The organism is Diaphorobacter sp. JS3051 (assembly GCF_015832135.1).
Taxonomy (GTDB): domain Bacteria; phylum Pseudomonadota; class Gammaproteobacteria; order Burkholderiales; family Burkholderiaceae_C; genus Diaphorobacter; species Diaphorobacter nitroreducens.
The window spans coordinates 2,862,452-2,918,328 of the sequence record NZ_CP065406.1; the positions used below are offsets into that span (position 1 = coordinate 2,862,452).

A 55,877-nucleotide genomic window follows, 5' to 3' on the forward strand; every position below is an offset into this window, starting at 1 on the left:
TCTCGGCCATCGATGAGTACATCGCGCATCACAACACCAACCCCAAGCCGTTCATCTGGACCAAGAACGCTCGCGACATCCTGCAAAAGGTCATCCGCGCCAATAGCCGATTAAGTTCCAAACAGAATGCAACACTACACTAGCCAAGGCCCCGGCCTTGGCGTCGTCACGCGCCTAGATGGGCGCCGTTTCCATGGTCTTCGCACTGGCAAAAATAGTGTGAACAGGCCCTACTGGCCATGCCAATGAAATCCGGCGCAATGCCCTGCTATAACTCCCCCCTTATCGAGCACAGAGGGGACGGAGCAAATGACCAACGAACAACAACAGCTTCAAACGCTGCTGCTCAACCTGCTGCCAGCAGACCACACCACCGTGGGCAATATCACGCTGCTGGAGCAGTTTCTGGCCGCCGCCCAGGCCGCCGGGCACCAGCCCCTCCCCACGGAAGCAGACTTCAAAACCGCACGCGAAGCGCTGGTGGCTGCCGGCCTGGCCGTCAAAGGCAAAGGGCGCGGCGGCGCCACCGCCCGGGCCACCGGCGCGCAACGGCCAGACTTTGCGCTCGATGCCCCTACCGCACCCGCCCCTGCAGCCGCCGACAAGCAGCCCAAAGCACCCAAAGCCAAACCCAGCCTCAAGCAGCCTGACAACGGCGACACCCAGGTGCTGGCCTACCGCCACCCCGACCGGCGCAAGAACAACCCCGAAGTGGGCCTGGTGAACGCCGAAAGCGACCCCGAGCAACCCAAAACCCGCTGGGCCTACGACCCGCACCTAGACCCTGCGCTGCAATTTGACAGCGCCCGCGCCCAGGCCGACGCGCTGATTGCCGATGCCTTGGCCGGTAACGACCCCGCTGCCATGCGCCATGCGTTGCAAACCTTGCGGCGCATGGGTGCGCCCTACCTGCAATGGACAGGCAAAGCGGAGCGCACCAGCTTTGAAGTGGACACCGTGAGCCTGCACGTACACGAGCGCATCGACGCCATGAGCATTCTGAGCAGCGTCGGTAAGCGCCAAAACGCTAGCAATTCAGTAGCTGCTAGCGCAGGGGGGACGGGCGCTAGAGGCCAAAAACACCCAAACTTTTTTCAGCCAGGGCTGTTTGAAGCGCCGTTTGAAAGCGTGCCCCTGCGCGCGGCGCTGGATTTCTACAAGCATGACCGGGGCTGGGCCAACCGGCTGGTGGCGGGCGACAGCCTGCTGGTGATGAACAGCCTGCTGCACAAGGAAGGCATGGCCGGGCAGGTGCAGATGATTTACATCGACCCGCCTTATGGGATTAAGTACGGCAGCAACTTCCAGCCCTTTGTGGGCAAGCGCGACGTGAAAGACCGGGCCGATGCGGATTTAACGCAAGAGCCCGAAATGATCAAAGCCTTCCGCGACACCTGGGAGCTGGGCATTCACTCGTATTTGACGTATTTGCGCGACCGGCTGTTATTGGCGCGCGAGTTATTGAGTGATTCGGGTAGCGTTTTTGTGCAGATTTCGGATGAAAACTTGCATCATGTGCGGGAATTGATGGATGAGGTTTTTGGTTCGGACAACTTCCTTGGCCTCATCGCATACAAGAAAACTACCAGCGCTGCAACTCTCGGTCTTGCCAGTGTTTATGACATGCTGGTTTGGTACGCAAGGAATAAAACCCAGACGAAATATCGTCAGCTCTATTTAGAGAAGATAGCCGGTGAAGATGGTGGAACCCAATATACGTGGGCTCAACTGCCTGATGGCAGCCGAAAAAACTATGGAGTCAAGGGAGTTCCTGCGGGCATGGAATGTCGAGTTTTTCGACAGGACAACACGGCCAGCCAACGACCAGCACAAGGCGACGACGTAACTGAATTTTCATTCCGAGGCGGAACATTTTCACCAGGTAAAGGAACATTCAAAACGGATAGCGGGGGCCTAACAAGACTCTCTGCCTCTGGGCGACTTATCGCGCTTGGCAATACGCTTAGTTATGTTCGCTTTATTGATGACTTCCCTGTTTTTCCAGTCAATAACCTCTGGGATGACACGGTTACGTCTGGTTTTTCCGATAAGAAAGCGTACGTCGTACAAACGCATCCATTAGCGGTGGAACGCTGCATGCTCATGACCACCGACCCCGGCGATCTGGTTCTGGACCCCACCTGCGGTTCCGGCACCACCGCCTATGTCGCAGAAAAATGGGGCCGCCGCTGGATTACCTGCGACACCTCGCGTGTGGCCATCACGCTGGCCAAGCAGCGGCTGATGACGGCCAGCTTTGACTACTTTGCGCTGCGCTACCCGCATGAGGGGCTGCGCGGCGGCTTCATCTACAAGACGGTGCCGCACGTCACGCTCAAAAGCATTGCCAACAATGCCGAGATCGACGCGATTTATGAGCGCATGCACCCGGCCATCGCATCGGCGCTGGCGGCGCTGAATGCGGCGCTCAAGACGCATGCACCGGCCACGCCTTACCCGGTGACCGAGGGCGCACGCAAAGGCCAGAAGCTGGTGCTGGGCCTGCAGGGGCAGGATTTGCAGGAATGGGAGGTGCCGTTCGACCTGCCCGCCGACTGGGCAGCAGAACTGCAAGCGCCGCTGACCGCTTTCCATACCGCCCGGCAAAAAATGCAGGCCGAGATGGACCGCAGCATTGCCGCCAACGCTGAAAGCGAAACCCTGTACGACCAACCCGAGCGTGACAAGACCAAGCTGCGCGTGTGCGGCCCGTTCACGGTAGAGGCCGTGCCCTTCCCTACCGTGCTATCACTAGAGGAGCTGCCCGCGCTTGCTGGGCAAGGGCTAGAGGCCGATTTTGCTGATAACAGCCTGGCGCGCAGCGGCCACACCAGCCGCCAGCACACCTGGCGCGATGAGCTGCTGAAAACCGGCATCCGCGGCAAGGGTGGGCAGATGCTGCGCTTTGCCGAACTGGAGGTGTTGCCCGGCACCACCAGCGTGCACGCCAGCGGCAGCCTGGACACCGGCGAGCGCGTGGTAGTGAGCTTTGGCCCCGAGCACGGCGCGCTGGAGCAGCGCCAGGTGGAGCGCGCGTTGAACGAGGCGGGCGAACTGTTCCCCCGCCCCAAGATGATCGTGTTCTGCGCCTTCGCCTTCGACCCCGAGGCGGCCAAGGACATCGACGCGCTCAAAGGCATCACCGCACTGAAGGCGCAGATGAACACCGACCTGCTGACCGAAGACCTGAAAAAAGCCCGCAGCAGCAACCAGAGCTTCTGGCTCATGGGCCAGCCCGATGTGCTGCTGACGCAACTGCCCGATGGCCTGTGGCAGGTGGAGGTGAACGGCTTTGACTATTTCGACACGGCCAAGGGCGAACTGGTGTCGGGCGGCAAGGGCAAGATTGCCGCGTGGCAGCTCGATACCGACTACGACGGGCGCAGCCTGTTCCCGCACCAGGTGTTCTTCCCGATGGCGGGCAAGGACGAGGGCTGGATGAAGCTGAAAAAGGACATCCGCGCCGAGCTGGATACAGAGTTGCTGCAAGCCTTCACCGGCACCGTGTCGCTGCCGTTTGCTGCCGGTGACAACCGCACGGTGGCCGTGAAAATTGTGGACGACCGGGGCATTGAGTCGCTGAAGGTGATGCGGCTGGATGCTTCGGCAACCCAGGCATAAGGAGAGCGCAGTGCTGATTTCAAGACTCCAACTGCAAAACTGGCGCAACTTCAAAAAAATCGAGGTGGATTTGCGCGACCGGGTGTTCGTGATTGGGCCGAACGCCTCGGGCAAGTCCAACCTGCTGGATGTGTTCCGGTTTTTGCGCGATGTGGCCAAACCCAAGGGTGGGGGGCTGCAGCGCGCCGTGGAAATGCGCGGCGGCATGACCAAGGTGCGCTGCCTGCTGGCGCGCAGCAACCCGGAGGTGCTGATCGAGGTCGATCTGGCAGAAAAAATAGATACCCCGGCCATCTGGCGCTACTGCCTGGCCTTTCGCAGCGAGGGCAAAGGCAAGCAGCGGGTGGTGGTAAGCAAGGAGCGGGTGGAAGACTTGCGCACGGGCGCCGTGCTGCTCGACCGGCCCCACAACCCGGAAGACCAGGCAGACCGTGAGCGTTTGACGGAAACCAGCCTGGAGCAGGTCAACGCGAACAAGGATTTTCGGGACATTGCGCAGTTTTTTGGCGCACTGACTTATCTGCATCTGGTGCCGCAATTGCTCAAACATGCGGAGCTGGGCGCCAGCGTCTTGCTGGAAGGTGACCCTTTTGGCCAGTCGTTTCTGGAGCGCATTGCCAAAACCCCGGACCGCACCCGCGATGCACGTCTGAAAAAAATCGAATCGGCCCTGCGGGCCTGTGTGCCCAATATGCGCGACCTGAAATTCAGCCGCGACAACGCCACGGGCACGCCCCACCTGGAAGCGCTCTACGAGCATTGGCGGCCCGATGCGGGCTGGCAGCGTGAAGACCAGTTCTCTGATGGCACGCTGCGCCTGCTGGGCATCATGTGGAGCCTGCTCGATGGCGACTCTTTGCTGCTGCTGGAGGAGCCGGAGTTGTCGCTGAACGAGTCGATTGTTCGGCAGATTCCGCCCTTGCTGTGGCAGATGCAGCGCCGGGCAAAGCACCGCCGCCAGGTGTTTGTGACCACCCACAGCGAGGCCCTGCTGGAGCACAGCAGCGTGGACCCGCGCGATGTGCTGCGGCTGGAGCCTTCGGCCGAAGGCACACGCGTTGTGCCTGCCACAGCCCAGGAGCTGGAGTTGGTTGCGGCGGGCTACAACGTGGCCGAGGCCATGGTTCGCAAGGCCCCGCCAAGCCAGATTGAACAGCTTTCCATTTTTTAGCCATGGCCCAACCGCTGGACATCGCCCTGGTGGTGGAAGACGTTTTGAGCCTGGTCCTGATGGAGAAGGTGCTTGCGCATACCGGGCGCGGCTATACGGTGCTGCGGCCTCTGGTGGCGCGCGGGGTGGGCAATATGCGCAAATCGGTGTCCAAGTACCTGAACGCCAGCCGCGCTTTGCCCCACGTCGTCCTGGTGGATCTGGATCAGACGCCGTGCGCCCCGCAGTTGCGCGAACAGTGGGGGGTTGCCACTTTGCCTCGGTCCATGCTGTTTCGGGTGGCAGTGCGTGAGGCAGAGGCTTGGGTGCTGGCCGATCAGGAGGGGTTTGCAAGCTTTGCGGGCATACCGGTCAACAAAATTTCTCCTGCGCCCGAGTCCTTGGCCGACCCCAAGCAAGAACTGATCAATCTGGTACGGCGCAGCCGCAACAAACGGCTGGTAGCAGAACTGGTGCCAGCGCAAGGCAGTGCGGTTTCGATTGGGCCGCTGTACAACGAGCGCATGCGCCAATTTGTCCATGAGCGCTGGAATGTGGACGCCGCCATGGCGCACGCCCCCAGCCTGGCGCGCACTTTTGATCGCCTGCAAACCTTTTTGAAGTGAAGCGCCTTGACCTCACCCACCTCCCTCATCATCAACTCAGCCTTCACCGAGCCGCAGCAGCACTGGGCCGAGAACCCCGACCGCACACTGAGGCGCGAGCCAGTGCGCCGCCCGGCGGGCTACGAGATCATCGACACGCGCGAGAACACGCGGCGGCAGGTGGCCATCCCGCTGGTGGACACCATCCGCGACCGGGTGCGCCAGTGGCGCGCCGATGGCTGGCCGGGCACCACGGCGGTGACGCTGGCGCTGCTGCAGCACTGGTGGGATGCAGACAAGGTGTCGCGTCGCCAGTACCCGTTCTACTTTTGCCAGCTCGAAGCCATAGAAACGCTGATCTGGCACCTGGAGGCGCTGCCTGAATATCGGCAGGGCATCTTCATCGAGGGCGACGGCGGCGCGTTTGAACGGTTGTGCAACAAGATGGCCACGGGCAGCGGCAAGACTACGGTGATGGCTATGGTCATCACCTGGCAGGTGCTGAACGCGTTGACCTACCCCAAGTCGCCGCGCAAGTATTCCAGCGCCATTTTTCTGGTGGCGCCGGGCCTGACGGTGAAGTCGCGCCTACAGGTGTTGATGCCGGGGCACGAGCAGAACTACTACGACCAGTTTGAGCTGTGCCCTTCCGAGGCGCTGCGGCAAAAGCTCAACCGGGCCAGCATCCTGATCGAAAACTGGCACACCCTGATGCCACTGAAAGAGCAAGAGCGCTCGGTGGTGAAAAAGGGCAAAGAGAGCGACGAGGCTTACACCCGCCGCGTGCTGGGCCCGCTGGCCAACGCCAAGAACCTGGTGGTCATCAACGACGAGGCGCACCATGCCTACCGCAAGCCCGCCGACATCAAGGTGAGCAAGGCCGAGGCCGAGGCGCTGGGCATTGACCTGGACGAGGCCACCCGCTGGGTGGAGGGGCTGGACCGCATCCACAAAACCCGGCGCATTGCGCGCTGCTACGACCTGTCGGCCACGCCCTTTGCGCCCACGGGGCGCAGCAACACCGAGGCGGGCCTGTTCAGCTGGGTGGTGTCGGACTTTGGCCTGAACGATGCCATCGAGGCCGGGCTGGTGAAAACGCCGCGCGTGGTGGTGCGTGACGATGCTCTGCCCAATGCGCAAACGCTGCGCCCCAAGCTCTACCACCTGTACCGCGAGCCCGATGTGGCCGAAGACCTGAACCGCAAGGCCGAAGCCCACGAACCCCTGCCCGCGCTGGTGCAGCAGGCCTACACGCTGCTGGGGGCCGACTGGCGTGCCACGGCGGCCGACTGGGCGGCGCAGGGGCACCTCTCGCCCCCAGTGATGCTGACGGTATGCAACCGCACCGAAACCGCAGCACGGGTGGAGCACTATTTCACCAAGGGCCATGCGCAGTGGGCCGAGCTGCACGATGCCCAGCGCACGCTGCGGGTGGATTCCAAAGTGCTGGAAAAAGCCGAAGTGGGCGAAGCGGCCAGCGCCGACAAAGACTATGACGCGCGCCTGCGCAGCATCGTGCAGGCCGCGCGGATTGAGCCGCAGAGCAAAGAGCGTTGGCTGGCCAGCAGCACCAAAAAAGAAGAAGTGCTGCGCGAGCTGGTGGACACGGTGGGCAAACCTGGCCAGCTGGGGCAAGACCTGCAGAACGTGGTGTCGGTGGCCATGCTGTCGGAGGGCTGGGACGCCAAGACGGTGACGCACATCATGGGGCTACGCGCCTTCACCAGTCAGCTGCTGTGTGAGCAGGTGATTGGCCGGGGCCTGCGCCGCGTGGCCTACGACATCGACCCCACCACGGGCCTGTATGCGCCGGAATTTGTGAACGTGTTTGGCGTGCCGCTGTCGGTGGCTATGCCACCCGGTGGTGATGGGCCCCCGCCGCCACCGCCCAAGCCCAGCGTGCAAATCAAGGCCCTGCCCGAGCGGCAAGTGCATGAGATCAAATGGCCCAACATCCTGCGGGTGGACCAGGTGGTGCGTCCACAGCTGGTCGTGGAGTGGAGCAAGGTGCCGACGCTGACGATTGACCCGGCCAAAGTGGCACTGCACGCGGACATTGCCCCCGCGCTGGGCGGCGCAGCCGACTGGAGCCAGATCACCACCATCGACCTGGAGAAACTGCCCGAGGAGTTTCGGCTACAGCGACTGGTGTTCAAGGCGGCGCAGAAGGCATTTGAGCAGTTGCAAGACCAGTTCAAAGGGCAACGGGAATACTTGCTGTTTCAGTTGGTGCGGCTGGTGGAGACGTTTCTGGCGTCGGGCAAGATCGACATTCCGTCGCTGTTTCATCAAGACCCGCTGCGCCAGCGGATTTTGTTCTCCATGCACATGGATGCCATCGTGCAGCATCTGATGGCCTATGTGATCGAGCAAAACACCTTGCGGCTGGAGGCAGTGTTTGATGGCGAGCGTCCGGTGGGCAGCACGCGCGACATGCGCACCTGGTACACCACGCGCGTAGCCGAGCCCACGCAGCGCAGCCAGATCAGTCACATCGTGGTGGACAGTGGCTGGGAAAAATACGCTGCCAATGTGGCCGAAACGCACCCGGATGTGGCCGCCTGGGTAAAGAACGACCACCTGGGTTTTCACATCCTGTATTTGTGGAACGGCACCAAGCGCAAGTACATCCCTGACTTCTTGGTGCGATTCACATCAGGCAAGACCCTGGTGCTGGAGATCAAGGGCGAAGACTCACCCCAAGACCAAGCTAAACGACAGGCACTGGATCAATGGGTGCAGGCAGTGAATGCGCAAGGCGGCCTGGGCAGTTGGGCGTGGGATGTGGTGGCAGGTAGCGCAGCAGGGTTGCAAGATGTCCTTGCGAAGCACGCTGCGAAGTGATGAATTCGCATCTTCCCCCTGACCGAGCTTTACGCGTCAAAGGGGCCATGCGCAGGCCAGTAGCGGCTGGCAGAATCCCGTCTCTTTCTCCTCGCGGGGCAGGTTGCACTGCCCAAGGAAATCCACGTTTATGTTCACAGGCATCGTCCAAGCCACGGCCACCATCGCCGCCATCGACGACCGCGCCGGCCTGCGCACCTTCACCCTCGAATTCCCCGCTGGCTTCTGCCAGGACCTCGCCATCGGCGCCAGCGTGGCGACGGACGGCGTGTGCCTCACGGTGACCGAGATGCTCTCGCCCACGCGCGCCACGTTCGACGTGATGCTGCAAAGCCTGAACATCACCACGCTGGGCAGCTACGCCGTGGGCGACCGCGTGAACGTGGAGCGTGCCGCCAAGGAGGGCGCCGAGATCGGCGGCCACCCCCTGTCGGGCCACATCGACTTCACCGGGCAACTGGTGCAGCGGCGCGAACTGGACAACAACCTGGTGTGGCGCGTGGCTGTGCCCGAGGCGTTTCGGCGCTACGTGTTCGCCAAGGGCTACATCGCCCTCCACGGCGCCAGCCTCACCGTGGCCGAGGTGGACCGCGCCGAGGGCTGGTTCGAGGTCTGGCTGATCCCCGAGACGCGCCGCGCCACCGTGTTCGAGGACGTGCAGGTGGGTGACCGCCTGAACATCGAGATCGAGCGCAGCACCCAGGTGGTGGTGGACACCGTGCGCGAGGCCGTGCAGGAAAGCCTGGGCCGCCTGGCGCCGGTGCTGGAGGGGCTGCTGAAAGAGAAGGGCCTGTCGCTGGACGACTACCTTCCGCACCCGTCCAGGGCCCTGCCGCCGCAGCGATGACCGGCGCGCCGCGCGCCCTCACGCCGGCTGACCTGCCCGCGTTGCTGGCGGTGCAGCGCGCCTGCTACGGCGACGCCTACGTCGAAAGCGCCGAGGTGTTTGCCCGCCGCCTGGCCAGCCCCGTGAACTGCTCGCTGGTGCTGGAGCATGAGGGGCGCGTGGCCGCCTACCTGGCGGCCTACCACTCGCTGCTGGGCAAGGTCACGCCGCTGCACGGCGACTTCGATGCCGTGCCGGCGCCCGATACCCTGTACCTGCACGACATGGCGGTGCTGCCCGCCTGCGCTGGCCGCGGCCTGGCGCGTGCGTTGCTTACGCGGCTGCTGCCGCGGGCCCGCGCGGCAGGGCTGCGCCACACGGCGCTGGTGTCGGTGCAGGGCTCGCAAGCCTACTGGGCGCGCCAGGGCTATGCCGCGCACCTGGTGCAGGACGCCGCGCAGCAGCGCCACCTGGACAGCTACGGCGCTGGCGCGGTGTACATGGCGCAGGCACTGTAAAAACGATAGCTGTTAGCGCTTGCCATCAAAGGGTTTCAGCATGTTTTGTGCCTGAAAGCCCCATGCGGCAAGCGCGACCAGCTATCTTTTCAATTGCCTCCGAAGCCTAGAACTGCAGGTCCGCGCGCAGCCATAGCGTGCGGCCGGGTTCGTTGATGCGCACGCCGCCCGGGTAGCCGAAGCCGGCGTTGCCCGCCAGGTTCAGGTGCTCGGCGTAGTTCTTGTCCAGCAGGTTGTCCACCCCGGCGGCAAGCTTCAGCTGCGCGTTGATGCGGTAGCCCGCGTGCAGCGACAGCACGCCGAAGCCGGCGCTCGCGCCCAGGTCGCGGCCCACCACGTTGCCCTGGCCGTTGGCATGGCGGTGCTGCGCGGCCACCAGGCGCCACAAGCCGCCGGCGCTCCACGGGCCCTGGGCGTATTCCAGGCCCAGGCGCGCCTCCAGCGGAGGCATCTGCGGCAGCGGGCGGCCTTCACTGGTGTTGCGGCCCCAGCTGTAGGCCAGCGTGCCCTGCGCCGTCCACGCCGTGCCCAGGCGCTGGCTGGCGCCCAGCTCCAGCCCGGCGGTGCGGGCGTCGACGTTGCGCACGGCCGATTTCATGCCGGTGTAGTCGAACAGGATGTAGTCGCGCACCACGCCCACATAGGCCGAGGTCCACAGCTGCCAGTCCGCGCCCTTCCACTGCGCGCCCATGTCCAGCTGCGTGGTCTTCTCGGGGCGCAGCGTGGCGAAGGCGTTGCCGGCGCTGGCCGCGCTGTTGCCGGGGGAGATCAGCTCCCAGTAGTCCGGAAAGCGCTGCACGTGCCCCAGGCCCGCGTAGACCAACGCGCCCTGCGGCGCCAGCGTGCGTTCCCAGCGCACGAAGCCGCTGGGCATGGCCGAGCGCGTGCGGTGGTCCGCGCCGGCCGCCGGGGCCATGCCACCCATGCCGCTCGGGGCAGGGTAGCGCCAGGCTTCGGCGCGGTCCAGGCGCAGGCCGCCCACCCAGCGCGTGTCGGCCTGGGCCTGCCACGACAGTTCGGCAAATGCGCCCAGGTTCTCGAACTTGGCGTCGCGCATCCAGGGCTTGCTGTCGTAGGGCACGCTGGGCGTGCCGCTGCGCTTGTCGTGCGGGCTGCGCTGTGCGTCCAGGCCCGTCTCCAGCTGCCAGTCGGGCTGCCACTGCAGCGTGGCGGCCACGCGCGCGCCCTCAGTGGTGCGCCGCACGTTGCTGGCCATGGGCATGGACATGCTGCCGCCAGGCTGGAAGGTGCGCAGCGTGAAGTTGTCCATCACGTGGTCGGCGCGGTTGCCGTAGACCTGTGCCTGCAGCTTGGCCAGCCAGGGTGTGAGGTGGCGTTTCTCAAAGCGCAGGCCCCAGCTCTCGCGCTTGAACTGTGTGCCGTCCATGCCGCGCCCGCCGTAGCGCGCCTCGCCGTCGCCCGTGCCGGCGCTCAGCTCCAGCAGCGTGTCGGCGTCGGGCGTGAAGCCCAGCGCCACGTCGGTGTTCCATTTGTCCCAGGCCGAGGGCACGCGCCGTCCGTCGCCGTCCTTGTAGTCCTGGCCGTGGGAATGGTTGGCGGTCACGCGCACGTACACCTGCGCGTTGCCGGCCTGAAAGTCCACGTTCTGGTCGTTGCGCCCGGCGCTGGCGCCCAGCAGGCTGGCGCTGAGGCGCACGCCGGGTTCGGTGAAGTCAGGGCGCTCGCGGTCAAAGCGCACCACGCCGGCCGAGGTGCCCGGCCCCCAGACGACGGTCTGCGGCCCCTTGACGACGGTGAGCGTGTCGTAGGTCTCGGGCGAGATGTAGGAGCTGGGCGCGTCCATGCGCCCCGGGCAGGCGCCCAGCAGCTGCGTGCCGTTGGTCAGCAGCGGCAGGCGCGAGCCGAACTGGCCGCGGAACACCGGGTCGCCGTTGGAGCCACCGCTGCGGATGGCCGAGAAGCCCGGGATGGTCTTGAGGTAGTCGGCCGCGTCGCTGGCCGGCACGGGCTGGCGCGGCTGCTTGGGGTCGGCCACCACCTGCACGGGCGAGTGGTCGTGCACGGCCGTGACGACCACGTCGCGCAGCGTGTGCTCGGGGGCCGCGGCCGCGTTGTTCACGGCGTCGTTCGCGGCCAGGGCCGGGCCTGCCAGCAGCAGCGCGCAGGCCAGCGCGCAGGGGGTGAGGTGCGAGGACAAGGGTGCGCACCGCAAGGCAGGCGCGCGGAAGGAATATGCAGTCATGAGAAATCCACGCCCGGCGCTGCTCGGCCGCGGGGGCGGCAGATCAGCGCGCAGGCAAACAACGGAAGGCGCCAGCCCCATGGGCCGGCGGGTGGTTGCAGTCAGGCGTGGGTGGAAGGCGGGCCGCGCGGGGGCAGCGGCGCCTGGGCGCGCCAGGCCGCCACGGCCGGCGCGCGGCTGCGCTGTGCGGGGTGCACGTGCGGGGCGGGCGGGCGCAGGGCGGCCAGCGTCAGCGCCGGCGGTGTGGCCAGGGCAATGCACAGCAGGCAGCCGGGGTCGGCATGGTGGCTGTCGTGCGCAGCCGGGTCGGCGTGCGGCGCGGGGTCACCCGCGGGTGCGGCGAAGCAGACGTCCAGGTGCGCCAGGTCGACTGCCGGCAGCGCCTGGCGCACCTGCACGTTGGCCCACAGCGCCACCAGCCACGCACACACGAACACCGCGAGGACCGCGGAGCCCAGGCGTCGGTGGTGGCGAATGCGCTGCAGCATGGGGTGGGGATTATCCCGAGCGCTGCGCGTTCGGGGCGCGCCGGAACTTGACCCAGCGCAAGCCGTCAGAAAGTGTCCACATGCGCTGGTGATAATCGCGGCCATGCCAAACCGCTGGAAACCCAACGTCACCGTGGCCGCCATCGTCGAGCGCGAGGGCCGCTTTCTGTTCGTCGAGGAAGACACGGCCGACGGGCTGCGGCTGAACAACCCCGCGGGCCACCTGGACCCGGGAGAGTCGCCCATCCAGGCCTGCGTGCGCGAGGTGCTGGAGGAGACGGCCTACGACTTCGAGCCCACGGCGCTGGTGGGCGTGTACCTGAACCGCTTCACGCGCACGCGCACGGGGGATGACATCACCTACCTGCGCTTTGCGTTTGCGGGCAATGTGGGCGCGCACCACGCCTGGCGGTCGCTGGACGACGGCATCCTGCGCGCCGTGTGGCTCACCCCCGAGGAGCTGCGCAGCTGCAGCGCGCGCCACCGCAGCCCGCTGGTGCTGCAGTGCGTCGAGGATTACCTGGCCGGCCGGCGCGCGCCGCTGGACTTGATCCACACCGACGCCAGCGTGCTGCGGACGCCGGGCTGAGGATCAGGGCGCTGGGCTTGGCTCGCAGCGCCAGCCAAGCCAGCAGACGCCGTGGCGCGGGCTTGGCACGGTCACTGGCCGTCGCCCCTCCTTTTCGCAAAGCGAGAGCAGGGGGATGCGGCGCAGCTGCTCATGGGGAGTTCACTGCGCGGTGATCTTGCGCTCGCGCACGATGGCGCCCCACTGGTCGTATTCCTTCTTCATGAAGCTGGCGAGCTCGGCGCGCGTGGTGGGGTGGGGCGACAGGCCGTGCTTGTTCAGGGCCTCCTTCACGCCGGCGTCGTTGAGCGCCTTCACGATCTCCTTGTTCCAGCGCTCCAGCAGCGGCGCGGGCGTCTTGCCCGAGGCCACGAAGGCGTACCAGTTCAGCGCCTGAAAGCCCGGGAAGCCCGATTCCGCCACCGTGGGGATGTTCGGCAGGTAGGCCGGGCGCGTCAGGCCCGTGGTGGCCAGCGGAATCAGCTTGCCCGCCTCCACGTGCGGCATGGCGGTGGGCGGCGCGGCGAAGTAGCTGGTCACGCGCTCGCCCAGCAGGTCCTGCAGCGCGGGGGCGCCGCCCTTGTAGGGCACGTGGACCATGTCGATGCCGGCGCGCTGGTTGAACAGCTCGCCCGCCAGGTGCGAGGCCGAGCCCGCGCCGGTGGAGGCATAGTCCACGCTGCCGGGCTTGGCCTTGGACAGCTGCACGAACTCGGCCAGGGTCTTCACGCCCGCGCCCTTGTGCACCACCAGCACGTTGGGGAAGTACACCCCGCCCGAGATCGGCGCCAGGTCCTTGAACGGGTCGTAGGGCAGCTTCATGAGGTGCGGCGCGATGGTCAGCGGACCCACCGAGCCGAACAGCAGCACCGTGCCATCCGAAACGCCCGCGGCCACCTGCTGGTGGGCGATGTTGCCGCCCGCGCCGCCCTTGTTCTCCACCACCACGGACTGGCCGATGTTCTCGGCCAGCTTCTTGGCGATCAGGCGGGCCGCCGCGTCGGCTGCGCCCCCGGGCGCAAAGCCCACGACCAGCGTGACCGGCTTGGCCGGCGGAAAGTCCTGCGCCAGTGCCGGGCCGGCCCAGGCGATGGAGGTGAGGGCCACGGCGGCGGCCTGGATCAGGGTGCGTTTTTTCATGGCGAGGCTCCTTTAGTCGTTGTAAGTCAAATGGTGCTCTAGCGCTTATCCATCAAGCGCTAACAGCTATGGTTTTAGAAGCAATCAATCGCTGCCCAGCCCGATAGGGTTGGGCTGGCGCTTTTCGGTGGTGTGGCGCAGCAGCGCGGCGGTGCGGAACACGCCGTGGGCGAACTTGCCGTAGGGCAGCGTGGCAAAGAGGGCCATCACCGCGCCCAGGTGCAGGCACAGCACCAGGGCCAGCGCGGGCGCGGCCGACGGGGTGATGCGCACCAGCCACAGCGCCAGGCCGCTGGCGGCCACCAGGAACAGCAGGGCGATGAAGCCCAGGTCCATGGGCTTTTGCGCGGCGTCGCCGTGTGCGGGGTGGCGCGTGCGGTTCAGGTACCACAGGCCGATCGTGCCCAGCACCAGCATCACGCCGCCCGCCACGCCCAGCAGTTTGGGAATGCTGGGTGCCTCGTAGGGCGCCGGCCAGCCGAAAACGTAGTGGTACACCGTGGCCAGCGAGGTCGCGGCAAAGCACAGCAGGAAGCCGTAGAACGTGAGGTGGTGCGCGCGGCGGCGCTTGAGGGTGTAGGCGTCGTCCTCGTTGTGGCAGCCGTCGCCATGGCCGCCGTCCAGGTACTTCAGGCGCAGCACGTCGTGCGCGGCCTCGGTGGCGGCGGGGGCGCTCACGTCGGCGCCGCTGGTGGCGGGCTTCACGTCCTTCCAGAAGCGGCGCACGCCCATGGACAAGGCCAACACCACGAACAGGAACACCGGCGCGAACAGGCCCACCAGCAGGTTGTGCGGGAACAGGCGGTAGAAGTTGCCGCCCAGGTCCGCGCCCCACAGCGCGCCGAGCCCGCCGCCCTGCAGCGCGGCGCCCAGCACCAGGAACAGCGTGAGCGCGGCCACGAGGGCCAGCGACAGCGTGAGGCCGTTGCGGCGGTACAGCCGGCCCAGCGCGGGCGGCCAGGCGTAGTCGGCGTAGGTCTGGCCGCGCACCTGGGCCATGGCCTGCGGGATGTTCACGGCGAATTCGTGCGGCGGCGCGTACTGGCAGGCGTGCAGGCAGGCGCCGCAGTTGTGGCACAGGTTGGCCAGGTAGTGCACGTCGGCCTGGGTGAAGTCCAGGCGGCGCGTCATGGCCGGGAACACGGCGCAAAAGCCCTCGCAGTAGCGGCAGGCGTTGCAGATCTGCATCTGCCGCGCCACCTCGGTCTCGGCGGCGCTCTGCGCCGGCGCGGGCACGATGGGAATCACGCGGGCGGGCCCGCCCTGGGCCAGGCCTATCGCTTCGTCGGTCAGGGATTTCAGGGTTTGCATGGTGTTCAGCCCTCGTCGTTCACCGCGCCGTGCGCGGCAGCCTGGCCCGCGGCGGCCAGCGCGGCGTTGCGCCCGGCGATGCGGCCGAAGGCCGTGCCGATCGACATGCCCACGCCCGCGGTGTAGCCCTTGCCCAGCACGTTGCCGGCCATCATTTCGCCCGCCACGAACAGGTTGCGGCTGGGTTGGTCGGCGAAGCGCACGGCGGCGGTGTCGTCGGTGTGCAGGCCCAGGTAGGTGAAGGTGACGCCGGGCTTGAGCGCGTAGCCGTAGAACGGCGCGGTGTCGATGGGCCGCGCCCAGTGGGTCTTGGCGGGCGTCAGGCCCTCGGTGTGGCAGTCGTCCAGCGTGGTGTGGTCGAACTGGCCCACGCGGCAGGCGGCGTTGTAGGCGTTCAGCGTCTGCATGAAGGTCTCTGCGGGCAGGCCGAGCTTTTCGGCCAGCGCGGGCAGGCTGTCGGCCTTCACCCCGGGGAATACCGGCGGCATGAAGCGGCCGATGGCCTTGCTGTCGATGATGGAGTAGCCGATCTGCCCCGGCTGCTGCGCCACCAGGCGACCCCAGATGGCATAGCGCTTGGGCCAGAAGTCCTCGCCCTCGTCGTAGAAGCGCTCGCCCTCGCGGTTGACCACCACGCCCAGCGAAACGCAGTCGATGCGCGTGCAGATGCCGCCGTCGTACAGCGGCGCGCGCGCGTCGATGGCCACCATGTGCGCCTGCGTGGGGTCGCCGATGCGGTCGGCGCCGTGGTCGTCGAGCAGGTGCTTCAGCAGCACGCCGCGGTTGTAGGCCGTGCCACGGATCAGGAAGTTGTCCGCCGGCCACTCGCCGCGCGCGTTCTGGCCCCAGGCCTCGCGCAGCCATTCGCGGTTGGACTCGAAGCCGCCGGCGGCCAGCACGCAGCTCCTGGCGGTGATGCGCTGGCCCTTCACCCAAGCGGCCTGGAAGGTGCCGTTCTCGATCTCGATGCGCTCCACGGGCGATTCGTAGCGCACCTGCACGCCCAGCGCCTCGGCGCTGCGGTAGTAGGCATTCACCAGCGCCTTGCCGCCGCCCATGAAGAAGGCATTGGTGCGCGCCACGTGCAGCGTGCCGGCCAGCGCGGGCTGGAAGTGCACCCCGTGGCGGCGCATCCAGGGGCGGCAGGTGCTGGACGCGCGGATCACCAGGCGCGCCAGGTGCTCGTTGGTCTGGCCGCCGGTCACCTTCAGCAGGTCCTGCCAGTACTCTTCTTCAGGGTAGGCATCGACCAGCACGTCCTGCGGCGCGTCGTGCATGCAGCGCAGGTTGCGGGTGTGGGCGGAGTTGCCGCCGCGCCAGGCGCGCGGGGCCGATTCCAGCAGCAGCACGCGGCTGCCGGCCTCGCGGGCCATCAGCGCGGCGCACAGGGCGGCGTTGCCGCCGCCGATGACCAGGACATCGGTGTCCATCGGGGGAGATTGCATAGGTTTCGCTCGTGGGGGCGCGCCAGGCAGGGGCGAGGGGCGCAGCAGTCGAGCGTGGACTGTAGGCAGCGGCCCGCCAGCCGTGCAGCCGCGGGCGGGTATGGGGGTATCACGAACGGTGATGGCTGCGCGCCCGGGCGCGACGCCCGAAAGCAGCCGCTACGGGGCGGGAACCCCTGCCGGTGCCTGCGCCAGCAGTGAGGTGCCGATCCAGCGGCCCTCGGTGACCAGACCGCGGGCACAGTCCAGCAGCACCACGCGCGCGGCCAGTGCGGCGGGGGACAGCTCTTCGTCCGGCAGGCTGCACAGCAGGTTCACGCGCCGCGCCGGCGCGCCCGTGAGGCGCGCGCACTGAAAGCGCGTGGCCGCGTCCGGGTAGCGGCCCAGTGCCGCCCAGGGCTGCAGCGTGGAGCCCAGACCGGCGTCCACCGCGGCCATCACCATGGCCAGCGAGTCCACTTCCAGCACCACATGCGGGGCGATGCCCGCGCTGGCAAAGGCCGTGTCCAGCGTGCTGCGCAGGCCGTGCGGGCCGGTGGGCAGGATGAGCGGCTCCTCGCGCAGCTCGGTGATCGCCACCTCGGCGGCCAGGCGCGGGGCGGCGGCGCCGCGCATCAGGAACAGGTCTTCTTCCAGCAGCGGCTGGATTTGCCAGCGCTGGGTGCGTCCGGCCAGTTGCGCCTGGTGCAGGCGCGAGTCGAACAGCACGGCCAGGTCCAGCTCGCGCGCATGCAGCATGGCCGAGAGGTGGCCCGACATGCCCTCCACCATGTGCAGCCGCACGTCGGGGTAGCGCGCGCGCATGGCCTGCATCAGCGGCAGCCCCAGCAGCGCCGAGGTGGTGGGCGCCAGGCCCACGGTGACGGTGCCCGACAGCCGCGCCTGCTGGGCGGCGCGCACCGCCTGCTCGGCATGGCGCAGCGTGAGCTGCGCCTCGCGGAAGAACGCAGCGCCGGCCTCGGTGGGGGCCACGCCGCGCGGCGTGCGGTGCAGCAGGCGCGTGGCCAGCTCGCCCTCCAGCCGCGTGATCTGCTGGCTCAGCGCGGACTGCACCAGGTTCAGGTCGAGCGCGGCGCGGCTCATGGAGCCCAGCTCCACCACCCGCACGAAATATCGCAATTGCCGCAGTTCCATCGTCTCCAACACCCGGTTGACCCCAGGCGCCGCCCGGCCGGGGTGGGCTGGGATAATCGCACACCTATGAAACATCCCCCCCACGCTCCCCACTTCGTGTGGTCGCTGCCCCCCAAGGGGGCCGCTTTTCATCCTGGGGCGGCCCGGCGATGAAAAAACACCGGGTCGTGGTGGGCCTGTCGGGGGGCGTGGACTCCGCCGTCACGGCGCACCTTCTCAAGCAGCAGGGCCACGAGGTGGTCGGCATCTTCATGAAGAACTGGGAAGATGACGACGACAGCGAGTTCTGCTCCAGCCGCCAGGACTTCCTGGACGCGGCCAGCGTGGCCGACGTGATCGGCATCGAGATCGAGCACGTCAACTTTGCCGCCGAGTACAAGGACCGGGTGTTCGCCGAGTTCCTGCGCGAATACCAGGCCGGCCGCACGCCCAACCCGGACGTGCTGTGCAACGCCGAGATCAAGTTCAAGGCCTTCCTGGACCACGCCATGCGCCTGGGCGCCGAGAAGATCGCCACCGGCCACTACGCGCGCGTGCGCCAGAACCCGGCCACGGGCCTGTTCGAGCTGCTCAAGGGGTTGGACCCGTCCAAGGACCAGAGCTACTTTCTGCACCGCCTGAACCAGGCGCAGCTGTCCAAGACGCTGTTCCCCGTGGGTGAGCTGCACAAGACCGAGGTGCGCCGCATCGCTGCCGACATCGGCCTGCCCAACGCCAAGAAGAAGGACTCCACCGGCATCTGCTTCATCGGCGAGCGACCGTTCCGCGAGTTCCTCAACCGCTACATCCAGCATGCACCCGGCCCCATCCTGGACGACCGCGGGCGCAAGCTGGGCCGCCACGTAGGCCTGTCGTTCTACACGCTGGGCCAGCGGCAGGGCTTGGGGATCGGCGGTGTCAAGGAAAAAGGCGCCGGGGCGAAAGCACCGTCTGGCCAGCCGGTGCGCGGCGCGGGCGACCATGCGCCCTGGTTCGTGGCCCGCAAGGAGCTGGAGACGAACACCCTGCGCGTGGTGCAGGGCCACGACCACCCGTGGCTGCTGTCGCACCGCCTGGATGCGCAGGACGCGAGCTGGATTGCCGGCCATCCGCCCGCAGCAGGCGCCTGCGCCGCCAAGACGCGCTACCGCCAGCAGGACGCCGCCTGCACGGTGCTGGCCGCACAGGGCGACGCCTTCAGCCTGCAGTTCCCCGAGGCGCAGTGGGCCGTGACGCCGGGCCAGTCGGCCGTGCTGTACGACGGTGAGGTGTGCCTGGGCGGTGGGGTGATTGCGGCCGTGAACGGCTGAAAGCCCGCCCCGGGGGGCGTAGGCGACATCAGGGGATACCCGAATAGCCGGGATGCCGGACCTGAGTCCCTGCTATGGTGTGAAATTGCTTCAGCACCGGTCTCCGGTTTTTTCACGCTGCGGCGCGGGCGGGCTTTCTACAGTCTCGTCCGCGCCGCTCCAGCCGGTTGACCTCCGGTACTGGGCGTGCGAGGCATTTCTCCTTCCAAAACCGGGACAACAACAGGGGGCACAGGCTATGGTCTGGCAACAAATCTACGACCCACTGGGCAATATGGTCATCTCCACCGCACTGGCCGCGCTGCCGGTGGTGGTCATGCTCGCGGCCTTGGGCTTTTTCCACATCAAGGCGCATATCGCGGCAGGCATGGGCCTGATCACGGCGCTGCTCGTGGCGGTCTTCGTCTACGGCATGCCGGGCGACATGGCCGGCCGTGCGGCGCTGTTCGGTGGTTTCACCGGCCTGCTGCCTATCGGCTGGATCGTGCTGAACATCATCTTCCTGCACCAGCTCACCGAGCAGAACGGCAGCTTCGCCGTGCTGCAGGACTCGCTGTCGGGCATCACGGAAGACCGCCGCATCCAGCTCTTGCTGATTGCCTTTTGCTTCGGCGCGTTCTTTGAAGGCGCGGCCGGCTTCGGCACCCCCGTGGCGGTGACGGCCGCCATCCTGATCGGCCTGGGCTTCTCGCCGCTGGCGGCCTCGGGCCTGTCGCTGATCGCCAATACGGCGCCGGTGGCCTTTGGCGCCCTGGGCACGCCGGTGATCACGCTGGCCAAGGTGCACGGCTACGACCTGATGGAGGTGACGGCCATGATCGGCCGCCAGCTGCCCTTCTTCTCGCTGCTGGTGCCGTTCTGGCTGATCTGGGCCTTCGCCGGCCGCAAGGGCATGATGGAAATCTGGCCGGCCATCCTGGTGACGGGCGTGTCCTTCGCCATTCCGCAGTTCCTGGTGTCCAACTTCATCGGGCCGGAACTGGTGGACATCATCGCCGCCATCGTCTCCATGGTCTGCCTGGTGGCCTTCCTGCGCGTGTGGAAGCCCAAGACGGTGTGGACGTCGCCCTCGCTGCGCGGGCATGACCCCAGCGCCGCAGAGGCCAAGCCGCCGCAGCCGGTCAAGCGCCACAGCACCCAGGCGCTGGTGGCCGCCTGGACCCCCTGGGTCATCCTGTCGGTGTTCGTGTTCATCTGGGGCCTGCCCTCGGTCAAGGCCTGGCTCAATGGCATCTTCGCGCCGGCCTTCCCCATGGCCGGGCTGCACAACCTGATCGAGAAGGTGCCGCCCGTGGTGCCCGCGCCGCACAAGGAGGCCGCCGTCTACACGCTGAACCTGCTGTCGGCCACCGGCACGGGCATCCTGCTGTCGGCCGTGGTGAGCGCGCTGGTCATGAAGTACAACCCGGTGGCCATCGTCACCACGTTCTTCCGCACCTTCTGGCTGGTGCGCTACTCGCTGCTCACCATCGTGCTGATGCTGGCGCTGGGTACGCTCACGCGCTATTCGGGCACCGACACCACGCTGGGCCTGGCTTTTGCCAATACCGGCGTGCTGTACCCGTTCTTCGGCACGCTCATGGGCTGGATCGGCGTGGCGCTCACGGGATCGGACACGGCCTCCAACGTGCTCTTCGGCGGCATGCAGAAGGTGGCAGCCGAGCAGCTGGGCCTGTCGCCCAACCTGATGGGCGCAGCCAACAGCTCGGGCGGCGTGATGGGCAAGATGATCGACGCGCAGTCCATCGTCGTGGCCTCCACCGCCACCCGCTGGTTCGACCACGAGGGCGACATCCTGCGCTACGTGTTCTTCCACTCCATCGCGCTGGCCTGCCTGGTGGGCCTGTACGTGACGATGCAGGCCTATGTCTGGCCGTTCTCCCTCATGGTGGTGCACTGATTTGAGTGTTTTTGGGCTGCAGCGCTTGTCCATCCAGCGCGAGCAGCTATCACTGCAATAGCAAACGGGCGCCCTGGGGCGCCCGTTGTGCTTGGTGCGAGGCCGAATCAGAACGGAATGTCGTCGTCCATGTCGTCAAAGCCCGATGCGGCGCGCGGCGGCTGTGCCACGGGCGCGGGGGCGGGGCGGGCCGCGGGGGGGGCGGGGCGCGGCGCGGGTGCGGCGCGGCGCGGGGCCTCGTAGCCGCCACCACCACCGCCCCCGTTGTCGCCGTAGCCGCTGTCGTCATAGCCGCCGCCCTGGCCGCCGCCCATGCCCTGGCGGCTGCCCAGCATCTGCATGGTGTCGGCGCGGATTTCGGTGGTGTAGCGCTCCTGGCCGCTCTGGTCGGTCCATTTGCGCGTGCGCAGGCTGCCTTCCACGTAGATCTGGGAGCCCTTGCGCAGGTACTGGCCCACGATCTCGGCCAGGCGGCCGTTGAAGACCACGCTGTGCCATTCGGTGGCTTCCTTGTTCTCGCCGGTGTTCTTGTCGCGCCAGCGGTCCGTCGTGGCGATGCGCACGTTGGCGACCTGGTCGCCGCTGGGGAAGGTGCGCATCTCGGGGTCGCGCCCCAGGTTGCCGACGATGATGACTTTGTTCACGGATGCCATGAAAAATCCTTGTGCTTAGCCCGGACGGCAGGGAAGGGTTCCGGGCCAGATGAGTCCAACAGGCGACCCCTGCGAGGCCGCAGGTGCGCAGCATAGCGGCTTGCACGCCGCCGGTGCGCCGGAGGGTGAAAAAATCAGTGGCCGCCGCCGCGTCCCACCGGTCGCAGTGGCCAGGTGATGAGCAACCACAGGGCCGTGAGCACGGCGGTGGCGGTGAACAACCCCGGCGCGCCCGCCCACTTCGCCAGCGCGCCGCCCAGCGCACCGCCCGCGAACAGGCCCAGCGACTGCAGCGTGTTGTAGGCGCCCAGCGCCGCGCCGCGCAGGTTGGCCGGCGCCATGCGCGACACCAGACTGGGCTGCGTGGCCTCCAGCGCGTTGAAGCCGCAGAAGAAGATGAACAGCAGCGCCGCCACCGGCATCAGCGATGGCGCAGCGCCTCCGGCCGCCAGCAGGCCAAAGCCCATCTGCACCACCAGCACCAGCCCAATGGCGACCAGCAGCGCAGCGCGCAGCCGCCCGCGCCGCTCCATGGCAAACAGCCCGCCCATGGCGACGAAGGACAGCACCACGGCCGGCAGGTACACCTGCCAGTGCGCGTCCTTGGGCAAGCCGGCCTGCACCAGCAGGGCCGGCACGGCCACCCACATGGCCATCTGCACCGTGTGCAGCACGAACACGCCCAGGTTCAGGCGCAGCAGGTCGGCATGGCGCCACACGTCGGCCAGGCGCCCGCGCGGCGCGTCGGCATGCTGCACCGGCTCGGGCGGCACCATCCACAGCACCACGGCCACGCCGCCCAGCGCCAGCGCGCAGGTCAGGCCGAAGAGGCCGGCCAGGCCGATGTGCGCGGCCAGCAGCGGCGCCGCCACCAGGGCGATGGCGAACATCAGCCCGATGCTGGCGCCCACCAGTGCCATGGCCTTGGTGCGCACCGCGTCGCGTGTCTGGTCGGCCAGCAGCGCCGTGACGGCGGCGGACACCGCGCCCGCACCTTGCAGCGCGCGCCCCACCAGCAGCCCCATCACCGAGTCGGCCAGCGCGGCGAGCAGGCTGCCCGCGGCGAAGACCAGCAGCCCCAGGACGATGACACGCTTGCGCCCGAAGCGGTCCGACGCCATGCCCAGCGGCAGCTGCAGCACCGCCTGCGTGAGCCCGTAGATCCCCATGGCCAGCCCCACCAGGGCGGGGTCGTCGCCGCCCGGGTACTTGCGGGCTTCGAGGGCAAAGACCGGCAGCACCAGGAACAGGCCCAGCATGCGCAGCGCGAAGATCAGCGCCAGGCTGACGCTGGCGCGGCGCTCCATCGGGGTCATGGCGGTGGAGGGCGGAGTGGGTGTGGTGGTGTCCGGCACGGGCGCGGGGGCAAGTCAAAGCGGTGATTCTCACCCATGGCCGGGCCGCACGCGGCAGGGCGGGCCATCGCGGCGTGTGGCGAATTGGGCATGAAATCGCGGTCAAATGCAATACAGATGAGCGCAAACAGCTATTTTTTTGGGAGCATCTGCATGGCTTACCAGACTGACGCCCAGGGCGCTCCGGCCGCGGCTTCTGCGCGGGCGGGGTGGGTGACCTATCATCGTGCGTTTGCCTCCAGGCACGCGCGATGCCCACCTTCGAGCCACCCTCCGACGATCGCCACCCTTCGCCTGCCGATGCGGCCGGAGGGCGCCCACTGGCGCAGGTCCTGCGCGAGCAGCGCATCAGCATCCGCGGGGCGCGCACGCACAACCTCAAGAACATCGACCTGGACATCCCGCGCAACCAGCTTGTGGTGATCACCGGGCTGTCGGGCTCGGGCAAGTCCAGCCTGGCGTTCGATACGCTGTATGCCGAAGGGCAGCGCCGCTATGTAGAGAGCCTGTCGGCCTATGCGCGGCAGTTCCTGGGGCGGCTGGACAAGCCCGATGTGGACCTGATCGAGGGTCTGTCGCCGGCCATTTCCATCGAGCAGAAGGCCACCAGCCACAACCCGCGCTCCACCGTGGGCACGGTGACCGAGATCCACGACTACCTGCGCCTGCTGTTCGCGCGCGCGGGCACGCCGTACTGCCCGGACCACGGCCTGCCGCTGTCGTCGCAGACCGTGAGCCAGATGGTGGATGCGGTGCTGGCCTTGCCCGAGGACACCAAGCTCATGTTGCTGGCGCCCGTGGCACGCCAGAAGAAGGGTGAGTTCACCGAGCTGTTCATGCAGATGCAGGCGCTGGGCTACGTACGCTTTCGCGTGGACGGGCAGATCTACGAGCACGAAAGTCTGCCGCAGCTCAAGAAGACCGAGAAGCACGACATCGACGTGGTGATCGACCGCTTGAAGGTGCGCCCCGACGCCCAGCAGCGCCTGGCCGAGAGCATCGAGGCCGCCCTGCGGGTGGGCGGGCACGAGGGCAACGGCCGGGTACTGGCGCTGGAGATGGACTCGGGCCAGGAGCACCTGTTTTCCAGCAAGTTCGCCTGCCCGGTGTGCAGCTACTCCCTGCCCGAGCTGGAGCCGCGCCTGTTTTCGTTCAACTCGCCCACGGGCGCTTGCCCCGCGTGCGACGGCCTGGGCCAGCAGGAGGTGTTCGACCCCGCGCGCGTGGTGGCTTTCCCGGCCATCAGCCTCGCCAGCGGCGCCATCAAGGGCTGGGACCGGCGCAACGGCTACTACTTCGCCATGCTGGAGAGCCTGGCGCGGCATTACGGCTTTGATGTGGAGACGCCCTTCGAGGAGTTGCCCGAACGCGTGCGCGAGGTCATCCTGCACGGCTCGGGTGAGGAAGAGATCGCCTTCAGCTACCTGCTGGACAGCGGCCCGAACAAGGGCAAGCCCATCGTCAAGAAGCACCCCTTCGAGGGCATCCTGCCCAACATGGCGCGGCGCTACCGCGACACGGACTCGGCGGTGGTGCGCGAAGACCTCGCGCGCTACCGCAGCGCGCAGCCCTGCCCCGAATGCCACGGCGCACGCCTGCGCCGCGAAGCGCGCCATGTGAAGGTGGGCGAGGGCGACGCCGCGCTGGGCATCTACGACGTGAGCCACCGCACGCTGGCGGACGCGCTGCAGTGGTTCGCGTCGCTGCAGCTGGCCGGCGCCAAGGCCGAGATCGCCGGCAAGATCGTGCGCGAGATCGCCGCGCGCCTCACCTTCCTGAACGACGTGGGCCTGTCCTACCTGAGCCTGGACCGCAGCGCCGAGACGCTCTCCGGCGGCGAGGCGCAGCGCATCCGCCTGGCCTCGCAGATCGGCAGCGGCCTGACCGGCGTGATGTACGTGCTGGACGAGCCCAGCATCGGCCTGCACCAGCGCGACAACGACCGGCTGATCGCCACCCTCACGCGGCTGCGCGACCTGGGCAACAGCGTGATCGTGGTGGAGCATGACGAGGACATGATCCGCGCCGCCGACCACTGCGTGGACATGGGGCCCGGCGCGGGCGTGCATGGCGGGCGCGTGATGGCGCAGGGCACCTACGACGAGCTGTGCGCCAACCCGCAATCGCTCACCGGACAGTACCTGAGCGGCGCCAAGACCCTGCCGGTGCCTGCGCGGCGCACGCCCTGGCTGCCCGTGTTGCAACAGAGCGCCGCAGCGCCCGAACCCGACAAGAAGCCCAAGTCGCGTTTTCCCGAGACGGCTGCCAGCTTGCGCAAGAAAGAGCGCCTGGCCGAGCACCGCGCCACGCAGGGGCAATTGCAGGCGCTGCGCGTGGTGGGCGCCACGGGGCACAACCTGAAGGGCGTGAGCGTGCAGTTCCCGGTGGGGCTGTTCACCTGCGTGACGGGTGTGTCCGGCTCGGGTAAGAGCACGCTGGTCAACGACACGCTGCACAAGGCCGTGGCGCGCCAGCTCTACCGCGCGCACGAAGAGCCCGAAGCGCACGAAACCATAGAGGGGCTGGAGTATTTCGACAAGGTCATCAATGTCGACCAAAGCCCCATCGGCCGCACGCCGCGCAGCAACCCGGCCACCTACACGGGCCTGTTCACGCCGATCCGCGAACTGATGGCCGAGACCACCACCGCCAAGGAGCGCGGCTACGGCCCCGGGCGCTTCTCCTTCAACGTGGCGCAGGGCTCGGGGGGCGGGCGCTGCGAGGCCTGCCAGGGCGATGGCGTGGTGAAGGTGGAAATGCACTTCCTGCCCGACGTGTACGTGCCCTGCGACGTGTGCCACGGCCAGCGCTACAACCGCGAGACGCTGGAGGTGCAGTGGAAGGGCAAGAACATCGCCCAGATCCTGGACCTGACGGTGGAGGACGCCCACGCCTTCTTCAAGGACGTGCCCACGATCGCGCGCAAGCTGCAGACGCTGCTGGACGTCGGCTTGTCCTATATCCGCTTGGGCCAGAGCGCCACCACGCTCTCGGGCGGCGAGGCGCAGCGCGTGAAGCTGGCGCAGGAACTCTCCAAGCGCGACACCGGCCGCACGCTCTACATCCTGGACGAGCCCACCACCGGCCTGCATTTCGCCGACATCGACCTGCTGCTCAAGGTACTGCTGCAGCTGCGCGACGCGGGCAACACCATCATCGTCATCGAGCACAACCTGGACGTCATCAAGACCGCCGACTGGGTCATCGACATGGGCCCCGAGGGCGGGGCCGGTGGCGGCACCGTGGTGGCCGAGGGCACGCCCGAGCAGGTGGCCCACAATGCGGCCAGCCACACGGGCCGCTACCTGGCGCCGTACCTGTCTGCTGCCCCAAATCAGTAGTAACCCTGAGGTTTTGCGCCGCCGGCAGTTACAGTTGCGCGCCGCGGCGGAGTGTTTCACTACGTCAGCGCGGCTTTATGGCGAATGATTGGGCGCGGGCTCTGGAATCATCGCGCCACTTCGCTGGCCGGCGCTTGCCGGCACGGCAGCCCCCGGCCTCCGCGCCGGCTTCTCCTCCACTTTTTTTGGCAGGACTTCGCGGCGCGCAGCGCGCCCCGCGGGCCTGGACGTTTCATGAACCTGCTAGACCCGACCGTCATCACCTTCGGCATCTACCTGCTGGCCATGCTGTTCATCGGCTGGCTGGGCTACCGCGCGACGACCGACCTCTCCGACTACATCCTGGGCGGGCGCAGCCTGGGCAGCTTCGTCACCGCGCTGTCGGCCGGCGCGTCCGACATGAGCGGCTGGCTGCTCATGGGCCTGCCCGGCGCGGTGTACCTGAGCGGGCTGAGCGAGGCGTGGATCGCCATCGGCCTGACCATCGGCGCGTACCTCAACTGGCGCCTCGTGGCCGCGCGGCTGCGCCTGTACACCGAGCGCACCAACAACGCCCTCACGCTGCCCGACTACCTGGCCTCGCGCTTCGAGGACGGCTCCAACGTGCTGCGCCTGGTGACCACGGCGGTGATCCTGGTGTTCTTCACCATCTACTGCGCCTCGGGCGTGGTGGCCGGTGCGCGCCTGTTCGAGAGCATGTTCGGCCTGCCCTACCAGACGGCCCTGTGGGTGGGGGCGCTGTGCACCATCGCCTATGTGTTCATCGGCGGCTTCCTGGCGGTGAGCTGGACGGACACCATTCAGGCCTCGCTGATGATCACCGCGCTGATCCTGGCGCCCGTGGTGGCCTACTTCGCCGTCACCGGCGAACTGCAGGCCGGCCAAAGCCTCACCGAGATGATCGGTGCGCAGAAGCTCGACCTGATGCACAACGCCAGCGTGATCGGCGTGGTCTCGCTCATGGCCTGGGGCCTGGGCTACTTCGGCCAGCCGCACATCCTGGTGCGCTTCATGGCGGCGGATTCGGTGGCCTCCATCCCGCGCGCGCGCCGCATCGGCATGACCTGGATGGTGCTGTGCCTGGGCGGCGCGGTGGCTGTGGGCCTGGTCGGCATCCCGTACTTCGCGGTGCACACGCAGCAGGCCGCCGGCGTGCAGGCCAATGCCGAGACGGTGTTCATCGAGATCGCGCGCCAGCTCTTCAACCCCTGGATCGCCGGCCTGCTGCTGGCGGCCATTCTGGCGGCGGTGATGAGCACGCTGTCGTGCCAGCTGCTGGTGTGCTCCAGCGCGCTGACCGAGGACATCTACCGCGTGTTCCTGCGCAAGAACGCCACGCAGCGCGAGCTGGTGTGGGTGGGCCGGGCGATGGTGTTCGCCATCGCCGTGGTGGCGATCGTCATCGCGGGCAACCCCAACAGCCGCGTGCTGTCGATGGTGAGCTACGCCTGGGCGGGCTTCGGCGCGGCGTTCGGGCCGGTCATCCTGCTGTCGCTGTTCTGGCGCGGCATGACGCGCAACGGCGCGCTGGCCGGCATCGTGGTCGGTGCCGTGACGGTGGTGGTGTGGAAGCAGGGCGGCTGGCTGGGGCTGTACGAGATCGTGCCCGGCTTCGTTCTGGGCGCGCTGGCCGTGGTGCTGGTGAGCAAGCTGGGCAAGCAACCCTCGCCCGCCATGCTGCAGCGCCACGACGCGGTGGACGCCGAGATGGCGCGTCTGCAAGCCTGAGGTGATTGCGGGTTTGAGGCAAAGTGGCCTCAAACCCTTTGGGGATAAGCGCTAACAGCTATTAATTGGCTAGCGCAACGGCGTGCGGTCGTTCGCCCAGCTTGAACACCGCCACGCCCTCCACCAGCTCCTGCGCCTGGCTGCGCAGGCTGGCGGCGGCGGCGGCCATCTCTTCGACCAGCGCGGCGTTCTGCTGCGTGGTCTGGTCCATCTGGCTCACGGCCTCGCCCACCTGGGCCACGCCCAGCGACTGTTCGCGGCTGGCGTTGCTGATCTCGCCCATGATGTCGTTGACGCGGCGCACGGCGGTCACCACGTCTTCCATGGTCTTGCCGGCGCGCTCCACCAGCGCATTGCCGCGTTCCACGTCATGCACGCTGGCGGAGATCAGCTCCTTGATCTCGCGCGCAGCGCCCGCGCTGCGCTGCGCCAGGCTGCGCACCTCGCTGGCCACCACGGCAAAGCCGCGGCCCTGCTCGCCGGCACGCGCGGCCTCCACGGCGGCGTTCAGCGCCAGGATGTTGGTCTGGAACGCGATGGAATCGATCACCCCGATGATGTCCGCGATCTTGCCGGACGAGCTGTGGATGCCGTGCATGGTCTGCACCACCTGCGCCACCACCTCGCCGCCCTGCGCGGCCACGCCGCTGGCGCTGGTGGCCAGCTCGCTGGCACGCGCGGCGCTGTCGGCGTTCTGGCGCACGGTCGCGGTCATCTGCTCCATCGATGCGGCGGTCTCTTCCAGGGCGCTGGCCTGGCTTTCGGTGCGGGCGGCCAGGTCGGTGTTGCCCTGCGCGATCTGCGCGCTGGCCGTGGCCACGCCCTCCGCGCCCTGGCGCACGCGGCCCACCACCTCGGTGAGCTGGCGGCGCATCTGCAACAGCGCGGCGATCAGGCGGCCCATTTCGTTGCTGCCGTGGGCGATGTCGCTGCCCGACAGGTCACCGCGCGCCACGGCGCGGGCCAGCTCCACGGCCTGCGCCACCGGCTGCGTGATGGAGCGCACGAAGACCAGCATCAGCACCGTGGCGCCCGCCAGCGTGCCCAGCAGCGCCAGCGCCTGCCACGCCAGCGTGGCGCGCAGGCGGTCGATGCGCGCCTGCAGGGCCTCGTCCACGCCCTGCATGGCCTGGGCGTTCAGTGCGTACAGCGCGTCGATGGTGCGGGTGTAGGTGTCGAAATACTCCTGCGCGGGCAGCGTCAGCGTGTCGGCCTGCAGCAGGGCCTTGTCGGCCAGGGCTAGCGTGGCCGTGATTTGCGCGTCCAGCGTGCGCGCGGGCGCGCCCAGCGTGGCAGCAAAGGCAGGGCTCGCCTCGGTGGCGCGCGCCAGGTTGCGCAGCGTGTCGCCCTGCAGCTCCACCACGCGCTGGCGCAGCGACTGCAGCAGCCCCTTGGCCTCCAGCGGCAGCTCGCCGCCGCGGCCCAGGAAGCCCGCGCCCTGGGCGCGCATCACGCCCAGCTTCTCACCCAGCTGCGGCGCATGCACCAGCGAGGCCTGGATCAGCGCGTTGGTGGCGAAGTCGGGGTCCAGCTGCAGCTCGTAGCTGTGCAGCAGCTGCTCGCCGGTCTGCAGCAGCGACGTGATCAGCGCCGTGTGCTGCGCCGTGCTTTGCGCGGCGGGCAGCGAGCGTGCGGCCACAGCCGGCTCCAGCTGCTGCCAGGCCTGCTGGGCGCGCTGCCAGGCGTCGCGCTGGGCCCCGGGCACCTGCGCCGCGTCCAGGCGGGCGGTGGCCTCGGCGAAGGCTTTGTTCACCGCATCGCGCGCGGCCGGGCGCCGGGCGGCCAGCGTCTCGTCGCCGCCCAGCATGCCGTTGGACAGGCCGCGGTGCACCTGCAGCCCCTGCACCACCTTGTGCAGCGCCAGCAGCGGCGGGGCGCCACGGGCCTCGTGGCGGGCGCGCGCCAGGTCGTCGAGCGCGCCGCTCACGAACAGCCAGGTGGGCACGGCGCTCATGAGGATGCCGGCGAGGCCCAGGATGAGGAATTTGTAAAGCAGCGGCAGGCGCTGAGAAAGCGAGGTCATAGCGGGAACCTTTCCTTGTCCGCGAGACCGCCTAGGGCCTGTTCACACTATTTTTGCCAGATGCGTTGCGATCAAAAAGGGCCAGGCGCAAGGCGCCAAACGAAGCTGGGGTGCTACCCCAGCGAGGCTTGGCAACGCCGCGAATGGCCCTTTTTGATCGCAACCCGGAGGGAACGGAGTGAAAACCGCGCCATTCGTCGTTGCCCTCCTAGCCAAGGCCCCGGCCTTGGCGTCGTCACGCGCCTAGATTGGCGCGGTTTTCACGCCATTCGCACTGGCAAAAATAGTGTGAACAGGCCCTAGAGGGCGGGCGAGACAAAGAGATGTCAAGGACGTGTAACGTAATGTTATTCGGCAAAAACCGGCCTGTCCTTGAACGAGTTCAGCTTTTTGGGCGCGCAGGGGCTTCATCCCGTCACAGAGGTGTTGCGACGGGTTTAAGGGTGTTTTTGGTCCTTAGACCAATAAATACGGGCGCTAGTAGCTATCAGTATGGAAGCGAAACCTGCGCATGCCCCAGACGCTGCCACGCGGCCGGCCCGCCCTGCGCGGGGCGAGGCACCGACCGCAGGCCGTGCCGCCTACAGCGGCCGCCGCGTGGCGAAGCGCACCACCGTCACGCCGGCACGGGCCTGGCGGGTGCTGGGCATGACCAGCACGCAGTCGTCGTACGGCGTGGTGACGGGCTCGCCATCGTTGTCGCCGATGACGGTGCCGGCCTGGGGGATCACCTCCAGGCCCGTGAAAGGCTCGGTGAAACGAAAGCGCTCGCTCCTGGCGACCACCGGGCCGGTGACCTCCAGCGCCCACTGGCGCGGCGCGTCGGGCAGGCGCCAGCCGGGCAGCCCACGTGCCAGGGTGGCGGAATCCACCACGCCCGCCGCTTGCAGGAAGCGCACGCACTGGTCCTGCGCCACGGCGCGGCTGGCCGGGTCGCCATGGAAGCCGCATTCGACGAGCAGCGAGCGCGTGTCGCCGCCCTCGGCATCGGGCTGGCCAAAGCGGCCATAGTCGCGCATGCGCGTGCCGTCCTTGTGGCCCGCGTCCACCACGATGTGCTCGGGCGCGGCCAGGGTGCGCGCGAGGTGCAGGTTGCGCGGCTGCATGCCGGTGAGCAGCAGCGGCGCGCAGGGCTCGTGCATGGAGTGCAGGTCCAGCAGCCAGTCGGCCTCGGCCACGAAGGGGCGCAGCGCGGCCGCGCGCCGGCGCTCCAGCGTGTCGCCGGCGTCCATGCGCGCATCCACCCACTGGCGGTTGAGGTCTTCGTCCACGAAGCGGGCGGCGTCGTGGTGGTGGGGGTCGAACCGGTCGAACGCGGCCAGATTGCACAGCGCCAGCGTGAGCGTGCCGCGCGCGGGGCGCAGGCCGGCTTCCAGCAGGCCCTTGAGCGCCCAGGCGCCGCACAGCTCGTTGCCGTGCACGAGGGCGCTGATCATCACGTGGCGGCCCGGCGTGCCGGAGTCGAAGCGCCACACGCCCTCGGTGCCGGTGTTGCCGGCGCGCCAGGCGCCGAGGTCGGGCGCGGTCAAAGTGAAAGGCAGGGGAGCGCTCATCATTCTTCGATCTTGGCGAACTCGATGATCTTCTTGTACTTGGCGACCTCTGCGGCGAGGAACTTGTCCACGTCCAGGCTGGGGGATGCCACGGTGGAGCCCGCGGCTTCCATTCGCTTGCGGAAGTCCGGCGACTCCAGCGTCTCGTTGAGCGCCTTCTTGAGCCGCTCGGCCACGGGCTTGGGCAGGTGGGCGGGCGCCATGAGGGCGAACCAGGTGCCGATGTCCACGTTCTTGTACTGCGCCGATTCGGCCAGCGCCGGAATGTCGGGCGCGACGGTCGAGCGCTTGGCCTCGGTGGTGCCCAGGGCGATCACTTTGCCGCTCTTGATGTGCGGCAGGCCGCTGGAGAGCACGAACACGCCGAACTCCAGGTTGTTGCCCACCAGGTCGTTGGTGAGCGGCGCCACGCCGCGGTAGGGGATGTGCGTCATGAACAGCTGGCCCTGTTCCTTGATCATCTCGCCGGCCAGGTGCAGCGAGGTGCCCACGCCCGAGCTGCCATAGCTGAGCTTGCCGGGGTTCTTGCGCACGCGTTCGGTGAATTCGGCCAGGTTCTTCACGCCGGTGCCGGTGCTGGCCACCAGCACCAGGGGCTGCGAGGCTACGAGGCCGATGGCGGTGAAGTCCTTGATGTCGTACTTGACCTTCTTGGTCACCAGCTTGTTGATGGCGATCTCGTTGCTGGCGCCAACCAGCAGCGTGTAGCCGTCGGGCGCGCTGCTGGCCACCTTCTGCGCGCCAATGGCGCCGCCCGCGCCGCCCAGGTTCTCGATCACCACGGGCACGCCCAGGCGGTTGGACAGCTCCGCGCCCACGGCGCGGCCGGTCAGGTCGGTGCTGCCGCCGGGCGGATAGCCCACGACGATGGTGATGGGCTTGCTGGGGTAGGCGGGCGCTTGCGCGAAAGCGGCGGGGCTGGCAGCGGCGAGCAGCGCGGCGCTGGCCAGCAGCGCGCGGCGCAACGGGGCGGGGGTGCGGGAAGTGTGCATGGCGTTTTCCATAGGCAGGTCGAGGTGGGTGCCATTGTGAAAAGCGCACCATGGCTGCGTCGTGCCGAAGTGGCACCAGGCCGTGCATTGTGGGCACGCGGCCCGCGGGTTTATCCGGGGATCACTGGCGCGCCAATGTGGCCCACAGCGCCTCGGCCCAGGGCGAGAGCCGGCGCTTGGGCCGGTACATGCGCACGTCGAAGCGCACCTGCATGCGCTCGTCGCCCGCGCGGGCCAACCGCCCAGACTGGCAGTCGGCATGCACCATGGACCAGGGCAGCCACGCCACGCCCAGGCCGCGCAGCACGTACTCGTACTGCGCGTCGGCCGAGTCGCATTCCACCACGCGCGCCAGGCGCGGCGCCAGCGGGTCATGCGCCAGGCGGTCTTCCACCAGCCGGCCGAGCGCCAGCGTGTGCGAGTAGGCGAGGTAGGGCACCGCATCCGTGCCGCCAAAGTGGTGCAGCGGCGCACCGCCGGCGCGGGCGCGGGAGACGGGCACCAGGCGGTCGCTGGCGAGCGTGAGGTGGGTGAACTGCCGTGCGTCCAGGCGCACGGCGAGCGAGGTGTGGTGGTAGGCCAGGGTGAAGTCGGCCTCGCCACGCTCGATCATGGCCACGGACTCATCCAGCGCACAGGTGCGCACGCGCAGCTCGCCGCCCGCCAACACGGGCTGTATGCGGGCCAGCCAGTCGGCCACCACGGTGCGTGCCAGGGTACGGCCGGTGGCCAGGGTGACGGTGCGCGCCTGCCGCCCCGCGATGGCGCGCAACTCCTCGTGCGAATGGGCCAGGTTCTGCGCCATCTGCTGCGCGGTTTCCAGGAAGGCCTGCCCCGCGGGCGTGAGCCGCACGGGCCCGCCGCCGTCGCGCTCCGTGAGCGGCGTGCCGGCCCACGCCTCCAGCGCGCGGATGCGCCGCCCGAACGCGGGGTGCGTCACATGGCGCAGTTCCGCCGCGCGGGTGAAGCTGCGCTCATGCGCCAGGGCGATGAAGTCCTCCAGCCACTTGAGTTGCATGGCCGGAAAACGCTGGGCTAGGCGCGCGCGGCGTTGAGCGCGGCGCGCGTGGCCTGGGCTGCGTTGCGTGCGGCCGCGGCAAAGTCCGCACCGCTGGATGCGTAGAGCACGGCGCGCGAGGAGTTCACGATGATTGGCCCGTGGGCGCGCAGCCCGGCGCGCACCGTGGCGGCTGCGTCGCCGCCCTGCGCGCCCACGCCGGGGATCAACAGCGGCAGCGTGGGTGCCAGCGCACGCACGCGCTCTATTTCTTGTGGGTACGTGGCGCCCACCACCAGGCCGAGCTGGCCGTTCTTGTTCCAGGGGCCCTGCGCCTGGCGGGCCACGTGCTCGTACAGCAGCGGCTGGCCTTCGACGCTGGCCAGGCGCTGGGCCTGCAGGTCATCGCCACCAGGGTTGGAGGTGCGGCACAGCAGGAAAGCACCCTTGCCGTGGTAGGCCAGATAGGGCTCGATGGAGTCAAAGCCCATGAAGGGCGAGAGCGTCACGGCATCCGCGCCGTAGCGCTCGAAGGCCTCTTTGGCGTATTGCTCGGCCGTGGAGCCGATGTCGCCGCGCTTGGCGTCCAGGATCACGGGCACATGCGGGGCGTTGCAGCGCATGTGCTGCATCAGGCGCTCCAACTGGTCTTCGGCACGGTGCGCAGCGAAGTAGGCGATCTGCGGCTTGAAGGCGCACACCAGGTCGGCCGTGGCGTCCACGATGGCGGCGCAGAAGTCGTAGATCTTGTGCGCCTCGCCACGCACGGACTCGGGAAAGCGCGTGGGTTCGGGGTCCAGGCCCACGCACAGCAGGGAGTCGTTGCGCGTGGTGGCGTCGCGCAGCATGTCAAGAAAAGTCATGTCCGTGATTTTAGGCAACACCATGCCGGTGCCGTGCACCACGGCGTCCAGGTGTTTTCGCGGGCGGCTTCGGCAAGGACGGCGCCTGCCCGGCACAATCGCCGCCCATGCCTGCCCTTTCCCGCCGCCAGCTCGTCGTTCTTGCCCTGTTGACCCTGGTGTGGGGCCTCAACTGGCCGGTGATGAAGATGGGTGTGGCGCACTTTCCGCCGCTCACCTTCCGCATGGCGTCGCTGTGGCTGGGCCTGCCCATCCTGGCCGCGGTGATAGGGGTGCGCAAGCTGCCCTTCACTATTGCGCGCGCGCATTGGGGCCGCGTGGCGCTGCTGGCGCTGACCAACATGGTGCTGTGGCACGTGCTCATGATCCTGGCGATCCCGCAGCTGTCCAGCGGGCGCGCGGCCATCCTGGGCTACACCATGCCCATCTTCTCGGCCGTGCTGGGCGCGCTGGTGTTTGGCGACCGCCTGGCCGGTCGTGCGTGGGTGGGCGTGGGCGCGGCGCTGGTGGGCGTGGTGCTGCTGCTGTGGCATGAGGTGGGCGCGCTGGGCGGCCGGCCCCTGGGCGTGACACTGATGCTGGTGTCCGCCGCCAGTTGGGCCCTGGGCACGCAGCTGATGCGGCGCCTGAGCGTGCCGGTGCCGCTGCTCACGCTGTCGTTCTGGATGGTGGCCATCACCTGCGTGGTACTCACCGTGTTGGCGGTGGCGTTCGAGCGCGAGCGCTGGGTGGCACCCGACGCCCAGGCCTGGGCCGCCATTTTCTACAACGGGCTGCTGGCGCTGGGCTTTGCGCAGACGGCGTGGTTCTTCCTGGTGCGCACGCTGCCGCCCGTGGCCTCCACGCTCAGCGTGATGATGATTCCGGTGCTGGGCGTGTTCAGCGGCGCGCTGTGGCTGGGTGAGGTGCTGCATTGGCAGGACTGGACCGCCGTGGGCCTGATGGCCGTGGCCATCGGCACCGTGCTGTGGCCGGCCCGCGCCGTGCAGGCGCAGGAGTTCAAGTAAAAAGAGCTGCTAGCGCTTATGCAATAAGCGCAAGCAGCTCTGATTTTTATAGCGTTCTGGGGCGGGATCAGCCTGCCGCGCGCTTTTGCAGTATTTCGATGGCCGGCAGGGTCTTGCCCTCCAGCACCTCCAGGAACGCGCCACCGCCGGTGGAGATGTAGCCCACGTCCTTCTCGATGCCGTACTTGGCAATCGCCGCCAGGGTGTCGCCGCCGCCGGCGATGCTGAAGGCGCTGGATTCGGCGATGGCCTGCGCGATGGCCTTGGTGCCGCCCGCGAACTGGTCGAATTCGAACACGCCCACGGGGCCGTTCCAGACGATGGTGCCCGCGGCCTTGAGCTGCGCGGCCAGTTGGGCCGCCGTCTCGGGGCCGATGTCCAGGATCAGGTCGTCCTCGGCCACTTCGCTGGCCTTCTTCACGGTGGCGGGTGCGTCGGCCGCGAAGGCCTTGGCGACCACCACATCGGTGGGGATCGGCACCTCGGCGCCGCGCGCGGCCATGGCGGCGATCACGGCCTTGGCTTCGTTCACCAGGTCGGGCTCGGCCAGGCTCTTGCCGATGGGCAGGCCGGCCGCCAGCATGAAGGTGTTGGCAATGCCGCCGCCCACCACCAGGCCGTCCACGTTCTTGGACAGGCTTTGCAGGATGGTCAGCTTGGTCGAGACCTTGGAGCCGGCCACGATGGCGACCAGCGGGCGCTTCGGGTGGGCCAGCGCGGTCTGGATGGCGTCGATCTCGGCGGCCAGCAGCGGGCCGGCGCAGGCCACCTTCGCGTACTCGGCGATGCCGTAGGTCGTGCCCTCGGCGCGGTGGGCGGTGCCGAAGGCGTCGTTCACGTAGATGTCGCACAGCTGGGCCATCTTCTTCGCCAGCTCGGGGTCGTTTTTCTTCTCGCCCTTGTTCAAGCGGCAGTTTTCCAGCAGCACGACCTGGCCGGGCTGCACCTGCACACCGTCCACCCAGTCGGCCACCAGCGGCACCTCGCGGCCCAGCAGTTCGGACAGGCGCTGGGCCACCGGGGCCAGCGAATCCTCGGGCTTGAACTCGCCCTCGGTGGGGCGGCCCAGGTGGCTGGTCACCATCACGGCGGCGCCGGCTTCCAGCGCCATCTGGATGCAGGGCACGGAGGCACGGATGCGCGTGTCCTCGGTGATGCGGCCGGCGTCGTCTTGCGGCACGTTCAGGTCGGCACGGATGAACACGCGCTGGCCACGGGCCTGGCCCTGGGCGCAAAGGTCGGAAAAGCGAAGGATGTGCATGGGAACAGTGGGTGAGTGCGCCGCGCCGTCACGGTGCGGTCATGAAAACTGCGCGGATTGTAGGCGCCTGGTAACCGCGCCGTAACTCTCTACCAGCCCAGTCCGATATGCAGCGGCAGGTACACCGCCATGCCCACGACGATGGTGCCCAGGATGCCGCGGCGCCAGAAGTAGTAGCCCGCGGCGGCAGCCACGGCGGGCAGCCGTGCGTCCTGCAGCGTCTGGATCAGCGCGCCCTGGCTCATGACCAGCTCGGGCGCGATCACCCCGGCCAGCGCGGCCAGCGGCGCGTACTTCAGGCCGCGGCGCAGCCAGTCGGGCATCGGCAGGTCGCGCTCGGGGATCATGAAGAACGCGCGCGTGAGCAGGGTGATGCCCGCCAGCCCCAGGATGGCGATGGCCGGCTCGATCCAGGCACCGTTCATGTGTCGCCTCCCACCGCGCGGGTGCGCGCACGCCGCAGCGCGCGCTCGGCCGCTTCGGCGGCCAGCCCTGCGGTGACGGCTGCGGCGATCGCCACCAGGATGTTGAGCTTGAGCGGCAGCGCGAAGGTGGCCACCGCCGCCGTGCAGGCCACGGCCGTGGCGAGCCAGGTGGCGCGGTCGTTCAGCATGGACAGCAGGATGCCCAGCAGCGCCAGCACGCCCGCAAAGCCCAGCCCCCAGGACAGCGGGATGGCGTTGGCCAGCACGATGCCTGCAATGGACGGCACCTGCCAGGCCAGCCAGTTGGCCGAGGCCGCGCCCCAGAAATAAGGCACCTGCTCGGGCGCAGGCACGGGCTTGGGAAAGCGCTTCATGAAGCTCACGAAGATCACATCGCCGCTGAAGTAGCCCAGCGCCAGCCGGTGGCGGCGCGGCAGGTGGGCGAAGTAGCTGCGCCACATGCTGCTGAAGATCACGAAGCGCAGGTTCACGCAGGTGGCCGTGAGCCACACCACCCACAGCGGTGCGCCCGCCACCATCAGCGGCAGCACGGCCAGCTGTGCGCTGCCGGCATACACCGCCAGCGACATGAACAGCGCCATCGGCAGCGACATGCCGCTCTTGGCCATGGCCACGCCCGTCACCAGGCCCCAGGCGCCGATGCCCAGGCAGGTGCCGGCCATGTCACTGGCGCCCTGGCGGAAGGCCGGGTCGCGCAGCTGGGCGCGCAGGAAAGGCAGACTCATGGGGCGGCGCCCAGCACCATGCCTGGCGCCAGCGGGAAGCCGCGCAGGAAGTCCGCGGCGGGCAGCCGCTTGCCGCCCGCGCGTTGCAGCACCGTCAAGCGCAGCAGGCTGCCGGCGCCGCAGGCCACGCCGATGCCGTCGGCATCTATAGACAAAATCTGGCCGCAGGCCGCATCCAGCGTGCGCGAGCAGCTATCTATTTCGCAGCTCCATACCTTGATGGCATCGGCCCCCAGCGTGGTGGCCGCGCCGGGGAAGGGGTCGAAGGCACGCACGCGCCGGGCGATCACCTCCGCCGGCTGGTTCCAGTCGATGGTGCTTTCCGCCTTGTCGATCTTGTGCGCGTAGGTCACGCCCTCGGCCGGCTGCGGTGTGGGTTTGAGGCCCCCGCAGGCGGCCATCTCCAGCGCCTCCACGATCAGCCGCCCGCCCAGCTGCGCCAGCCGGTCGTGCAGCGTGGCGGTGGTATCGGTGGGGCTGATGGCGGTCTTTTCCAGCAACAGCATGTCGCCGGTATCCAGGCCCGCGTCCATCTGCATGATGGTCACGCCGGTTTCCGCGTCGCCGGCCTCGATGGCGCGGTGGATGGGCGCCGCGCCGCGCCAGCGCGGCAGCAGGCTGGCGTGGATGTTCAGGCAGCCGAGCCGGGGCGTGTTGAGCACCCACTGCGGCAGGATCAGCCCATAGGCGGCCACCACCATCACATCGGCCTGCGCAGCCTCGATGGCGGCTTTGGCGGCCGCTGCGTCCTCGGGGTATTTGCCATCCAGGCGCAGGCTCAGCGGCTGCGCCACGGCGATGCCGTGCTGCAGCGCGCACTGCTTGACGGGTGAAGCCTGCAGTTTCATGCCGCGGCCCGCGGGGCGGTCGGGCTGGGTCAACACCAGGGGCACGGTGAATCCCGCGGCCAGCAGGCGTTCCAGGGCCACGCGCGCAAACTCGGGCGTGCCGGCAAAAATGACTCTCATACAACGCGTGGAATAGCGGCCCCGGGGTGGGGCTCAGTGAAAGGGGTCGTTGTCGTTCAGCCGCTCGTCCGTGAACATCACGCGCTGCACGACGCCCGCCGGGTCGATGTGCACATGGGCCTGGCGGGGCTCTCCATTGTCACGAAAGCGGTAGGTCCAGATATCGCCATTGAAGCGCGCCACCTTCTCCACCAGCGCAGGCGGGCCGAAGGTGCGTCGCACGGCTGCGCGCGTATCGACGCCATTGCGCAGCGCATGGAAGCGCTCCAGCGTCAGTACCTGCTCCACCCGCACCAGGCGTTGCCGGGCGTCAAAGTCGAGGTGGTAGACCTGTTGGCCTGCGGGCTGGCGGCTGTAGACCAGCCGTTCTCCGCCTTCAGGGAGCATTACGGTCAGCGTGGGTGCGCCCATGGTGCGCTCGATGTCCGCACGCGGCGTGCCTGCTTTCTGCCATTCGGGTACGGCGCAGGCCGCCAAAAAAACAGCCAGCAGCAGTGCGCTCCAGCGGAGCCGGCGCGGTGCGGTTGCGTGCGCCGGCAGCGGGGTCATGCGCGTTCGGCCTGCTTTTGCTGCTTCAACAGCTTGGTCTTGATGCGGTTGCGCTTCAAGGGCGACAGGTATTCCACGAACACCTTGCCCAGCAGGTGGTCCATCTCGTGCTGGATGCACACGGCCAGCAGGCCCTCGGCCTCGATCACGCGCGGCTGGCCGTCGCGGTCCAGCGCGCGCACGTGCACGGCAGTGGAGCGCTCCACGCCATCGTAGATGCCAGGCACCGACAGGCAGCCCTCGTCGCCCACCTGTTTCTCGGCACTGGCCCAGGTGATCTCGGGGTTGATCAGCACCAGCGGCGTGTCGCGCTCTTCGGAGACGTCGATCACCACGATGCGCTCGTGCACATCGACCTGCGTGGCGGCCAGGCCGATGCCATGGGCGTCGTACATGGTGGCGAACATATCGTCCACGATGGCGCGCACGCGCTCATCCACCGCCGTCACGGGCTGGGCGACCTTGTGCAGGCGAGGATCGGGGTAACAGAGAATCGGAAGAATTGCCATGGCAGAGCGCTCAATATGTCGCTATTTTCGCCACTTTTGCCCGCCATTGCGGCGCCCAATCACAATAATCGTTGCCCGATCAAGGGCTTGGGCACAGAATCTCAAATGGTTTGTAATGTATTCGCGGCAGTTTCTTCTGTAAAACAATTAACTGCACCGCAGCGAGAGGGGCGTTTTTCCAATGAATGACACGAGGAACAATATGGCGGCTCAGGCCCGTATGCGCGTGACGGCGCTCGGCGCACTGGCTTTGTTGGCGGGTGCCGCCATGGCACCGGCGGCGCAGGCCCAGAATTACCCGATTACCTCCGAGCAGCGCGCCACCGCGCAGCAGGTGGCTTCACGCGGCGTTCCCCTGTCCGAATTGGCCGCCAATGCGCCCGATACCTACGTGGTGAAACGCGGAGACACGCTGTGGGGTATTTCCGGCATGTATTTGAAGCGCCCCTGGCGCTGGCCGGAACTGTGGGGCATGAATCTGCAGTCCATTCCCAACCCGCACCTGATTTTCCCGGGCCAGACGCTGTACCTGGAAAAGGTGGACGGCTATGCCCGCCTGAGCACCAGCCGCAAAGGCGCGCCCGAGACCGTGCGCGTGTCGCCGCGCACGCGCTATGACAGCCTGGCCGGCACGGCGCTGCCCACGCTCAAGCCGCACCTGATCGAACCCTTCCTCGTCGAGCCTCTGGTGGTGGACGAGCTCACACTGCAGCAGGCCCCGCGCATCGTGGCCACGCGCGACGAACGCATGATCATGGCCAACGGCGACCGCGCCTACGTGCGCGGCGCTGAAGGCAGTCCCCTCGTGATGGCGCCTGGCGTGCCGCGCCAGTACCGCGTGTTCCGCAACGCCATTCCGCTGAAGGATCCGCACACTGGTGAGGTGCTGGGCTACGAAGCGCAGTATGTCGGCCGCGCCGAACTGGTGCGCAGTGAAACTACCACTCCAGTGCCCCAGAGCGATGTAGCGCGGGGCAAGAGTTCCAGCGAGGGCCGGGGGGAAGTGCTGGAGGGGCAAGCCGACGGCACAGCGGTGGACATCGTTCCCGCCACGGTGGACCTGAGGGGCGCGAAGGAAGAGATCCGCGCCGGCGACCGCCTGCTGCCCGCACCACAGCGCAGCTTCAACAGCTACACCCCGCGGGCACCGCTGGGCCCCGTGGATGCCAGCGTGGTGTCGATCTACGGCAGCGCGGCCGTGGCCAACGCCGGCCAGAACCAGGTGATCACCATCAACCGCGGTACGCGCGACGGCATGGAAGCCGGCCATGTGCTGCAGCTGCTCACGCAGGGCGAGCGCTTCAAGGACAAGACCGACGAGCAGCGCGCCATGGTGCGCCTGCCCAGCGAGAGCAATGGCGTGGCGATGGTGTTCCTCACGTTCGACCGCGTGTCCTACGCCCTGATCCTGCAGTCGCAGCAGGCGGTGCGTGTGGGCGACCGTCTGGTCAACCCCGAGTAAGCCCCGGGCGCCGTCACCTGCGGGCGGCCGCTCCCCCGCCTTGTCACCGCGCATGCAACGCGACGAACTGGCCGCCTGGCTGCGACTGACGCTCACGCCTGGCGTGGGCAACGGTGCCGCGCGCAGGCTGCTGGCCGCGTTCGGCCTTCCCCAGAACATCTTTGCGCAGGGCGAGAGGGCCTGGCAGTCCTGCGTCACCACGGCGCAGGCGCGCGCGCTCGCCCGCGTGCCCGAGGAGCTGGAGGCGCTGACCGAGCGGACGTGGCAGTGGCTGCTGGACGGGCGGGCGCCCGCGCAGCCGGCGCACGGCATCGTCACGCTGGGTGACGAGGCCTATCCTCCTGCGTTGCTGGCCACCGAGGATCCGCCGCTGCTGCTGTACCTGCTGGGTGCTCCGCAGTTCGTGCAGGGCGGCGCGCCGTTCGCGCCGGCGCACAGCCTGGCCATGGTGGGTAGCCGCAACCCCACGGCCCAGGGGGCGGACCATGCCCGGCAGTTCGCACGTGCTCTGCGGGAGGCGGGTTTGTGCGTCGTTTCGGGCCTGGCGCTGGGCATCGACGCGGCGGCGCACGAGGGCGCGCTGATCGATCCGCCCGACGGCGCCGCGCCCGCCACCATTGCCATCGTGGGCACCGGGCTGGACCGGGTGTACCCGCGTGCCAACAAGGAGCTGGCCCACCGCATCGCGCGCCACGGCTTGCTGGTCAGCGAATACCCGCTGGGCACGCCGCCGTTGCCGGCCAACTTTCCCAAGCGCAACCGCATCATCTCCGGCCTGTCGCAGGGCACCCTGGTGGTGGAGGCGGCGCTGGCCTCGGGCTCGCTGATCACCGCGCGGCTCGCGGCCGAGCAGGGGCGCGAGGTGTTCGCCATACCCGGCTCCATCCACGCGCCCCAGTCGCGTGGTTGCCACGCGCTGATACGCCAGGGCGCCAAGCTGGTGGAGTCGGCGCAGGACGTACTGGAAGAACTGCGCTGGCATGCGCCGGCAGCCGCCATCCCTGCAGCACAGGACGCGTCCGAGGAGCCCCTTGCGCCGTCGTATCAGTGTGTGCTGGATGCGCTGGGGTTCGATCCACTGGGGCTGGACGCGCTGGTGGCGCGCACAGGGCTGGATGCCGCCACGCTGCAGGTACGGCTGCTGGAGTTGGAACTGGAGGGGCGTGTCGCGCGCCTGCCCGGCGGGCTGTTCCAGCGCGTGGGGCAGGCCTGAAAGCAGCGACGGCAGTGCGCGCTTCGCGGCGCACGCCTGCGGGGAAGGGGCTTGCCGCGTGGCCTTGACCGCTCGGCAGATCAGCCGGCGCGCTACGGGCACGTGTTTGCTATATAAAAATGAGCTACTCGCGCTTATCGTACATCCATTTCAAAGGATTTTTCCGTTGAAACCCGGATGGAATAAGCGCAGGCAGCTATGTTTTTTGATGTTATAGCCCGAGCATCAACCGCAGGTTCTGCACCGCGGCGCCGCTCGCGCCCTTGCCCAGGTTGTCCAGGCGCGCCACCAGCACGGCGTGGCGGTAGCTCTCATTGGCGAACACGCGCAGTTCCAACTGGTTGGTGTCGTTGAGCGCGAGGGCATCGAGTTTGCCGTCCTCGGTGGGCGGCAGCACCTTCACCCACTGCTCGGGCGTATTGCTCTTGGCGTAATGGGCCGCCAGTGCGTCGTGCAGGTCCGCCGCCTTCGGCTGGCCGGGCAGCAGATCCAGATGCAGCGGCAGTTGCACCAGCATGCCCTGGCGGAAGTTGCCCACCGAGGGGATGAAGATCGGGCGGCGCGTGAGCCCGGTGTACTTCAGGATCTCCGGCAGGTGCTTGTGCGACAGGCCCAGCGCATACAGCTCAAAGGGCGCCGCATGGCCTTGCTCGTAGGCCTCGATCATCGTACGGCCGCCGCCGGAGTAGCCGCTCACCGACGGCAGTGCCAACGGGTGGTCGGCAGGCACCAGGCCGGCGTCGACCAGCGGGCGCAGCAGGGCGATGGCGCCGGTGGCATAGCAGCCGGGGTTGGATACGCGCGTGGCGTTGCGCACGGCCTCCAACTGGCCGGGCGCCAGTTCGGGAAAGCCGAACACCCAGCCCGGCGCCGTGCGGTGGGCGGTAGAGGCATCAATGATCTTGATGGCGCGGCCGGTCTCGGCAGTGATGGCGTCCACCAGCGCGACCGTCTCGCGCGCCGCGTCGTCGTGCAGGCACAGCACGGCCAGGTCCACACCGGCGATCAGTGCGCGCTTGGCGGCGGCGTCCTTGCGCAGTTCGGGGGCGATGCTGACCAACTCCACCTGGGGCATGGCCTGCAGGCGCTCACGAATCTGCAGGCCGGTGGTGCCTGCCTCGCCATCAATAAAGACCTTGGACATCAGTAGCTCCTGCAAGGGCCGGCCCAGGGAGGGGGCCGGGGGCGTAAGTTATATCCACATCAATGGTGCGTCGCAGCATGATACATTTACCGGCTGCCATTCCCGAGCATGCGGCTGTATTTCCGCTCTTCGGCAGAACGGGTACAAACACCATCCTTCCCCTGAGAGAGACCTCATGAAGATTCACGAATACCAAGGCAAGGAAATCTTGCGCAGTTTCGGCGTGCCCGTCCCGCGTGGCATCCCCGCTTTCACGGTGCAAGAAGCCGTGGAAGCCGCACAAAAGCTCGGCGGCCCCGTGTGGGTCGTGAAGGCCCAGATCCACGCCGGTGGCCGTGGCAAGGGCGGTGGCGTGAAGGTGGCCAAGACCATTGATGACGTGAAGGCACGCGCCAGCGAGATCCTGGGCATGCAGCTGGTCACGCACCAGACCGGCCCTGAAGGGCAGAAGGTGCGCCGCCTGTACATTGAAGATGGCGCCGACATCAAGAACGAACTGTATGTGTCTCTGGTGACCGACCGCGGCACGCAGAAAGTGGCGCTGATCGCTTCCAGCGAAGGCGGCATGGACATCGAGGAAGTGGCCCACTCCACACCCGAGAAGATCATCACCGAGATGATCGACCCTCTGACCGGCATCACGCCCGAGCAATCCAAGAAGGTGGCCGCAGCCATCGGCCTGACGGGCGCTTCGGTGGACCAGGCGGTGGACCTGTTCGCCAAGCTCTACAAGTGCTACATGGACACCGACGCGTCCCTGGTCGAGATCAACCCGCTGAATTGCGACTCCAAGGGCAACCTGATGGCCCTGGACGCGAAGTTCAACTTCGACGCCAACGCGCTGTTCCGCCACCCGGAAATCGTGGCCCTGCGCGACCTGGACGAGGAAGATCCGGCGGAAGTCGAGGCCTCCAAGTTCGACCTGGCCTACATCTCCCTGGACGGCAACATCGGCTGCCTGGTGAACGGCGCGGGCCTGGCCATGGCCACCATGGACACCATCAAGCTGTTTGGCGGTGAGCCGGCCAACTTCCTGGACGTGGGTGGCGGCGCCACCCCCGAGAAGGTCACCGAAGCCTTCAAGATCATGCTCAAGAACCCCAAGGTCAAGGGCATTCTGGTCAACATCTTCGGCGGCATCATGAAGTGCGACACCATCGCCACCGGCGTGATCACCGCCTGCAAGGCCGTGAACCTGCAGGTGCCGCTGGTCGTGCGCATGAAGGGCACGAACGAAGAGCTGGGCAAGAAGATGCTGGCCGAATCCGGCCTGCCCATCATCAGCGCCGACACCATGGCGGAAGCCGCCACGAAGATTGTCGAAGCCGTCCGTTAAGCAGGCCCGGAGATAAAACATGTCGATCTACATCAACAAAGACACCAAGGTCATCACCCAGGGCATCACCGGCAGGACCGGTCAGTTCCACACGGAAAAGTGCCAGGAATACGCCAACGGCAAGAACTGCTTCGTGGCGGGTGTGAACCCCAAGAAGGCCGGCGAGAAGATTTTTGACATTCCAATCTTTGGGTCGGTCAAGGACGCCGCCAAGGAAACCGGTGCTACCGTCTCCGTGATCTACGTGCCGCCCGCAGGCGCGGCCGCCGCCATCTGGGAAGCCGTCGAGGCCGACCTGGACCTGGCGATCTGCATCACCGAAGGCATTCCCGTGCGCGACATGCTTGAAGTGCGCAACAAGATGAAGGCCAAGGAAGCCGCTGGCGGCAAGCGCACGCTGCTGCTGGGCCCCAACTGCCCTGGCCTGATCACGCCTGACGAAATCAAGATCGGCATCATGCCCGGCCACATTCACAAGAAGGGCCGCGTGGGCGTGGTGTCGCGCTCCGGTACGCTGACCTATGAAGCCGTGGCACAGCTCACCGAGCTGGGCATCGGCCAGTCGTCCGCCGTCGGCATCGGCGGCGACCCGATCAACGGCCTCAAGCACATCGACGTGATGAAGGCTTTCAACGACGATCCTGACACCGACGCCGTGATCATGATCGGCGAGATCGGCGGCCCCGACGAGGCAGAAGCTGCCCGCTGGTGCAAGGCCAATATGAAGAAGCCCATCGTGGGCTTCATCGCAGGCGTGACCGCTCCTCCGGGCAAGCGCATGGGCCATGCGGGTGCGCTGATCTCCGGCGGCGCCGATACGGCGGACGCCAAGCTGGCCATCATGGAAGAGTGCGGTTTCACCATTACCCGCAATCCTTCCGAGATGGGTCGCCTGCTCAAGGGCCTGCTGTAATCCGCGAGCCTGGCGCGGTGTAGCGCGCCAGGTTACGCAAAACTACGCACGCGCGAGAGGGTCTACCCTCTCTACACTGACAGCTCCAACACAAAAGAAACGCCAGCTTGGTTGACCCAGGCTGGCGTTTTCGATTCATAACACTGGAGCCATCAATGGAGTACTTGAGCAATGCCGATTTCTGGATCGGCCTGGTGAAGATCGTCTGGATCAACATCATTTTGTCGGGCGACAACGCTGTCGTCATCGCCTTGGCGGCGCGTTCGCTGCCTGCGCAGCAGCAGAAGAAGGCCGTCATGTTCGGCTCCGGCGCGGCGGTGGTGTTGCGCATCGTATTGACGGTAGTGGCGGCCAAGCTGCTGGAGCTGTCCTTCCTGCAGATCGTCGGGGGCTGTCTGCTGCTGTGGATTGGTTATCAACTTCTCACGGATGAGGAGGAAGATGACGGCGCATCCAAATCCACAGGAGGCATGTTCGCGGCCATCCGCACCATCCTGATTGCCGACCTGGTGATGAGCCTGGACAACGTCATTGCCGTCGCCGCGACCGCCCAGGGGAACATGGTGCTGCTCGTCCTGGGGTTGGCCATCAGCATACCGCTGGTGATCTTCGGATCCACCCTGATGATCAAGCTCATGGAACGCTTTCCCGTCATCGTCACGCTGGGGGCCGCGTTGATCGGTTGGGTGGGAGGCGAGACCATCGTCAACGACAACTTGCTTCACGATTACGCGATGGGTCACCCGTGGCTCCACTACGTAGCCGCCATAGCGGGCGCCGTGCTGGTGGTGATGGTGGGCAAGCTGATGCAATCCCGCGGCGAACCTCGGCAGGCCTAAGAAGTCTGGCGCGCGTTAGTGCGACGGGAATATGCCGCTACCTGACGGACATGTCCATGAAGTAGCAAAAATGGCAGCCAAGAAGGGCTGCGTAGGGCCTCTTTTGCAACACACGTCAACGGGCCTGGCTTGCACGCGTTCAACATCATGACGGACCTGTCGCCCCGTGCGCCTCGACTATGATGCGCAGTCCCGCAATGCCGGTTGTGAGGGATATGCAGCGATGCCATCCTCAACCGCATGTAAAGCGCCTTCGCGTGAGGCGTATCGCGGGAGCCTCTTATGAAACCTCTGCCGATGCTGAGCTACGAATTCTGCGCGTTGACGGACACGGGGCGGGTGCGCTCCAACAACGAAGACGCTGTGGCCATCCATGAGACGGCGCAGATGGTCATCCTGGCCGACGGCATGGGGGGCTACAACGCGGGCGAGGTGGCTGCCGGGATGGCGATCACCTACATCGGCACCGAGATGGTCCGCTGGCTGCAAGGCGACGGCTCCGCGGCATCGCCTTCGGATGTACGGCATGCACTAGAGGCCTGTGTGGACAACGCGAACCACGCGATCCTCGGGGCCTCGATGTCCAACCCGCAGTACCTGGGAATGGGTACCACGCTGGTCGTCGGCGTGTTCCGTGACGACCGGCTCATTCTCGGCCACATCGGTGATTCGCGCTGCTACCGGTGGCGCGAGGGCCTCTTGCGGCAGATCACGCGCGACCACTCGTGGTTGCAGGAGCAGATCGACCTGGGACTGCTCACGCCGGCACAAGCAGCCGTTTCGGGGCAGCGCAACCTGGTGACACGGGCGCTGGGGGTGGATGTGTCCGTGCACATAGAAATCAACGAATTTCCTGTCGAGCCCGGTGACTTGTTCATTCTTTGCTCCGACGGCCTGACGGATATGTTGAGTGACGAAGATTTGGCCGAACTGGCGCGGATGCCGATTGCGCTACAAGATAAAGCGGCGCGCATGGTGGCCATGGCCAACGCCATGGGAGGGCGGGACAACATCAGCGTAGTGCTGGCGCAAACGCAACTCGCTCAGGACGCCAAAAAACGCGGCGGCCTCATGGCGCGCCTGCTGCGCACCTCGTGACCCTTCCGCCAAGCTCAGTCCGACCGCCAGGGCTTCAATTGCCTGTGCCCGGAAATTGCTACTTCCCTCTACTAGCTCAGTTGTTTGGATAAGGAAAAGTGATCATGCCCAGAATGGTCGTGTCGATCGATGGAGTTGTCATCAAGGAAGTTACCTTCACCAAGGAACGCACAACGGTAGGCCGCCGCCCCTACAACGACGTGGTCATCGATAACCTTGCAGTCAGTGGTGAACATGCGGTCTTCCTCATGAATGGGGATGATGTGGAAGTGGAGGACCTGGGTAGCACCAACGGTACGTATGTCAACGGCAAGGCTATCAAGCGGCAGCCGCTGCGCAACGGCGACACGGTGGAATTGGGGAAGTACAAAATCCGCTTCCTGCACGAAGAGCCTGGTCATGACTATGAGAAGACGATGGTCTTCAAGCCCGGCATGTTGCCGCCGCTGGGCAAGCCTGCGGCCCCTGCGCCAGTCGTGCTGAGCGCCGCCGTACGGGTGATGAACGGCCCCGCCGCCGGCCGTGAGGTGGCTCTGACAAAAGTGGTTACCACCATTGGCAAGCCTGGCGTGGCCGTGGCATCCATCACCAAGCGGCACAGCGGCTTCGTGCTGGCTCATGTGGAGGGGGGGGACTTTCCGTTGCTGAACGGGGCGCGCATTGGAGTGGACCCCATAACTCTCAAGAATGGTGACCGCATCGCTCTGGCCAGCACTGAGATGGAGTTTGTGCAGGGCTAGAGCGTGCAGAGGGCAACGCTAGTGTGGCGATCATTAGCGCTTCGCTTTTAAAAGCCGTTAGCGCCTGATGGGAGAAGGGGTGCTGCCGCGGGTCGCAGAATGCCGCGCTGCTTCTAACAAACCGAATTGCGTAGTTCTCCACGTAGAACACCTTGGGGTGACAAATGTGTCGACGTGTGACCGATTGGTTAGACTTTTCCTTTGCGGGGTTTGGGAAACGGGTGAAAAATGTCGCGCGCTGCAACGTTTGGTTGCATTCTGATGTTGGCACAGAAGCTGCTCAAGTTTTCTCAACCCGCAGGATTCCTCTGCGGGGGCTATTACCTAATTCCGAGGAGGATTTATGAAGCGTACCCTGCAACAAGGTTTCACCCTGATCGAATTGATGATCGTGGTGGCGATCATCGGTATTTTGGCTGCCGTGGCTTTGCCTGCTTACCAAGACTACAGCATTCGGGCCAAAGTATCGGAAGGTATTATCGCTGCCTCTTCCGCTAAGGAAATCCTGCAAAACCCCGAACGCAGTCTGCTAGAAGCCAGGAAGTCATGGCATCCTCCCCGCCCATGAAGCAAAGCAGCCTTGACCTGAAACTGAGCACCAAAAAGACCCGCAAGCAAGAACTGCTGATCCAGATGGATTTGGTGGTTCCCTGGGCTGCTCTGGTCGAACTCATTGCGCCCTATTACCCCGAAGGCAAGAACGGCCGCCCACCCTTTGCCCTGGAGACCATGCTGCGCATCCACTGCATGCAGCAGTGGTTCACCCTGTCAGATCTGGCGATGGAAGAGGCCTTCTTTGACACCCCGATCTACCGGGAGTTTGCAAGTCTTGATGCCCATGGGAGGGTGCCTGACGAGAGCACCATCCTGAGGTTTCGTCATCGGCTGGAGAAACACAAGCTGGCCGAGCAGATTCTGGCCACTGTCAACGAGCTTCTGGCAGCCCAGGGCTTGCTGCTCAAGGCAGGCACTGCGGTCGATGCCACACTGATCGCAGCGCCTAGCTCTACCAAGAACAAGGACAGAAAGCGCGATCCAGAGATGCATTCGAGCCAAAAGGGCAACGAATGGCACTTTGGCATGAAGGCCCATATCGGCGTGGATGCGGACTCGGGACTCGTGCATACCGTCATAGGCACCTCGGGTAACGTGGCCGACGTTGTAGAGGGCAACAGCTTGCTGCACGGGCAGGAGACAGACGGGTTTGGTGATGCGGGCTACCAAGGTATCGACAAGCGCCCGGATGCCAAGGAGGCAGTGCGGTGGCACATCGCGATGCGCCCAGGCAAACGCAGAGCGCTGGACAAAGAGAACAACCCCGTTGACGCGCTGATAGACCAAGTGGAGAAGATCAAGGCGAGCATCCGTGCCAAGGTGGAGCATCCCTTCAGGGTGATCAAACGACAGTTTGGATACACCAAGGTGCGCTACCGGGGATTGAAGAAGAACACGTTGCAGCTCAAGACGCTGTTTGCGCTGTCCAATCTTTGGATGGTGCGCCATCAATTGCTGGAGGCGCAGGGATGAGTGCCCCTGAAATCAGGCAAATGGCCGCAAAGGCGGTGCAGATGGCCCGCAAGGGCGTGGAAAGTGGTGCGAAGACCCAGGCTAAACGCCATCCATCGCACTATCTGAAACCGGTGACCTTGTAGCACTTACGCATTCGAGTTATTCAGGGCATCCCTAAAGCGGTACTGAGCGAGGCGTTTCAAACTGGCGGCATTGGTGCTATGACTGCTGCAGGCACTGGTATCAATACGACCCCGACGGTACAGAAAGCATCAAAATACGTGCGTAATTTCTGTGTCGATGCCACGCCTGGTGATGCAGCTTGTGCGGCACTTGCGGATGATCATACGGGCCCATGGCAAATCAATGTAGCGATTGCAGCTACTGCTGCGAATGGCATTCCGACTGGACTGCACGGTCACATCATTTCTTTCGTCCCTGCAGTGCAAGGCGTGACGCCAACGGCAGCGTCGAGTGGCGCTATTGACTGGGCATGTGGCAGTTCAACCACGACGACAGCTAAAGCTCGATTCCCGAGTTTGACCGTCACGGTGCCGGCCACTGCATTGCAGGCTAAATACGCACCGGCAGAGTGCCGTTAAGTAATTCATGCTAAGCCTTGCAGATCAGTAGGGCTTGACATGAGCTATGTAAGAGGGTGCCCCGCGGCACCCTCTTTTTTTCCCTACTTTTGGCGCTCCGTGTTTGGGATGAGGCTACCCTATGGCCGTACGCTCCATTAAAGGCTTTACTTTGATCGAACTGATGATTGTCGTGGCCATCATCGGCGTTTTGGCCGCCATAGCCATACCTGCATACCAAGACTACGCCATTCGTGCAAAATTTGCGGAGGCATTGGTGGCCGGATCTGTGGCCAAGAATCATCTCGCTGAAGGGTATACGCAGAACCGTGCTGCAGGGTTGGATGCTGCCGCTACGGCTATAAATCTCAGTCCTGTGTTGGGTAAACAGTCAAAATACGTAGCTAATATCTGCGTGGGCGTCGCCGGAGCAGTTGGCGCTGCTTGTACGCCCTATGCCTCTGACGGGGTTGGCCTATCTTCGTAACGGTGGCGGCCAACTCTGGCAATGGCATCCCCTCGGGGCGCAATGGGTTAACTTTCACCTTATCCCCTAATGTGAACAATGCTGCGCCTACTGCCGCCTCCAATGAGTCTATCGATTGGGCCTGCGCGGGGAATACGTCAATAACTGCTACAACGCGCGGCATGACCAATGTGACGCTAGGCACCCTACCGGCCAAATACCTGCCCGCTGAGTGCCGCTGACAGATTCTCCCATTTCATTATGTCGTTCTCTCTGCGTATTCGAGCTGCCGCCAAGGCTGCATTGTTTCATTTCCTGGCCTCGATATTCGTGGCCGCGTTTGCAGCCGTACTCGTTTTTCTTGTTTGGTATCCCCACCCGTACGGCCTGCTCTCAGGAGGGCTTACTCTGTTCCTCATTTTGGTGAGCGTCGATGTGGTCTGCGGTCCCATGCTGACACTGGTGTTGTTCAATCCCAGAAAACCGCGCCGGGAATTGCTGACCGACATGTCGCTGGTGGTCTTCATTCAACTGGCAGCGTTGACCTATGGCGTCTATATAGTCCACCAGGCGCGCCCATTATTTCTGGTACACGAGGTGGATCGTTTCCGCGTCATTACATCAGGTGACTACGGCGACGCGGATGTACACCAAGCCATTGACCAGCTTGATGCGTCATTACGTCCGCATTGGCTAAAGGGGCCCGTGACGGTCGGTATCCGGGATCCCAGAGATGCGCAAGAACGCCAAGATGTGATGCTTGAATCGACGTTCGGTGGGCGGGATTACTCACAGCGACCCAACTTCTACGTACCCTACGACACAGCATACCAAGCCAAGGCCTTGGCGCGCGCCAAACCGTTGAAAGCGTTTATTGTCAACTATCCAGCCACTGAGGATGATGCCAAGCACTTGCTGAGCCAGCATGGACTGACAGTGGACAAAGCATTATTTTTACCCGTATTGCACAAGCAGGAATGGGTGGCGGTGTTGGACAAATCCGCGCACGTTTTGGGTTTTTTGCCAGGAGATGGCTTCGAGGTGCACGAGTAAAGATTTTTTGCCACAAAGTGGACGACACGCACTTAGCGGAAACTGCGTCGTCACCGAGGCCAGAAAGCGAACCCACCAGCTTGGCTCTGGTGAGCTAGGGTACGGAGTTAAATCCGAATAGCAAGTGGGCGGCCGGTAGGCAATTGACGATGGGGCGGGTTTTGATTTATCTCACTTCACAAAGCTTCCCGATTTCCCGCCGTGCTTCTCTAGCACCCTCACCCCCGTCATCACCATCCGCTTGTCCGCCGCCTTGCACATGTCATAAACGGTGAGCAGTGCCACCTGCACGGCGGTCAGAGCCTCCATCTCCACGCCCGTAGGCCCCACCGTTTCCACGGTAGCCGTGCATTGCACAGCGTTGTCGGAAGGCAGCAGTTCGAACTCCACGGCCACGCGGGTGAGGGCCAAGGGGTGGCATAGCGGGATCAGCTCGCTGGTCTTCTTGGCGGCCATGATGCCGGCGATGCGCGCTACGCCGAGCACGTCGCCCTTTTTGGCGGTGCCCGACTCGACCAGCGCGAGTGTGGCGGGCTGCATCTCGATGCGGCCCGTGGCAATGGCCACGCGGTGCGTGGCCGGTTTGGCGCCGACGTCCACCATGTGGGCTTGGCCTTGGGCGTCGAAGTGGGTGAGGGGGGAGGGGGACGTTGTCATAAGGCGGGTTTACAACCGGGTGCGAAACATTCCAATGGCCGGGGCATCATACGGCCATGTGCAGATGGCCGCGATTGATGGCCGGCCCGTTCGCGCGGGTGGAGGAGTTGTGTGCAAGGTTCTCTACAAAATTGGCTCCCAGCGCCCAGCTGGAAAGCGCTGACAGCTTCTTTTTTTATAGCATTTGGCTCCCTGCAAGCACCGGCTGTGGTGGCACAGCCATCGCTGCCCACACTGGGAGACGGCCTGGAGATGACGACCAGCGCCGAGCGCAAGCTGGGCGACCGCATCATCCGCGAGCTGTACCGCGACCCGGATTACATCGATGACGCGGTGCTGAACGAGTATGTGCAGGGCCTATTCCAGCCACTGGTGCAGGCCGTTTTTTGCCGGGGGATGGATTTGAGGTGCAGAATTGAACGATCAGCGCATCGCCGCTCATGCGCGCATTAGAGGGCGAGTGTGTGCCTGACGCGGCGGGCAGTTTTCTTCGAGAGACGAAGGGTCATGGGTCCATTACAGGACGGGTGGCGGCCGCATTGGCCCATCGCTCCGGCGCGGCTTCGACGACTTTGCCCACATCACGCAGATGCGTTGGGGGCAAAGTTCCAGCAGTCCATTTGCCGTGCCTCCTATTCCGCTGCCACAATGCGGCCATGCCTGTTTCATCGACTCCCAGCATTGACCTGACAGCCCTGCGCAAGTCGTATGCGCAAATGGCGGAGGCTTTGCAGCTTTGGCAGGATCAGCCGGAGGGCTCGGTATTCAAGCCGCATTTGCGCTCGGCGGTGATCCAGTCCTTCGAGTACACCTACGAGATCGCACTGCGCATGCTGCGGCGTGTGCTGGTTGAGCGGTCTCTGGCTGCCGATCTGGTTCAGGATTTGTCTTTCAATGACCTTGTGAGGTTGGGGGCGGATGCCGGGCTGTTGCAAGACCCGCAGGCTTGGCGCCGCTGGCGTGCCATGCGCAATGCCACCAGCCACACCTACGATGAGGCCAAGGCGGCGCAAGTGGCGGCTGCCATTGGTGCGTTCAGCCACGATGCCCTGGCGTTGCTGCAAGCGCTGGAGCGGGCTGTCGCACGCGAGCAGGCAGACTCATGAGCACCGGCCCTGTTGCCTCCCTTGCGCTCAGCCCAGCCCAGCGCAGCGAAATCCGCCGCATCGTAGATGCGGCGGTGCCTGGGGCACGGGTCTGGGTGTTTGGATCGCGCGCGGCGGGTAGGGCTCGCCCTTTCTCGGACGTGGATTTGTTGCTGCAGACCCGGCAGCCGCTGGCCTGGGATGAATGGGCGGCACTGGAGGATGCGTTCGAGCAAAGCGATTTGCCCTTCAGGGTGGATGTGGTGGAGCGGCGGGGTTTGCCGCCTGATTTCCTGCAGCGGGTGGAGCGCGAGAAGGTTCTTCTTTGAGCCCGTCAAGCGCCAGTCCGAGGGGGTTTCCTCGTATGATCCGCCCTTTCCTGCGCATGCTGCCCGTAGCTCAACCGGATAGAGCAATTGCCTTCTAAGCAATAGGTCGGGGGTTCGAGTCCCTCCGGGCAGGCCATCTCACGGCATAGGGTGTGGCTCCCTCAGGCCACAAAGCTTCCCGACTTGCCGCCATACTTTTCCAGCACCTGCACGCCGGTCATCACCATGCGCTTGTCCGCCGCCTTGCACATGTCGTAGATGGTGAGCAGCGCCACCTGCACGGCGGTCAGCGCTTCCATTTCCACGCCAGTGGGCCCTACGGTTTCCACGGTGGCGGTGCATTGCACGGCGTTTTCCGCATGCAGCAACTCGAAATCCACCGCCACACGGGTCAGGGCCAGGGGGTGGCACAGAGGAATCAGCTCACTCGTTTTCTTCGCGGCCATGATGCCGGTGATGCGCGCTACGCCGAGCACGTCGCCCTTCTTGGCGGTGCCCGACTCGATCAGTGCCAGTGTGGCGGGCTGCATCTCGATGCGGCCCGTGGCAATGGCCACGCGGTGCGTGGCCGGTTTGGCGCCGACGTCCACCATGTGGGCTTGGCCTTGGGCGTCGAAGTGGGTGAGGGGAGAGGTAGGCGTTGTCATAAGGGGGGGTTACAACCGAGTGCGAAACATTCCAATGGCCGGGGCATCATACGGCCATGTGTAGATGGCCGCGATTGACGGTCAGCCCGTTCGCGCGGGCGGAGGAGTTTTGTGCAAGGTTCTATGCAAAATGTGCTCCAAGCGCCCAGTTGGAAAGCGCTGGCAGCTTCTTTTTTAATGGCATTTGGCTCTCTGCAAGCGCCGGCCGTGGTAGCTCAGCCATCGCTGCCGACGCTGGGAGATGGCTTGGAGATGACGACCAGCGCCGAGCGCAAGCTGGGCGACCGCATCATCCGCGAGCTGTACCGCGACCCGGATTACATCGATGACGCGGTGCTGAATGAGTATGTGCAGGGACTGTTCCAGCCACTGGTACAGGCTGCCAAGGCGCGGGGGGAATTGTCGCCCGAACTCGAGGAACGCTTTGCCTGGGAGATCTTGCTGGGCCGCGACCGTACGGTGAACGCATTTGCCCTGCCGGGCGGCTACTTCGGCGTGCACCTCGGGCTGATCGGCGTGGTGAGTACGCGCGACGAGCTCGCGTCGGTCCTGGCGCACGAACTCAGCCATGTCACTCAGCGCCATATTTCACGCCTGATCGCGCAGCAGGGGCGGCAGACGCCGCTGATGCTGGGTGCGCTGATCCTCGGCGCGCTGGCTGCGAGCCGCAGCCCCGATGCGGCCCAGGCCCTGATGGTGGGTGGGCAGGCGCTGGCCGTGCAGAGCCAGCTGAACTTCTCGCGCGACATGGAGCGCGAGGCCGACCGTGTGGGCTACGGCCTGATGGCGCCTG

Annotated in this window: 51 protein-coding genes, 1 tRNA gene and 2 pseudogenes (2 of these 54 running past the window's edge); 32 read left to right on the forward strand and 22 right to left on the reverse strand. The window is 66.3% G+C overall.

Annotated elements, in window-relative coordinates; all coding sequences use genetic code 11:
• From I3K84_RS13695 to I3K84_RS13725, 7 genes are all read left to right on the forward strand, one after another.
• Positions 1 to 143, forward strand: the 3' portion of a protein-coding gene (locus I3K84_RS13695; protein ID WP_231403305.1) for an IS630 family transposase. It extends 976 nt beyond the left edge of the window; 143 of the gene's 1,119 nt are visible here — the last part of the coding sequence; the start codon falls outside the window, past its left edge; the stop codon is at positions 141 to 143.
• A gap of 166 nt (positions 144 to 309) precedes the next feature.
• Positions 310 to 3,621 (forward strand): site-specific DNA-methyltransferase, encoded by a 3,312-nt coding sequence (locus I3K84_RS13700; RefSeq protein WP_196994768.1) that lies wholly within the window; start codon positions 310 to 312, stop codon positions 3,619 to 3,621.
• Between the two features lie 10 nt (positions 3,622 to 3,631).
• The gene (locus I3K84_RS13705; RefSeq protein ID WP_041836131.1) at positions 3,632 to 4,792 is read left to right on the forward strand and encodes an AAA family ATPase; all 1,161 of its coding nucleotides are present in this window, start codon (positions 3,632 to 3,634) and stop codon (positions 4,790 to 4,792) included.
• 2 nt (positions 4,793 to 4,794) lie between these two features.
• Complete coding sequence (locus I3K84_RS13710) at positions 4,795 to 5,397, forward strand: DUF4276 family protein (RefSeq protein WP_011807159.1); 603 nt, start codon at positions 4,795 to 4,797, stop codon at positions 5,395 to 5,397.
• A gap of 6 nt (positions 5,398 to 5,403) precedes the next feature.
• Entirely contained in the window at positions 5,404 to 8,220 is a 2,817-nt protein-coding gene (locus I3K84_RS13715; RefSeq protein ID WP_011807158.1) for a BPTD_3080 family restriction endonuclease, read from the forward strand.
• A gap of 130 nt (positions 8,221 to 8,350) precedes the next feature.
• A complete protein-coding gene (locus I3K84_RS13720) occupies positions 8,351 to 9,067 on the forward strand; it encodes a riboflavin synthase subunit alpha (RefSeq protein WP_196994769.1) in 717 nt (238 codons plus the stop codon).
• Positions 9,064 to 9,564, forward strand: a complete 501-nt coding sequence (locus I3K84_RS13725) for a GNAT family N-acetyltransferase (protein WP_196994770.1) — start codon at positions 9,064 to 9,066, stop codon at positions 9,562 to 9,564. The genes I3K84_RS13720 and I3K84_RS13725 overlap by 4 nt, the downstream gene beginning before the upstream one ends.
• A 106-nt stretch (positions 9,565 to 9,670) precedes the next feature.
• On the opposite strand, the gene I3K84_RS13730 is transcribed toward I3K84_RS13725, so the two are convergent.
• Positions 9,671 to 11,767, reverse strand: coding sequence for a TonB-dependent copper receptor (locus tag I3K84_RS13730; protein WP_231403331.1), 2,097 nt, complete (start codon positions 11,765 to 11,767; stop codon positions 9,671 to 9,673).
• A 101-nt stretch (positions 11,768 to 11,868) separates the two neighbouring features.
• The gene (locus I3K84_RS13735; RefSeq protein WP_196994772.1) at positions 11,869 to 12,255 is read right to left on the reverse strand and encodes a hypothetical protein; all 387 of its coding nucleotides are present in this window, start codon (positions 12,253 to 12,255) and stop codon (positions 11,869 to 11,871) included.
• Between the two features lie 103 nt (positions 12,256 to 12,358).
• Here I3K84_RS13735 and I3K84_RS13740 point away from each other — a divergent pair, with 103 nt between their 5' ends.
• A complete protein-coding gene (locus I3K84_RS13740; RefSeq protein ID WP_047349257.1) occupies positions 12,359 to 12,844 on the forward strand; it encodes an NUDIX hydrolase in 486 nt (161 codons plus the stop codon).
• Positions 12,845 to 12,985: 141 nt separating this feature from the next.
• Here the strand turns inward: I3K84_RS13740 and I3K84_RS13745 are convergent, their stop codons facing one another.
• The 4 genes from I3K84_RS13745 to I3K84_RS13760 form a co-directional block, all read right to left on the reverse strand.
• Entirely contained in the window at positions 12,986 to 13,963 is a 978-nt protein-coding gene (locus tag I3K84_RS13745) for a tripartite tricarboxylate transporter substrate binding protein (RefSeq protein WP_196994773.1), read from the reverse strand.
• A gap of 84 nt (positions 13,964 to 14,047) precedes the next feature.
• Positions 14,048 to 15,274, reverse strand: a complete 1,227-nt coding sequence (gene tcuB / locus I3K84_RS13750) for a tricarballylate utilization 4Fe-4S protein TcuB (RefSeq protein ID WP_011807152.1) — start codon at positions 15,272 to 15,274, stop codon at positions 14,048 to 14,050.
• Positions 15,275 to 15,279: 5 nt separating this feature from the next.
• A complete protein-coding gene (gene tcuA, locus I3K84_RS13755; protein ID WP_370567829.1) occupies positions 15,280 to 16,704 on the reverse strand; it encodes an FAD-dependent tricarballylate dehydrogenase TcuA in 1,425 nt (474 codons plus the stop codon).
• A 174-nt stretch (positions 16,705 to 16,878) separates the two neighbouring features.
• Positions 16,879 to 17,853: a LysR substrate-binding domain-containing protein gene (locus I3K84_RS13760; RefSeq protein WP_088888058.1), complete on the reverse strand. Its 975-nt coding sequence runs from the start codon at positions 17,851 to 17,853 to the stop codon at positions 16,879 to 16,881.
• 149 nt (positions 17,854 to 18,002) lie between these two features.
• Here I3K84_RS13760 and mnmA point away from each other — a divergent pair, with 149 nt between their 5' ends.
• Together mnmA and I3K84_RS13770 are read left to right on the forward strand one after the other, a co-directional pair.
• Positions 18,003 to 19,142: a tRNA 2-thiouridine(34) synthase MnmA gene (gene mnmA / locus I3K84_RS13765; protein WP_172208987.1), complete on the forward strand. Its 1,140-nt coding sequence runs from the start codon at positions 18,003 to 18,005 to the stop codon at positions 19,140 to 19,142.
• Between the two features lie 238 nt (positions 19,143 to 19,380).
• Positions 19,381 to 21,042: an L-lactate permease gene (locus tag I3K84_RS13770; RefSeq protein ID WP_011807148.1), complete on the forward strand. Its 1,662-nt coding sequence runs from the start codon at positions 19,381 to 19,383 to the stop codon at positions 21,040 to 21,042.
• Positions 21,043 to 21,149: 107 nt separating this feature from the next.
• Here the strand turns inward: I3K84_RS13770 and ssb are convergent, their stop codons facing one another.
• Entirely contained in the window at positions 21,150 to 21,695 is a 546-nt protein-coding gene (gene ssb, locus I3K84_RS13775) for a single-stranded DNA-binding protein (protein ID WP_015914621.1), read from the reverse strand.
• Positions 21,696 to 21,829: 134 nt separating this feature from the next.
• On the reverse strand, positions 21,830 to 23,011 hold the full coding sequence (locus tag I3K84_RS13780) for an MFS transporter (protein WP_011807146.1): 1,182 nt from the start codon (positions 23,009 to 23,011) through the stop codon (positions 21,830 to 21,832).
• 290 nt (positions 23,012 to 23,301) lie between these two features.
• Here I3K84_RS13780 and uvrA point away from each other — a divergent pair, with 290 nt between their 5' ends.
• Together uvrA and putP are read left to right on the forward strand one after the other, a co-directional pair.
• On the forward strand, positions 23,302 to 26,391 hold the full coding sequence (uvrA, locus tag I3K84_RS13785) for an excinuclease ABC subunit UvrA (protein ID WP_196994775.1): 3,090 nt from the start codon (positions 23,302 to 23,304) through the stop codon (positions 26,389 to 26,391).
• 234 nt (positions 26,392 to 26,625) lie between these two features.
• Complete coding sequence (gene putP, locus I3K84_RS13790; RefSeq protein ID WP_196994776.1) at positions 26,626 to 28,119, forward strand: sodium/proline symporter PutP; 1,494 nt, start codon at positions 26,626 to 26,628, stop codon at positions 28,117 to 28,119.
• 61 nt (positions 28,120 to 28,180) lie between these two features.
• Here the strand turns inward: putP and I3K84_RS13795 are convergent, their stop codons facing one another.
• The 5 genes from I3K84_RS13795 to pyrF form a co-directional block, all read right to left on the reverse strand.
• Positions 28,181 to 30,142, reverse strand: a complete 1,962-nt coding sequence (locus I3K84_RS13795) for a methyl-accepting chemotaxis protein (protein ID WP_196994777.1) — start codon at positions 30,140 to 30,142, stop codon at positions 28,181 to 28,183.
• 581 nt (positions 30,143 to 30,723) lie between these two features.
• The gene (locus I3K84_RS13800; RefSeq protein ID WP_196994778.1) at positions 30,724 to 31,698 is read right to left on the reverse strand and encodes a succinylglutamate desuccinylase/aspartoacylase family protein; all 975 of its coding nucleotides are present in this window, start codon (positions 31,696 to 31,698) and stop codon (positions 30,724 to 30,726) included.
• Positions 31,695 to 32,687, reverse strand: coding sequence for a tripartite tricarboxylate transporter substrate binding protein (locus tag I3K84_RS13805; RefSeq protein WP_041836128.1), 993 nt, complete (start codon positions 32,685 to 32,687; stop codon positions 31,695 to 31,697). The genes I3K84_RS13800 and I3K84_RS13805 overlap by 4 nt, the downstream gene beginning before the upstream one ends.
• A 121-nt stretch (positions 32,688 to 32,808) precedes the next feature.
• The gene (locus tag I3K84_RS13810; RefSeq protein WP_088888065.1) at positions 32,809 to 33,705 is read right to left on the reverse strand and encodes a LysR family transcriptional regulator; all 897 of its coding nucleotides are present in this window, start codon (positions 33,703 to 33,705) and stop codon (positions 32,809 to 32,811) included.
• Between the two features lie 17 nt (positions 33,706 to 33,722).
• Positions 33,723 to 34,547, reverse strand: coding sequence for an orotidine-5'-phosphate decarboxylase (gene pyrF, locus I3K84_RS13815; RefSeq protein WP_196994779.1), 825 nt, complete (start codon positions 34,545 to 34,547; stop codon positions 33,723 to 33,725).
• A gap of 107 nt (positions 34,548 to 34,654) precedes the next feature.
• Between pyrF and I3K84_RS13820 the strand changes: the two genes are divergently transcribed.
• Entirely contained in the window at positions 34,655 to 35,554 is a 900-nt protein-coding gene (locus I3K84_RS13820; RefSeq protein WP_196994780.1) for a DMT family transporter, read from the forward strand.
• A 67-nt stretch (positions 35,555 to 35,621) separates the two neighbouring features.
• Here I3K84_RS13820 and I3K84_RS13825 read toward each other — a convergent pair whose 3' ends face one another.
• The 6 genes from I3K84_RS13825 to def all read right to left on the reverse strand — a co-directional run bounded on the left by I3K84_RS13825 (position 35,622) and on the right by def (position 40,012).
• Positions 35,622 to 36,815, reverse strand: a complete 1,194-nt coding sequence (locus I3K84_RS13825; protein WP_172208971.1) for a phosphoglycerate kinase — start codon at positions 36,813 to 36,815, stop codon at positions 35,622 to 35,624.
• 89 nt (positions 36,816 to 36,904) lie between these two features.
• Complete coding sequence (locus I3K84_RS13830; RefSeq protein WP_011807136.1) at positions 36,905 to 37,240, reverse strand: AzlD domain-containing protein; 336 nt, start codon at positions 37,238 to 37,240, stop codon at positions 36,905 to 36,907.
• Positions 37,237 to 37,986 carry an AzlC family ABC transporter permease gene (locus I3K84_RS13835; RefSeq protein ID WP_172208969.1) on the reverse strand — a complete coding sequence of 250 codons (750 nt, stop codon included), beginning with the start codon at positions 37,984 to 37,986 and terminating at the stop codon, positions 37,237 to 37,239. Before I3K84_RS13835 ends, I3K84_RS13830 begins: the two co-directional genes overlap by 4 nt.
• On the reverse strand, positions 37,983 to 38,954 hold the full coding sequence (fmt, locus tag I3K84_RS13840; RefSeq protein ID WP_172208967.1) for a methionyl-tRNA formyltransferase: 972 nt from the start codon (positions 38,952 to 38,954) through the stop codon (positions 37,983 to 37,985). The genes I3K84_RS13835 and fmt overlap by 4 nt, the downstream gene beginning before the upstream one ends.
• Before the next feature lie 33 nt (positions 38,955 to 38,987).
• A complete protein-coding gene (locus I3K84_RS13845) occupies positions 38,988 to 39,503 on the reverse strand; it encodes a hypothetical protein (protein WP_047349388.1) in 516 nt (171 codons plus the stop codon).
• Complete coding sequence (def, locus tag I3K84_RS13850) at positions 39,500 to 40,012, reverse strand: peptide deformylase (RefSeq protein WP_011807132.1); 513 nt, start codon at positions 40,010 to 40,012, stop codon at positions 39,500 to 39,502. Before def ends, I3K84_RS13845 begins: the two co-directional genes overlap by 4 nt.
• Before the next feature lie 202 nt (positions 40,013 to 40,214).
• On the opposite strand from def, the gene I3K84_RS13855 reads away from it, so the two are divergent.
• Together I3K84_RS13855 and dprA are read left to right on the forward strand one after the other, a co-directional pair.
• A complete protein-coding gene (locus tag I3K84_RS13855) occupies positions 40,215 to 41,474 on the forward strand; it encodes a LysM peptidoglycan-binding domain-containing protein (protein WP_231403332.1) in 1,260 nt (419 codons plus the stop codon).
• Positions 41,475 to 41,526: 52 nt separating this feature from the next.
• On the forward strand, positions 41,527 to 42,687 hold the full coding sequence (gene dprA / locus I3K84_RS13860; protein ID WP_011807130.1) for a DNA-processing protein DprA: 1,161 nt from the start codon (positions 41,527 to 41,529) through the stop codon (positions 42,685 to 42,687).
• A 211-nt stretch (positions 42,688 to 42,898) separates the two neighbouring features.
• On the opposite strand, the gene argC is transcribed toward dprA, so the two are convergent.
• Positions 42,899 to 43,831, reverse strand: a complete 933-nt coding sequence (gene argC / locus I3K84_RS13865; RefSeq protein WP_196994782.1) for an N-acetyl-gamma-glutamyl-phosphate reductase — start codon at positions 43,829 to 43,831, stop codon at positions 42,899 to 42,901.
• A 175-nt stretch (positions 43,832 to 44,006) separates the two neighbouring features.
• On the opposite strand from argC, the gene sucC reads away from it, so the two are divergent.
• The 12 genes and pseudogenes from sucC (at position 44,007) to I3K84_RS13920 (ending at position 52,366) form a co-directional block, all read left to right on the forward strand.
• The gene (gene sucC, locus I3K84_RS13870) at positions 44,007 to 45,167 is read left to right on the forward strand and encodes an ADP-forming succinate--CoA ligase subunit beta (RefSeq protein ID WP_011807128.1); all 1,161 of its coding nucleotides are present in this window, start codon (positions 44,007 to 44,009) and stop codon (positions 45,165 to 45,167) included.
• Between the two features lie 19 nt (positions 45,168 to 45,186).
• A complete protein-coding gene (gene sucD / locus I3K84_RS13875; protein WP_196994783.1) occupies positions 45,187 to 46,080 on the forward strand; it encodes a succinate--CoA ligase subunit alpha in 894 nt (297 codons plus the stop codon).
• Between the two features lie 155 nt (positions 46,081 to 46,235).
• Positions 46,236 to 46,919: a TerC family protein gene (locus I3K84_RS13880; RefSeq protein WP_196994784.1), complete on the forward strand. Its 684-nt coding sequence runs from the start codon at positions 46,236 to 46,238 to the stop codon at positions 46,917 to 46,919.
• 282 nt (positions 46,920 to 47,201) lie between these two features.
• Positions 47,202 to 48,017 (forward strand): Stp1/IreP family PP2C-type Ser/Thr phosphatase, encoded by an 816-nt coding sequence (locus tag I3K84_RS13885; RefSeq protein WP_088888075.1) that lies wholly within the window; start codon positions 47,202 to 47,204, stop codon positions 48,015 to 48,017.
• A 104-nt stretch (positions 48,018 to 48,121) separates the two neighbouring features.
• Positions 48,122 to 48,757, forward strand: coding sequence for an FHA domain-containing protein (locus I3K84_RS13890; RefSeq protein ID WP_196994785.1), 636 nt, complete (start codon positions 48,122 to 48,124; stop codon positions 48,755 to 48,757).
• A gap of 343 nt (positions 48,758 to 49,100) precedes the next feature.
• Positions 49,101 to 49,256 (forward strand): annotated as a pseudogene (locus I3K84_RS13895) (prepilin-type N-terminal cleavage/methylation domain-containing protein); the annotation flags it as partial.
• Positions 49,257 to 49,321: 65 nt separating this feature from the next.
• Positions 49,322 to 50,284 (forward strand): IS5 family transposase, encoded by a 963-nt coding sequence (locus I3K84_RS13900; protein ID WP_011806097.1) that lies wholly within the window; start codon positions 49,322 to 49,324, stop codon positions 50,282 to 50,284.
• Positions 50,281 to 50,409: a hypothetical protein gene (locus I3K84_RS22450; protein ID WP_255352815.1), complete on the forward strand. Its 129-nt coding sequence runs from the start codon at positions 50,281 to 50,283 to the stop codon at positions 50,407 to 50,409. The genes I3K84_RS13900 and I3K84_RS22450 overlap by 4 nt, the downstream gene beginning before the upstream one ends.
• A 78-nt stretch (positions 50,410 to 50,487) precedes the next feature.
• Entirely contained in the window at positions 50,488 to 50,868 is a 381-nt protein-coding gene (locus I3K84_RS22545; protein ID WP_196994786.1) for a pilin, read from the forward strand.
• A gap of 121 nt (positions 50,869 to 50,989) precedes the next feature.
• Entirely contained in the window at positions 50,990 to 51,334 is a 345-nt protein-coding gene (locus I3K84_RS22495) for a prepilin-type N-terminal cleavage/methylation domain-containing protein (RefSeq protein ID WP_304511169.1), read from the forward strand.
• Positions 51,335 to 51,405: 71 nt separating this feature from the next.
• Positions 51,406 to 51,555 carry a hypothetical protein gene (locus I3K84_RS22550; protein ID WP_370567830.1) on the forward strand — a complete coding sequence of 50 codons (150 nt, stop codon included), beginning with the start codon at positions 51,406 to 51,408 and terminating at the stop codon, positions 51,553 to 51,555.
• A gap of 19 nt (positions 51,556 to 51,574) precedes the next feature.
• Positions 51,575 to 52,366: a pilus assembly protein gene (locus I3K84_RS13920; RefSeq protein ID WP_196994788.1), complete on the forward strand. Its 792-nt coding sequence runs from the start codon at positions 51,575 to 51,577 to the stop codon at positions 52,364 to 52,366.
• A gap of 171 nt (positions 52,367 to 52,537) precedes the next feature.
• Here I3K84_RS13920 and moaC (I3K84_RS13925) read toward each other — a convergent pair whose 3' ends face one another.
• Positions 52,538 to 53,023 carry a cyclic pyranopterin monophosphate synthase MoaC gene (gene moaC / locus I3K84_RS13925; RefSeq protein ID WP_196994789.1) on the reverse strand — a complete coding sequence of 162 codons (486 nt, stop codon included), beginning with the start codon at positions 53,021 to 53,023 and terminating at the stop codon, positions 52,538 to 52,540.
• Positions 53,024 to 53,182: 159 nt separating this feature from the next.
• On the opposite strand from moaC (I3K84_RS13925), the pseudogene I3K84_RS13930 reads away from it, so the two are divergent.
• From I3K84_RS13930 to I3K84_RS13945, 4 genes and pseudogenes are all read left to right on the forward strand, one after another.
• Positions 53,183 to 53,419: pseudogene (locus I3K84_RS13930) on the forward strand (peptidase M48); the annotation flags it as partial.
• Between the two features lie 260 nt (positions 53,420 to 53,679).
• Positions 53,680 to 54,129: an HI0074 family nucleotidyltransferase substrate-binding subunit gene (locus I3K84_RS13935; protein WP_011807119.1), complete on the forward strand. Its 450-nt coding sequence runs from the start codon at positions 53,680 to 53,682 to the stop codon at positions 54,127 to 54,129.
• Positions 54,126 to 54,437, forward strand: coding sequence for a nucleotidyltransferase family protein (locus tag I3K84_RS13940; RefSeq protein WP_011807118.1), 312 nt, complete (start codon positions 54,126 to 54,128; stop codon positions 54,435 to 54,437). Before I3K84_RS13935 ends, I3K84_RS13940 begins: the two co-directional genes overlap by 4 nt.
• Before the next feature lie 59 nt (positions 54,438 to 54,496).
• A tRNA-Arg gene (locus I3K84_RS13945) sits at positions 54,497 to 54,573 on the forward strand.
• Between the two features lie 25 nt (positions 54,574 to 54,598).
• Here I3K84_RS13945 and moaC (I3K84_RS13950) read toward each other — a convergent pair.
• Complete coding sequence (gene moaC / locus I3K84_RS13950; protein ID WP_196994790.1) at positions 54,599 to 55,084, reverse strand: cyclic pyranopterin monophosphate synthase MoaC; 486 nt, start codon at positions 55,082 to 55,084, stop codon at positions 54,599 to 54,601.
• A gap of 177 nt (positions 55,085 to 55,261) precedes the next feature.
• On the opposite strand from moaC (I3K84_RS13950), the gene I3K84_RS13955 reads away from it, so the two are divergent.
• A protein-coding gene (locus I3K84_RS13955; RefSeq protein ID WP_231403333.1) for a M48 family metalloprotease crosses the window boundary here: on the forward strand, positions 55,262 to 55,877 show its 5' portion. It continues 884 nt past the right edge of the window; only the first 616 of its 1,500 coding nucleotides appear in the window; its start codon is at positions 55,262 to 55,264; its stop codon lies off the right edge, out of view.

Coding starts and splice junctions, on each gene's coding strand:
- I3K84_RS13820 (WP_196994780.1), top strand. CDS start 34,655: ATGCCTGCCCTTTCCCGCCGCCAGCTCGTCGTTCTTGCCCTGTTGACC.
- moaC (WP_196994789.1), bottom strand. CDS start 53,023: ATGACAACGTCCCCCTCCCCCCTCACCCACTTCGACGCCCAAGGCCAA.
- I3K84_RS13890 (WP_196994785.1), top strand. CDS start 48,122: ATGCCCAGAATGGTCGTGTCGATCGATGGAGTTGTCATCAAGGAAGTT.
- fmt (WP_172208967.1), bottom strand. CDS start 38,954: ATGAGAGTCATTTTTGCCGGCACGCCCGAGTTTGCGCGCGTGGCCCTG.
- def (WP_011807132.1), bottom strand. CDS start 40,012: ATGGCAATTCTTCCGATTCTCTGTTACCCCGATCCTCGCCTGCACAAG.
- I3K84_RS13805 (WP_041836128.1), bottom strand. CDS start 32,687: ATGCACACTTCCCGCACCCCCGCCCCGTTGCGCCGCGCGCTGCTGGCC.
- I3K84_RS13845 (WP_047349388.1), bottom strand. CDS start 39,503: ATGACCCCGCTGCCGGCGCACGCAACCGCACCGCGCCGGCTCCGCTGG.
- I3K84_RS13880 (WP_196994784.1), top strand. CDS start 46,236: ATGGAGTACTTGAGCAATGCCGATTTCTGGATCGGCCTGGTGAAGATC.
- I3K84_RS13735 (WP_196994772.1), bottom strand. CDS start 12,255: ATGCTGCAGCGCATTCGCCACCACCGACGCCTGGGCTCCGCGGTCCTC.
- I3K84_RS13780 (WP_011807146.1), bottom strand. CDS start 23,011: ATGACCCCGATGGAGCGCCGCGCCAGCGTCAGCCTGGCGCTGATCTTC.
- I3K84_RS13825 (WP_172208971.1), bottom strand. CDS start 36,815: ATGCACATCCTTCGCTTTTCCGACCTTTGCGCCCAGGGCCAGGCCCGT.
- I3K84_RS13730 (WP_231403331.1), bottom strand. CDS start 11,767: ATGACTGCATATTCCTTCCGCGCGCCTGCCTTGCGGTGCGCACCCTTG.
- I3K84_RS13800 (WP_196994778.1), bottom strand. CDS start 31,698: ATGATGAGCGCTCCCCTGCCTTTCACTTTGACCGCGCCCGACCTCGGC.
- I3K84_RS13835 (WP_172208969.1), bottom strand. CDS start 37,986: ATGAGTCTGCCTTTCCTGCGCGCCCAGCTGCGCGACCCGGCCTTCCGC.
- tcuB (WP_011807152.1), bottom strand. CDS start 15,274: ATGCAAACCCTGAAATCCCTGACCGACGAAGCGATAGGCCTGGCCCAG.
- mnmA (WP_172208987.1), top strand. CDS start 18,003: ATGAAAAAACACCGGGTCGTGGTGGGCCTGTCGGGGGGCGTGGACTCC.
- I3K84_RS13745 (WP_196994773.1), bottom strand. CDS start 13,963: ATGAAAAAACGCACCCTGATCCAGGCCGCCGCCGTGGCCCTCACCTCC.
- argC (WP_196994782.1), bottom strand. CDS start 43,831: ATGTCCAAGGTCTTTATTGATGGCGAGGCAGGCACCACCGGCCTGCAG.
- I3K84_RS13710 (WP_011807159.1), top strand. CDS start 4,795: ATGGCCCAACCGCTGGACATCGCCCTGGTGGTGGAAGACGTTTTGAGC.
- sucD (WP_196994783.1), top strand. CDS start 45,187: ATGTCGATCTACATCAACAAAGACACCAAGGTCATCACCCAGGGCATC.
- I3K84_RS13770 (WP_011807148.1), top strand. CDS start 19,381: ATGGTCTGGCAACAAATCTACGACCCACTGGGCAATATGGTCATCTCC.
- I3K84_RS13900 (WP_011806097.1), top strand. CDS start 49,322: ATGAAGCAAAGCAGCCTTGACCTGAAACTGAGCACCAAAAAGACCCGC.
- I3K84_RS13920 (WP_196994788.1), top strand. CDS start 51,575: ATGTCGTTCTCTCTGCGTATTCGAGCTGCCGCCAAGGCTGCATTGTTT.
- I3K84_RS13830 (WP_011807136.1), bottom strand. CDS start 37,240: ATGAACGGTGCCTGGATCGAGCCGGCCATCGCCATCCTGGGGCTGGCG.
- I3K84_RS13810 (WP_088888065.1), bottom strand. CDS start 33,705: ATGCAACTCAAGTGGCTGGAGGACTTCATCGCCCTGGCGCATGAGCGC.
- putP (WP_196994776.1), top strand. CDS start 26,626: ATGAACCTGCTAGACCCGACCGTCATCACCTTCGGCATCTACCTGCTG.
- tcuA (WP_370567829.1), bottom strand. CDS start 16,704: ATGGACACCGATGTCCTGGTCATCGGCGGCGGCAACGCCGCCCTGTGC.
- I3K84_RS13760 (WP_088888058.1), bottom strand. CDS start 17,853: ATGGAACTGCGGCAATTGCGATATTTCGTGCGGGTGGTGGAGCTGGGC.
- I3K84_RS13720 (WP_196994769.1), top strand. CDS start 8,351: ATGTTCACAGGCATCGTCCAAGCCACGGCCACCATCGCCGCCATCGAC.
- uvrA (WP_196994775.1), top strand. CDS start 23,302: ATGCCCACCTTCGAGCCACCCTCCGACGATCGCCACCCTTCGCCTGCC.
- pyrF (WP_196994779.1), bottom strand. CDS start 34,547: ATGACTTTTCTTGACATGCTGCGCGACGCCACCACGCGCAACGACTCC.
- I3K84_RS13855 (WP_231403332.1), top strand. CDS start 40,215: ATGGCGGCTCAGGCCCGTATGCGCGTGACGGCGCTCGGCGCACTGGCT.
- ssb (WP_015914621.1), bottom strand. CDS start 21,695: ATGGCATCCGTGAACAAAGTCATCATCGTCGGCAACCTGGGGCGCGAC.
- I3K84_RS22495 (WP_304511169.1), top strand. CDS start 50,990: ATGGCCGTACGCTCCATTAAAGGCTTTACTTTGATCGAACTGATGATT.
- I3K84_RS13940 (WP_011807118.1), top strand. CDS start 54,126: ATGAGCACCGGCCCTGTTGCCTCCCTTGCGCTCAGCCCAGCCCAGCGC.
- I3K84_RS13740 (WP_047349257.1), top strand. CDS start 12,359: ATGCCAAACCGCTGGAAACCCAACGTCACCGTGGCCGCCATCGTCGAG.
- I3K84_RS13700 (WP_196994768.1), top strand. CDS start 310: ATGACCAACGAACAACAACAGCTTCAAACGCTGCTGCTCAACCTGCTG.
- I3K84_RS22545 (WP_196994786.1), top strand. CDS start 50,488: ATGACTGCTGCAGGCACTGGTATCAATACGACCCCGACGGTACAGAAA.
- I3K84_RS13885 (WP_088888075.1), top strand. CDS start 47,202: ATGAAACCTCTGCCGATGCTGAGCTACGAATTCTGCGCGTTGACGGAC.
- dprA (WP_011807130.1), top strand. CDS start 41,527: ATGCAACGCGACGAACTGGCCGCCTGGCTGCGACTGACGCTCACGCCT.
- I3K84_RS13725 (WP_196994770.1), top strand. CDS start 9,064: ATGACCGGCGCGCCGCGCGCCCTCACGCCGGCTGACCTGCCCGCGTTG.
- sucC (WP_011807128.1), top strand. CDS start 44,007: ATGAAGATTCACGAATACCAAGGCAAGGAAATCTTGCGCAGTTTCGGC.
- I3K84_RS13935 (WP_011807119.1), top strand. CDS start 53,680: ATGCCTGTTTCATCGACTCCCAGCATTGACCTGACAGCCCTGCGCAAG.
- I3K84_RS13795 (WP_196994777.1), bottom strand. CDS start 30,142: ATGACCTCGCTTTCTCAGCGCCTGCCGCTGCTTTACAAATTCCTCATC.
- I3K84_RS22450 (WP_255352815.1), top strand. CDS start 50,281: ATGAGTGCCCCTGAAATCAGGCAAATGGCCGCAAAGGCGGTGCAGATG.
- moaC (WP_196994790.1), bottom strand. CDS start 55,084: ATGACAACGCCTACCTCTCCCCTCACCCACTTCGACGCCCAAGGCCAA.